Origin of the sequence: Jiella pacifica, from assembly GCF_010500815.1 — a bacterium.
Lineage (GTDB): Bacteria > Pseudomonadota > Alphaproteobacteria > Rhizobiales > Rhizobiaceae > Jiella > Jiella pacifica.
Genome location: NZ_JAAAMG010000012.1, coordinates 55378 through 112362, shown reverse-complemented (window position 1 = coordinate 112362; position 56985 = coordinate 55378). Strand labels below are relative to the sequence as shown.

The window sequence follows — 56985 nt, the reverse complement described above, 5'->3', positions numbered from 1 at the left end:
TCGCCCCGGACGAGACCACCTTCGCCTACATCAAGGACAAGCCCCGCGCGCCGAAGGGCGAAGAGTTCGACAAGGCCGTCGCCTACTGGAAGACGCTGGTCTCCGATCCCGGCGCCCATTACGACAAGGTGGTCAGGCTCGACGCCCGCGCTTTGCCGCCCATCGTCACCTGGGGCTCCTCGCCCGAGGACGTCACCACCATCGACGGCACCGTGCCCGATCCGGCCGAAATCCCGGACGAGAACAAGCGCAAGTCGAAGCAGCGGGCGCTCGAATACATGGGCCTGACGCCGGGCACCAAGATGACCGACATCACCATCGACCGGGTGTTCCTCGGCTCCTGCACCAACGGCCGCATCGAGGATCTGCGCGCCGCCGCCAAGATCGTCGAGGGCCGCAAGGTGGCGAGCACCGTCTCGGCAATGATCGTGCCCGGCTCCGGCCTCGTCAAGCTGCAGGCGGAAGCCGAAGGCCTCGACCGGATCTTCAAGGACGCCGGCTTCGAATGGCGCGAGGCCGGCTGCTCCATGTGCCTCGGCATGAACGATGACCGCCTCGCCCCCTACGAGCGCTGCGCCTCCACTTCGAACCGCAACTTCGAAGGCCGCCAGGGCCACAAGGGCCGCACCCACTTGGTCTCGCCGGCGATGGCGGCAGCGGCGGCGATCGCCGGGCGGTTCGTGGACGTCAGGGAGTTCGGGAAGGCGGACGTGATGGAGCCGGCGGAGTAGTCGGGATGCCAATGGCCGGAGCCGTCCGCATCCATCCGGTGCGGGCGGGTCGGGCCCCTACTCCACCAGCGCCCCATGCCCGCCGACCACACGCGAGGCCAGCCGATGCCCCGCGATCGTGGCCGCGACGGGGCCGGCGCCGCGCAGCCTTGCGGCGAGATAGGCGGCGTTGAAGCTGTCGCCGGCGCCGGTCGTGTCGACGATCTCGGCCGGCGGAACGGCGGGCACCTGCTCGCGGCCGCCGTCCCAGGAAACCAGCGCGGCGCTGGCACCGTCCTTGACGACGACCTCGGCGACGCCGACGGAGCGATAGCGGGCGGCCGTCTCCCGCGACGTCTCGTCACCGAAGGTCGCACGCTCGTCGTCGAAGCTCGGCAGGCAGTGGGTGGAGACCCGCGCCGCCGCCTCGACCGCCCGCCGCGCCGTGGCCATGTCGGGCCAAAGCCGCGGCCGGACGTTCGGATCGAAGGCGACCATCTTGCCGCTCGCCTTGGCCACGGCCAGATGGCGGATCAGCCGGTCGCGGCCGTCCGGCGGCAGAATCGCCAGCGTGATGCCGGAAAAGTAAAAGGCGTCGCCCCTCTCGAAGACCTCTGCCAAGTGGTCCTCGTCGGCCGCCAGCCGCCTCGCCGCAGCCATCTCCCGCCAGTAGGAAAACGATCGCTCACCGTCCTTCAGGTGGATCATGTAGAGGCCGGGCGAAGCCCCCTCGATGCGCCGCACGGCATCCGTCTCGATGCCGCTCGCCATGAAGAAGCCGAGCATTTCCTCCGACATCTCGTCCGTGCCGAGCCCCGTCAGATAGGCTGCCAGCCATCCCGCCGGCGCCTGGCGGGCGAAGTGCCAGGCCGTGTTGAAGGTGTCGCCGGCAAAACCCCGGCGATAGAGCCCGTCGCCGGCGACGGACAGTTCCACCATGCATTCCCCGATCGCGACGAAACGGGACGACTGCGGTTGGCTCAAGACGGCTGCTCCTCCAGGCGTGAAATCCGGAAATTCCGGACCCGATGCCTAGCAGCGTATGTAGGGCCGGTACACCCAGCCGAGTTCGCGCGTTCCGCCGCCGACCGTGTCGGCGACATAGGCCCAGGGCTTCCCGCCCGGATATTCGCGCAGGACGAAGACGACGTGGCCGTCCTTCAGCGTGCCGATCACCTTGCCGGTATTGCCGGGCGAGGCCCGGACGTTCAGCGGCGTCGGCGAGGGATCGGCGACGACGCAGCGGCGGAGGTCGTCGGCGATCGACGAGCCGCGCGAGGCATTGGCCCGCGCCTCGGCAGCGCGTCTTTCGGCCTCGGCACGGGCTTCGTCGGCGCGGTGATCGGCTTCGGCACGGGCTTCGGCGGCTTGGCGCTCGGCTTCGGCGCGCGCCTCGGCGGCGCGGATCTCGGCGGCCTCTCGCTCGCGCCGCTCCCGTTCGAGCCGCGATTCGATTTCCTCGAGGCGAGCTCGGTAGTCGGCTTCGAGCTGGTCGCGCAACGCGGCTTCCCGCTTCTGACGCTCGGCTTCGGCAGCGGCGCTGCGTTCGCGCAAGGTCGCGCGGTCGCGCGCCGCCTTCAGGCCGATCTCGTGGCGAACGCTGCCGGAAAACTCGGCGAGGCACACGTCGAGCCGCGCCGTCGCCTGTGCCGGCGAAAGGGTGTCCGCCTCCGCCGCGCAGCTCGCGGCGATCGAATCGAGAAGGAGGTCGGCCAGCCGGCGCTCCTCGGCGCAGGCGGAATTTGCCGCGACGAACGCCCGGATCATCGCGACCGAGCCGCCCGCCCGGGCCGCATCGAGGCCGGCTGCGCAGGCCGCCGCGGGATCGGGTTCAGGGACAGGCGGCACGATCTCTTCCGGCAAGGGCTCGGGCGCCACCACAGCCTCCGCCAGCTTCGGCAGGCAGTTCGCCACCTCGCTGCGCGGAACCACCACCCGGTAGCCGTAGCGCCCGACATTGGCGCCGTTGGAATGCTGCACGGAGACGTCGAGCTTCAGGACGGCCGAATTCGTCGTGCCGTCCTCGCCGGCCCCGAGTCGGTCGTCCGGCGCCGGCGCGACGTCGATCTGGAGGAATACGCCCTCGATCGGCGGCTGGGCAGCGGCGGCATTTTCTGGCGGGAGCCGCCGCAAAAGCGGCCAGGACGTCGCGCCGATCGTCTCGTTGATGCGTCTCTGCCGGTCGCCGGAAAGCTCGGTATAGGCGCTGTTGAAGGTATCGTCGATGGAATCGGAAAGCCGGCAGTCCGCGCCGTCGGCATCGGCGGTGACGCGGTAGGCGAGCGGCACCGTCGGGTCCTTGAGGAGCTGATGCTGCTGCAGCCGGGCGATGGCCTTCAGCGACGCCTCGCGCAGCGCCCCGTCGACGTCGTAGAATTCGCGGCTCGAAAAGGTGTCGGCGAGTTCGGCAGTGCCGAGGCGGTTGAGATCGAGGGTCAGGGTCGGCCCGGTCTCGGTGGCGCAGATCTGGCCGGTCTCGGGATCCAGGATGGTGAGGCCGAGATAGAGCCGCAGGATTTCCGGCAGTCGCCGCTCCGGCTCGACGGTCAGGAACATGTCGGAGCCGAAGAAATTCTGCAGCGCCTCGGCGCTGCCGACCGCCCCCGCCCGCTGCGGCAGGATGCCCTCGACCATCTGTCGGTAGGCCCGGCCGAGCCGCGGCGTATATTTGCCGGGGATCGCATCGACGATCAGGCTGTTGAGGTCGCGCCGCCGGCCTGAGCCGATGCGCGGCTCGTCCTCGGCGATGCCGATGAAGGTGATCGCCCGGTTCTTCAGCCTGTCGATGCAGGCGGCCGTCGCGGTGCGGCTTTCGAGCCCGTAGAGCCAACGTTCGATCGAGGCCTGCCAGCCTTGCGCATATTGGGCCTCGGCCGGGGGCGGTCCGAGGAGAACGCCCGCGACAATCAGGAAAGCGACGAATGGCGAACGCATGGCAGCCTCGCAGACGACAGTTCCGTTCGTCCATACCGCCGACCTGCCCTAAGGGCAACTCGGCCGGCACGATCACCCCCGGCCGGCGTTGCGAGGCGTCCGCTTATCGCCCCCGTCGAAGGCAGCGGCGATAGGCCCGTTCGCCGTCGCGAGCCGCGCTCTGGCGTGTCAGGGCGCGGACGCCGAAGCCGTCCTCGCCGCGATCGATGCGGCCTTCATAGGTGTTCGCGGCAGTCTGGCGGGCGTACTGGCGGCAAAATTCCGGTGTGCCCTGGCGGTAGGGATTGGCCGAGACGCGGGCGCCGACGAAGGGCGAGCCATTCGGATAGGGGGCAGAAGCGTTGCAGCCGGCGAGCGGCAGGGCCGCCGCGAAAACGAGAACGAGAACGAGAACGAGAACGCGCATGGGAAACTCCGTTTTCGGGAAGGTGCCAACCATCATTGTCGACAATCTGCAGCGAGGGCGGCAAAAGCCAAATGTGATCAATCAGATGTGTCCCCCCGTGCGGCGTGGATGCTGGGGCGGCGGCAGGTTCGGCCGGGCTGCCGCAAGGATCGGGGCAGTTTGACGAGCGCGGCAAATCCTGTCCAATTCGGTGCCATGCAAAGCCGCGAGATTCCCTTTCAGCCGCCCGAAGTCGCCGCAGAGAAGCTGCGGCCGCTGGGATCGCTCGCCTTTCTCGACAGCGCGATGCAGCACGAAGCACTCGGCCGCTACTCCTATGTCGCGGCCGCCCCCTTCGCCATCTTCACCGTCGATGCGAAGGGTGCGATGCTGGACGGCGAGCGCCTGCCCGGCCCGCCGCTGCAGGCGCTGAAAGCGGTTCTGGCGCGTCATCCGACGGCGACGATGCCGCAGCTTCCGCCGTTTCAGGGCGGGGCGATGGGGATGATCGCCTATGATTTCGCCCATCATCTGGAGCGCCTGACGAAGCCCGCCGATTTCGATCCCGGCAAGCCGACCATCCGCCTCGGTCTCTACGATGCGGTCGTCGCCTTCGATCTCGTGGAGCGGCGCGCCTTCCTCGTCTCCACTGGCCATCCGGAACGCGGCGAGGCCGCGCGGGCCGCGCGGGCCGCCCACCGGCTCGAGCTTTTCGAGGAGCGACTTTCGGCGCCCCTCGAAAGCCCCGTGGCGGAGGCGCCTTTCCCTCGCGGCTTCGACTGGCGGTCGAACGTCTTCGCGCCCCAATATCGCGCCGGCATCGAACGGGTGCGCGAATACATCCTCGACGGCGACATCTTCCAGGCCAACATCGCCCAGACCTTCCGGTCGAAGCTTCCGGAGGGCTTCGATCCCTTCGCTCTCTATCTCAGGCTGCGGCGCACCAACGCCGCCCCCTTCGGCGCCTTCTTCGACCTCGGCGACCTACAGGTCGCCTCCTCCTCGCCGGAGCGCTTCCTGTCTCTGTCCGGCGACAGGGTGGAAGCGCGGCCGATCAAGGGCACCGCCAAGCGATCCGACGACCGCGCGGAAGATGAAAGGCTCTCGGCCGAACTCCTCGCCTCGGAGAAGGACCGGGCCGAGAACGTCATGATCGTCGACCTCCTCAGAAACGACATCGCCCGGGTCTGCGAGGCCGATTCCGTCGAGGTTCCCGTGTTGTGCGGGCTCGAAAGCTACGCCGCCGTCCATCATCTGGTCTCGGTCGTCACCGGCAAGCTGGCCGGGGGCAGGGACGCGACGGACCTGATCGCCGCCGCCTTTCCGGGCGGCTCGATCACCGGCGCACCAAAGATCCGGGCGATGGAGATCATCACCGAGATCGAGAAGACCGCCCGCGGCGCCTATTGCGGCTCTCTCGGCTATCTCGGCTTCGACGGGTCGATGGACCTCAACATCGCGATTCGCACCGTCAGCTTCGAGAAGGGCGAGGCGAAGCTTGCCGCCGGCGGCGGCATCACCGTCCTCTCCGACCCTTCGGCCGAATACGAGGAGACCTTCACCAAGGCGACGCGGGTCTTCGCGGCGTTCGAGGCGGCTTCCAAGGAGGATCGGCGATGAAGGTCCTCGTCATCGACAATTACGACAGCTTCGTCTTCAACGTCGCGCGCTATTTCGTGCGACAGGGGGCGGAGACGACGGTGGTCCGCAACGACGCGGTGAGCGTCGATACCATCGCCGCCGATCTTCCGGACGCGATCGTCCTCTCGCCCGGCCCCTGCGCGCCAAAAGATGCGGGCATATCGAGCGAACTCGTCCGACGGCTCTCGGGGAAGGTGCCGATCCTCGGCATCTGCCTCGGCCATCAGGTGATCGGCGAGGTTTTCGGCGGCCGGGTGACGCGGGCGATCCGGCCGATGCATGGGCGGGGCTCCACCATCGCCCATGATCGCTCCAGCCTGTTCGAAGGGCTTTCCCCGGGATCGACGGTCGGCCGCTACCACTCGCTCATCGTCGAGGAAACGCCGGCGATGCTGGATGAGCTTGCCGTCGACGCGCGCTCTGCCGAGGGCGAGATCATGGCGCTGTCGCACCGCGCCCACCCGACCTGGGGCGTCCAGTTCCACCCCGAATCGATCCTCACCGAGGGCGGCGACGAAATGATCGCCAACTTCCTCGCCTTGGCGCGGCGGTTTCATGACCGCGACAACTGACGACATCTGGCTGAACGGCGCCTTCCGGCCCGCCGCGGGCGCCATCGCCGCGAACGATCGCGGGCTGCTTCTCGCCGACGGCGTCTTCGACACCGCCCTCGTCCTCGGCGGGCGCGTGTTTCGTGGGGCCGATCACCTGCAGCGGCTGGCTGCCGCCTGCGCCGCCCTGAAGCTTCCGGTCTCGACCGCCCGGCTCGAAGAGGCCATGGCGGCGCTGGCGGCCCGTTGCTGCGAAGGGTCGATCCGCCTCACCGTCACCCGCGGCCCGGCGCCGCGTGGCCTCGGCCTGCCGGCCGCGCCGCATCCGACCGTCTTCGGCAGCTTCGCGCCTCTCGTCCCGGCGATGATGTTCCGGCCCGTCTCGCTCGTCACCACCAAGATCCGGCGCAACGAGACCTCGCCGGCCGCGCGGCTGAAATCGCTCGCCTATCTCGACGCCGTCATGGCCACCGACGAGGCCAAGGCGAAGGGCGCGGACGACGCCTTGTTTCTCAATACCGCCGGGAGACTCGCCTCGACGGGCCTCGCCAATGTTTTCGTCGCCGACGGAACGAAGCTTTCGACGCCGAGCCTCGGTGAGGGTGTTCTCGCCGGCATCACACGCAAGTGGATCCTGGAACACGCTGACGCTCTCGGACTGACGGTCGAGGCGGCGCCGATCACGCCGGCGATGGCGGCGGACCGTTCGCTCTTCGTCGCCAACAGTCTGCGGCTGATCGCGCCGGTCACCGCGCTCGACGGAGCGGCCCTGCCGCGGAGCGAGGTCGTCGCTGTGTTGGCAGCGAAGCTCAGCGAGGCCATCGCCGCGGAATGCGGCCGCGATCCGCGCGAGTGCGGAGCGTCGCTCGATGCGCTGCAACCACGCGGCTGATCAGCTCCGGCGCACCGACCCTCCGGCGAGCAGCCAGGCCGGGTCGAACCAGGTGTCCGCCTCCCCGTCATAGGGAACGGTGTTGATGTCCCAATGCCGGACGAAACCGGCATAGGCCGTCCACACCGCCGGCCCGCCGCCGATATAGACGACCCGGCCGGCAAACCGCGACAGCACCTCTTCCGGCTCGTCCTGCGAACGAATCGTGACGATCGTCCGTTCGTCATGGGCAAAGTCCGGAAAGGAGGCGACGGTCTTCGGGCCGGCGATCAGCACGTGGCCGCGGGTGATCTCGAAGAAGCGCTCGACGTCCTCGACGAAGGCCCGCTCCGTTCGCCCCTCCCACGGCATGCCGCCGCCCAGGCCGAGCTGTCCGCTCCGGCCGATGGCGCAAATCACTCTCACATCCGCCAAAGTCCTGCTCCCTCAGATTCGATCGTCGTTTCTATGGGCGGCCGCCGGTGGAATGGAAGCCCGCTTGCCTCTCCCGGTATAGTCTTGCGAGATTTCCGCCATATTCTCCTCTCGCGAGCCAACATCGTTCTCGCCGGCATGCATCTCAGATGCATGTTCATATGGCAGAAAGGGTGTCTGCTCCGCCGTCTCCGGCACGACAGCCTATGTTTGCTGGAAAACCGAGTTGGAATTCCTAAAGCATTTAAATGATTGCCAGCCAACATTGGCTCCATATGCAGGGATTAGATTTTCATCATGACGATCGCGAAAAGTCCCAGCATGCTCACCAAGTCACCGCCTGTTCTCGTTCCCTCGCTCCTGTCGATCGCCAAATCGACGCGGGCCTTCCTGACGATCTTGCTCGCGGAAATCGATCTGCATCCTGGCCAGGACCAGTTGCTCGACCGGCTGGAAGCCGAGAACCCGGTCAACGTCTCGACGCTCGCCGAATTGCTGGCGGTCCGGCCGTCGACGGTCTCCAAGATGCTCGACAGGTTGATCGAGCGGGGGCTGGTCTCCCGCTCGGCCAATGCCCGCGACGCCCGGCGGACCATGGTGCATCTGACGCCCGCCGGCCTGGAGGCCCAGCGCCAGGTGCGGGAGATCTGGCTGAAGCTGGAGGCAGACCTCACGACGGCGCTGACGCCGGACGATATCGCGAAACTCGACGATTCCCTCTATCGCGCCGGCGACATCCTCACCCAGAGGCTGCGCCGACTGCGCTGACTCTCAACCGCTGTTCGGGAGAGCCGCCGTCCCCCGAAATATGTCGATCGCTCGTTGCCTCACTTTCGATTTGATGACGAGCGACCTATCTAGCCTCGTCATCCATCGCGGAACGGACAAGCAGGCATTTGAACGAAGAAGACGTCTTCACGATCGAGAATGACGGCATGGCCGTCGAAATCTTGGCGCTCGGCGCTTCGATCGCCAGCATCAGGCCTCGCGGCGCTGCTCATTCGATGGTGCTGTCGCTTCCGAAAGAGGCCTACGGAGCCGCCAACCAGTCTTTCGTCGGCGCCAGCATCGGCCGCTTCGCCAATCGAATCGCCGATGGCCGCTTTGAACTGGACGGACGCGCCCATGCGCTGCCGGTCAACGACGGACCGAACCAACTGCATGGCGGCCCGGCGGGATTTTCGACACGGCCCTGGGCCCCGGTTCACCGCACGGCCTCGCAACTCGTCCTGGCACTGACGTCGGAGGATGGCGACCAGGGCTTTCCCGGCAGGCTCGACGCAAAGGCAATCTTCACGGTTGTTGCCGGCGACGAAATGGAAATCGCCTATGAGGCGACCTCCGACCAGCCCACGGTCGCCAATCTTACATCGCATCTCTACTTCAACCTGAATGGCGCTGGCGACGTTCTCGGCCATCGCCTGACGGTCTTTGCGGACCACTACCTGCCCATCGGCGAGACGACACTGCCGACCGGCGAGATCACGCAGGTCGGCGGATCCACGTTCGATTTCCGCAACGCGCCCCTTTTGTCCGAGCGGCCGACAGGGCTCGATCACAATTTCTGCCTCGCCTCGCAGCGCAGCACGACCCTGCGCCCGGCGGTCCGGCTCGAAGCCCCCCAGAGCGGCTGGGCGCTCGAACTGGCGACCACAGAGCCGGGGATGCAGGTCTATGACGGCCACAAGTTCGACGGCCGGCAGATCGCAGCCGACGGGCGGCCCATCGAGGCCTTTGGCGGGCTGGCGCTGGAGCCGCAGGTCTGGCCGGATGCGCCGAATCGGCCAAGTTTTCCGTCTGCTTTGCTCCTTCCCGGCGAGACCTATCGCAGCATTTCGCGCTACCGGTTCATCGACGGTTCATCATCGTCGGCGCATGGTCCGGCTCAAACGCGCAGGCAAGCATAGGACCGTGCGAGGAAAGTTGATGCTGCATCGCAATGCCGCTATCCAATCGCCACGTTTATGGGTATCCTGAGCTTGCACTTCGACCGCAAATGAACTCCAAAATCAGATGTTTGCCGTGAAAAGTCCGCGTATCACCTCGCGTCGGTCGACGCTCAAGCTGGGCGTCGCCGCAGCCTGCAGCGTAGCCTTGCCGTTCTCGCTCTGGAATGCCGGCAAGGCGGCGGCTCAAGAGGCTTCGCAAGCCTCGTCCGACGGCGAAGAGCCAGCGGTGGGGACGCAGGAACAACCCTTCACCTTCGATACTTTGTCCGCCGCGATGGAGAAGCGGGCGGCGGAGGCCTATGTGGCGCCGGATGCGACGCTTCCCGACGTGGTGGCCAATCTCAGCTACGATCAGCATCGTGCGATCCGCTTTCGGCCCGAACAGGCGCTCTGGCGCGCCGAGCCCGGCGAATTCCACCTTCAGGCCTTTTATCCCGGCTGGGTGTTCAAGGACACAACCCGGATTTTCATCGGCAACGACGGCATCTACCGCCAGCACGTCTTCGACGCCTCCGACTTCGAATATCGCCCGCCGCTCGATCCGAGTGCGTTCCAGTCGTTGAAGGTCGACGGGGTTGCGGGATTCCGAATCCACGCGCCGCTGCAGCGACCGGATTATTTCGACGAACTCGTCACCTTCCTGGGCGCGAGCTACTTCCGAGCGCTCGGCGCCGGTTCACGCTACGGGCTTTCCGCCCGTGGCCTGGCGATCAACACTGCGACCTCCGAAACCGAGGAGTTTCCACGCTTCTCGGCCTTCTACATCGATCAGCCACGTCCATCGGACGGCGCGATCCGCATCATGGCGGAGTTGCACAGTCCGAGCCTTGCCGGGGCGTATCTGTTCGTCATCACCCCCGGCCAGACGACGACGATCGAGACCACCTGCCGGCTCTATCCGCGCACGGACATCACCCGTCTCGGCATCGCGCCTTTGACGTCGATGTATTTCTTCGGCGAGAACGACCACGCCGATCACGAGGACTTCCGGCCGGAAGTGCACGACAGCGACGGGCTCTACATCATCCGTGCGACCGGCGAGGAGATCTGGCGTCCGCTGAAAAACCCGCAGACTCTGGCTCTGTCCTACATTCAGGAAAGCAGCCCGAAGGCGTTCGGCCTGCTGCAGCGCGATCGCAACTTCTTGAACTACCAGGACACCGAGGCCCGCTACGATCTGCGCCCGTCCCTGTTGATCGAGACGATCGGCGACTGGGGCAATGGGACAGTCGAACTCGTCGAAATCCCGACAGATTCGGAAGTCAACGACAACATCGTGGCCTTCTGGGTGCCGGAAACCAAGGCCGCGGCCGGTCAGCCGATGGAATTCAGCTACCGCATGCGATGGGGCCTGGGCACTCAGGATCCGACCTTGATGGCACGGGTGTCCGGTACCTATGTCGGTGTCGGCGGCAATGCGGCCGATGCCAAGGACAATCCGAGCAGCCGGCGCTTTGCCATCAACTTTACCGGCGGCACGATCCATAATCTGCCCGACGACGCAAAAATCGACCCGCAGATCGACGTTCCGTCGAATGCCCGCCTTCTCGACAGCAGCGTCTCGCGTCTACCGGACGGCGGGTGGCGGCTGTCCCTTGAAATCGAACGCGAAGATTCCCAACCGGTCGAACTTCGTGTGAAACTTTCCATGCTGCAGCGCATTGTAAGCGAAACGTGGCTATATCAATGGACGAGTACGACATGACGCATCTCCCAACCGATCATACCGTACCCAGCGACATGAACTTCGGCGCGATCATCGGCCGGGCCGATCTTTCCGACGACGTGGTGATCGATGCGGTCAAAAGCCGGCTCGCGTCGCGAAGCCGGGCGGAAGGCGATGCCGATCATCTCCTGAACGCAGCCTTGGACGGCGACCGCGAGGCGATTTCTTTCCTGCGGACAATCCAGGTTCCGGCACCATCGGTCCGCTTGGCAATGCCAACGCAGTCTCTCACCCGTGATCCGCAGCGCCGCGGTTTCGGCCTGCCCTCGATCCGATTTTCCTGGAATCGCGGCTAGGTTGGATGGGGCCGGTATGGCCCCTCGACCGTCACTTCGCGCTTGAGTTCAGCTCCTGGCCGTAACGCGGCCGGGAGCTATATGCATATTCGATCGTTGAACGAAGCGCGTCCACACAGCCGGACAAAGCGGGTGGAACGCTCGAAGGCGTCGTGAAATCGGATCGGCTTGCGAACTGAGAGTCCGCAGGCGCTGCCGGCGTCAAGAGCCGGCCGGGGGAGCATTGATCACTCGCTCGGTTCGAACAACTCGGGAACGGACACGGATGACAGAATCGAACCGCGAGGCGGAATGGCGTTCATGCCGTGAACGGCGGTAGCTGAGATGGCATTGGTTGCTTTGAGACGAGTGGTGTTCGTGCTCGCAGCGATGGCCCTTGCAGCGCTCGCGGCTTGGTTGTTCTTCGTCGTCGTCACCGTCAATGGCACGACCTATCTGCATTTCGTGCAGATCGGGCTTTTGCTGCTTTGCTGCATGTGGCTATCCTGGGGCTTCAACACAGCCTTGGCTGGGATTTTCACGCCGGATCGGTTGCCGCGTCCGGAAAACCGCCCCGCATCGCCCGACAGCCGGACCGCCGTTCTGATGCCGGTCTACAACGAGGACGTGACCGCCGTCTTCGCCCGCGTCGCTGCAATGTTCGAGGAACTGCGTCGTTCGCCTGAGTTCGATAGGTTCGACTTCTACATCCTCTCTGATTCCACTAAAGCCGACAACGTCGCCCTCGAACGCCGCGTTTATGACGACCTCGTCGCTGAGTTGTCCGCCGCCGGTCGCCTCTATTATCGCCATCGCGAACAGAATATCGGCCGCAAGGCCGGCAACATCGCCGATTTCGTGACCAACAACGGCGGCGCCTACGACTACATGCTCATCCTCGACGCCGACAGCCTGATGCGGGGAGAGACCATCGTCGAGATGGTCGGCCGGATGGACGAAGACCCGGAACTTGCCCTCTTGCAGAGCCAGCCGCTGATCATCGGACGGCGGACGCCATTCGGCCGAGCGCTGCAGTTCTCCGCGGCGCTGTTCTCGCCGATCTTCTCCAGGGGCATCGCTGCCCTGCAGGGGCGCGAAGGGCCTTTCTGGGGCCACAATGCGATCATCCGCGTCAGGGCCTTCGCCGCCAGTTGCGGCCTGCCGACCCTGCCCGGCAAGCCGCCCTTCGGCGGCCATATCCTCAGCCACGATTATGTCGAGGCGGCGCTCCTGGCGCGGGCCGGCTACAAGGTCCGGGTCGATCCCGACCTCGAAGGCTCGTTCGAGGAAGCCCCCTCAAACATCATCGAATATGCCAAGCGCGACCGGCGCTGGTGCCAGGGCAATCTCCAGCATGCCCGGCTGCTGCCCGCACCGGGGCTGAGGATCTGGAGCCGGATTTCCCTCGTTGCCGGCATCATGGCCTATCTCGCCTCTCCGATCTGGCTGATGTTCCTGATCGTCAGCCTGCTAGACCCCGTATTGGCGCCAGAGCCGAACTATTTCCCGGCCGGGTCTCTCTTTCCGGTGTTTCCTCAGCCGGAGACCACCAAGGCACTGCTGCTGCTGTTCGGCATCTTCGTCCTTCTGCTTCTGCCGAAGACGCTGATCGCCTTCGGTTCGGCCTTCACCGAACGGCGCAAGGAATTCGGTGGAACCGGCCTCGTCCTCGCCGGCGCCACGGTCGAACTGGTCCTGACCAGCATTCTCGCGCCGATCATGATGATGTTCCAGTCGAAGGCTGTCTACGAGATCCTGGTCGGCGCGGATGCAGGCTGGCCCTCGACCGACCGCGAGGACGGCCACATGCCGGTCTCGGCCGCGTTCCGCGCGTCATGGTGGATGGTCCTGGCCGGCGCGGTGGTGCTTTACGCCACCTATACCTACGCGCCCGACTTGATGCTATGGACCTTGCCGATCGCGATCCCGCTCGTGACGGCACCGCTGATGATCAGCCTCACCGGCAATCCTACCCTCGGAGACGCCTTGAAGCGTCTCGGTCTCTTCGTCACGCCCTTCGAGGCTCATCCCGAACCGGTCATCCGCGCGAGCGCGCAATGGCGCCAACGCCTGGCTGCCCTCCCCGCCAATCAACGTCCCGAGACGGCCGCCATGGAACGATCCGAGGGCCTTCCCGATCCCATCTGAGTTTTGCGACACCGAAGATGAACACCCCCGCCCACCCTCAGATTTCGGCCAGCCGGGATCATCGTGTCGACTTCTGGCGGGGGATCGCTCTGGTGATGATTTTCATCAACCACATTCCCGGCAATCTCTACGAGAACTTCACCTCCCGCAATTTCGGCTTCTCCGACGCCGCGGAACTGTTCGTCTTCCTGGCCGGCTTCGCGTCCGCCTATGCCTATGGGCGTCTGTTCTTTGCCGGTCACCGGCTGGTGGCGACGCTGAAGGCCTGGCGGCGGGCCGGTGTCCTCGCCCTCGTTCAGCTCATGCTGGGAACCCTGGCCCTCGGCATCTTCTCCTGGGGCGCCCTCGCACTCGGCCGCGGTGAACTCCTGTCGCGAATCGGACTTGCACAGTTCATCTCCGCGCCGATCGAGACGATGATCGGCTTTGCGACGATGACGCATCAGCTCGGCTATGTGAACATCCTGCCGATGTATGCCGTCATCCTGTTCATGCTGCCGGCACTGCTGGCCCTGGCGCGCATGGGCCTCAACCTGATGCTCGGGGTGTCGGCGACACTGTGGCTGCTCGCCGCCGTCTTCGGCATCGACCCGCCGAACTATCCCCTGCCCGGCGGCTGGTTCTTCAACCCCTTCTCCTGGCAGTTGATCTTCGCGATCGGGCTCTATTGCGGCTTCCGGCGCATCGAAAGCGGCCAATCGGTACCGTTTCGTCCATGGCTGATGGCGCTGGCCGCCGGCTATTGCATGATCGCCTTTTTGACCATCCGCTTCGACCTGTGGTCGTGGTGGGGCACCTTGCCTTTCCCGGTCATGCTGACGGGCTTCGACAAGACCTATGTCAGCCTGCCGCGCCTCCTCCACACCCTCGCCATCATCTACCTCTTCGCCAATGCTGCGAGGACCTCGCCCTTCTCGACGGTGACACGGGACAATCCCTTCGCCATGCTGGGACGCCACTCGCTTCCCGTCTTCGCGCTCGGAACGGTGCTGTCGCTCACCGGCCAGGTGATCAAATACGACCAGACGCCGCATTTCCTGACCGACACGCTGCTGATTGCCGCAGGCATCGCCATTCAGTTCGCCTTGGCGAAGTTTCTCGATTGGTGGGCCGTCGCCCAGAAGGTGGCGCTCGGCCCGAAGGTGGGACGCGCCGTCGATCCGACCCGTGCGGAACGACCGATCAGCGCCGAGCCGTCTGCCGGCGATGCCGGCAAGCGCATAGCCGGTTCGGCGGCGGGAGGCGAGCGGCTGAAGCCCGCCCTTTGACTCCACTGAGTGATTTCTCGCCGATGCACAGCAACACTTTAGTCGTCTGCTGGTGTTCGGGCGCCTTTCGCCGTCCCCTTACGACAATGACGTCGAGATGTCACAGCATGTTGAGATCTTGTGAAATCTCGCTAAAGTCGTCACCCGACATGATCATCGTCGGAAGAGGGAAAATACATGAAATATCATGACGCGGCCACGTCGAAAGGCGGGTGGCTTTCGCGTGAGCATACCGTTGCCGAACCAGGCTTCAACCGGTGGCTGGTGCCGCCGGCAGCGCTCTGCGTCCATTTGTGCATCGGTGAGGTCTACGCCTTCTCGGTGTTCAACAAGCCGCTCAGCCTGCTTCACGCCACGGTGGGCGCCGATGGAACCAAGGTGCCGGGGGCGGATGACTGGTCGATCGCCTCGCTTGGCTGGATCTTCTCGATCGCCATCCTCTTCCTCGGCCTCGCCGCGGCCTTCGGCGGCACCTGGGTCGAGAAGGTCGGCCCGCGCAAGACCATGGCGGCGGCGGCGGCGCTGTTCGGCGGCGGCTTCCTCGTGGCATCCCTCGGCGTTGCCTGGCATCAGCTCTTGCTGGTCTATTTCGGCTACGGCGTCCTCGGCGGCTGCGGCCTCGGCCTCGGCTACATCTCGCCGGTCAAAACGCTGATGAGCTGGTTCCCGGACAAGCCGGGCATGGCCACCGGCATGGCGATCATGGGCTTCGGCGGCGGCGCCTTCATCGCCTCGCCGCTCTCGGTCTGGCTGATGGGCATCGGCGGCGTCGCCTTCGCCTTCGTCGTCCTCGGCATCGTCTATTTCGTCTACATGATGGTCGGCGCGACGATCGTGCGCGTTCCGCCGAAGGGGTGGCTGCCGCAGGGCTACGTGGCGCCCAGGCAGTCGAAGGGCCTGATCACCACCGCCAACGTCCATGTCGACGAGGCGCTGAAGACGCGGCAGTTCTGGCTGCTCTGGGGCGTTCTCTTCCTCAACGTGACGGCGGGCATCGGCGTTCTCGGCCAGGCCTCGCTGATGAGCCAGGAGATGTTCCCGGGCCTCATCACCGCCGGCGCGGCCGCGGGTTTCGTCGGCCTTCTCAGCCTCTTCAACATGGGCGGCCGCTTCTTCTGGGCGTCGACCTCGGACTATATCGGCCGCCGGAACACCTACATGGTGTTCTTCGCGCTCGGCATCGTCCTCTACGCGCTGGTACCGACCACCGGTCAGATGGGCTCGATCGTCCTGTTCGTCCTGTTCTACGGCATCATCCTGTCGATGTATGGCGGCGGCTTCGCAACCATCCCGGCCTATCTCAAGGACGTCTTCGGCAACCAGTATGTCGGGGCGATCCACGGCCGTCTGCTGACCGCATGGTCGGCGGCCGGCATCGTCGGTCCGGTGCTGGTCAACTACATCCGCCAGTACCAGATCGACTCCGGCGTACCCAAGGCCGACGCCTACACCGTCACCATGTACATCATGGCGGGGCTCCTGGCGGTCGGCTTCGTGCTCAACTTCATGATGAAGCCGGTGGACGAGCGCCATCACATGGAAGCCGAGCCGGCCCCGAGCCGAGCCTGACGGAGACGCGACAATGGCAAACGAAACGAGCAATTCGACCAACGTCAAACTCGCCCTCGCCTGGGCCTTCGTTGGCATTCCCCTCGCCTGGGGGATCGTCATGACGTTGCTGAACGCACTGGCCCTGTTCCAGTAGGATCCGGCTGGCACCAACGCGGCGACCCATCATTCATCCGACGCTAAAAAGGGCGGCTCCGTTCACCGGGGCCGCCCTTCGGCATGTCATGGCCGGGGCTTGCGCAGTCCGGCCTCTACGTCCTCAGCGGATGCTGTCGCGGATCTGTTCGTTGCGGATCGTGCGACCGTAGTCCGACCCCGGAACGCGGGTCTGCGAAAGCGTTCCGACCGAAACGGCCGAGCCGCGAAGGTCGTTGTCGCGAACCGAGTCGCGGGCCGCTTCATTGGCGCGGGTCCGGTCATAGTCGGAACCCGGGACGCGCTGGTTGGCGGAGAAGCCATAAGCCTTCGCACCCCGCTCGGTGCCTCCATAGACGCCGCCGGCCGCGACGTCGGCCCGCGCGGCTTCGTTGGCCCGCGTCCGGAAATAATCCGACCCCGGAACCGTCTGAGCCGTTGCGGCGGCGCTCAGCGTGACGGCTGCTGCGAAAATCGAAGTCGCGATAATATTGCTGCGCATTTTCATACTCCTTGCGAAATGCTTCGACGGAGGATCGCCAGTACCGGAAGGCATCGACCATCCCTCGTTCGTCGAGAACTCATGTAAGCTCTGTCGCACCGCATGAAATGGCATGATCATGAACGGTCCGTCGGCATTGAAACAGTCACGAATTCTTGTCATCCTATTGTCACGAAACGGCAATCAGAGCGGGCGGAAGAGATCGCGGACGGGTTGAAAGCCAGGGAAAAGCGCCGCCTGGCTATGGCGATGGACATCTATTTTTCGTTCGTTATCAACGGTTTGATTGCGATCCTCCGGGGATCGCTCGTCAAGAGGACGCAGGCCGCGACATGGCTGTCATGCAAAGAGGGGCGGCCTTGCGGCCGCCCCTCTTTGAATTCTTGCAGTTGCTTGTCTCAGCGAAGCTCCCTCGGCGCAGGCTCGCCCGCACGTTCGGGACGGTCGGCTGAGCGCAGGTCGCCCTATTTCATCGTCGGGATGGAGAACTCGGCGCCGTCCTTGATGCCGGACGGCCAACGGCTCGTGACGGTCTTCGTGCGGGTATAGAAGCGGAAGCCGTCGGCGCCGTGCTGGTTGAGGTCGCCGAAGCCCGAGGCCTTCCAGCCGCCGAAGGTGTAATAGGCGAGCGGCACCGGGATCGGCACGTTGACGCCGACCATGCCGATGTTGATGCGGCTGGCAAAATCGCGCGCGGCGTCGCCGTCGCGGGTAAAGATCGCGACGCCGTTGCCGTATTCATGGCTCATCGGCAGGTCGAGGGCGTCCTCGTAGTCCTTGGCGCGGGCGACGGAAAGGACGGGACCGAAGATCTCGGTCTTGTAGATGTCCATGTCCTTGGTCACGCCGTCGAACAGGCAGGCGCCGACGAAGAAGCCGTCCTCATAGCCCTGCATCTTGAAGTTCCGTCCGTCGACGACGAGCTTCGCGCCTTCCTCGACGCCCCGGTCGACCAGGCCGAGGACACGCTTCTGCGCCTCGCGGGTGACGAGGGGGCCGAAGTCGACGTCGTTGCCGGCGGTCCAGGGGCCGATCTTCAGCGCCTCGACCTTGGGGATCAGCTTTTCGATGAGACGATCGGCGGTCTCTTCGCCGACCGGAACCGCGACGGAGACGGCCATGCAGCGTTCGCCGGCTGCGCCGTAGCCCGCGCCGATGAGGGCGTCGACCGCCTTGTCCATGTCCGCGTCGGGCATGATGATCATGTGGTTCTTGGCGCCGCCGAAGGCCTGGACGCGCTTGCCGTTGGAGCAGCCGCGGCCGTAGATGTATTTGGCGATGGCCGTCGAGCCGACGAAGCCGACTGCTTCGATGTCCGGATCGTCGAGGATGGCGTCGACGGCGCCCTTGTCGCCGTTGACGACGTTGAGGATGCCGGCCGGCAGGCCCGCCTCCATCATCAGTTCCGCCAGCATCATCGGGACTGACGGGTCGCGCTCGGACGGCTTCAGGATGAAGGCGTTGCCGGCGGCGATCGCCGGGCAGAACTTCCACATCGGGATCATCGCCGGAAAGTTGAACGGCGTGATGCCGGCGACGACTCCCAGGGGTTGCCGGATCGAATAGATGTCGATGCCGGGGCCGGCGCCTTCGGAAAACTCGCCCTTCAGCATCTGCGGCGCAGCGATGCAGAATTCGGCGACTTCGAGGCCGCGCTGCACGTCGCCCTTGGCATCGGGGAAGGTCTTGCCGTGCTCCTTCGACAGCGCCTCGGCGAGCTTGTCCATGTCGCGGTTGAGGAGGTCGACGAACTTCATCATCACACGGGCGCGACGCTGCGGGTTGGTCGCGGCCCAGGCCGGCTGCGCCGCCTTGGCGTTCTCGACGGCGGCGCGAAGCTCCTCGTTGCTGGCGAGAGCGACGGACCCTTGCACTTCGCCCGTCGCCGGATTGAAGATCTCGGCGCTGCGGCCGCTCTTGCCGGCGACCCGTTTGCCGCCGATGAAATGACCGATGTCGTACATGGATGCACCTCCCCTGATGTGACTGCCCCCGACATGGCGGGCGCCATCGTGACTGAAGCGATATTCGCGCACACTGATCGGCATAGAAAGCCCTTGCGGCGCCCATCCATTGTGCGGATTTTATAGCCCTGATCGATTCGACCGGGTTTCATCGCATGAACTGGGACGACGTCCGCATCTTTCTATCCGTCACAAGGGCCGGGCAGATCCTCGCCGCCGCGCGGCGGCTCGACCTCAACCACGCGACGGTCGGCCGCCGGCTGACCGTGCTGGAGGAAGCGATCGGCGCCAAACTCTTCGATCGCTCGCCCGGCGGCTGCGCGCTGACCGAAGCAGGACGAGTGTTTCGCGGCCATGCCGAGGCGATGGAAGCGGCGATGACCGCCGGCCGCGCCGAGGTCGGCGGCAGCGACGTCCAGCTGTCCGGCACGGTGCGGGTCGGCGCGCCGGACGGCTTCGGCACGGCGTTCCTGGCGCCGCGCCTGTGGAAGCTCGCCGAGCGCCACGCCGATCTGACGGTGCAGCTCGTGCCGGTCCCCCGCACCTTCTCGCTGTCGCGGCGCGAGGCCGACATCGCCATCACGGTCGAACGGCCGGCGGCGGGCCGCCTCGTCGCCTCGAAGCTCTGCGACTACCGCCTCGGCCTCTACGCCTCGAAAAGCTACCTCGCCGAGCACGGCGCTCCGGACAGCCTCGCGGCGCTCGCCGGTCACCGGCTGGTTGGGGCGGTGGAAGACCTCCTCTATTCGCCGCAGCTCGCCTATTATGCCGATCTCCTCGCCGAATGGCCGTCGGCCGCCGAAATCTCCAGCGCCACCGGCCAGACCGAAGCCGTCGCCGCCGGCGCCGGCATCGGCATCCTCCACGATTTCATGGCGAGCCGCCGGGCCGAACTCGTCCGCATCCTGCCCGAGGCGACGATCCGGCGCAGCTACTGGCTGGTCTATCACGAGAGCGCGAGGGACGTCCGGCGGATCGCGGTCACTGCTGAGTTCATCCGCGAGCTTGTGACGGCCGAGCGGGGGTTGTTCGGGTGAGGGTGCCTCGAACCACAAGTGGAACGGCCACTGTCGCGAATTGGTCAGTCCATCTCCCCGCGCATGATGCGATGGTACTCCAGAGGCGGAGAACCATTGAAGCTATCCACGTATGCTTTGCAAACCTCCATCCATTGACCGTTCCTATAAAAAGCTAGAATTACCGACTTCAGCGTTTGATAGTCTATATTTAGCGCTTTGAAGTCATTTTCAAATGCTCCAGACGTGAGCTTCACCTTCTTATGTAGGGCGTTATCCCACTTTTCGAAGACATCATGCACTTTACTAATGTCTCCCTCGTCCCAATCCATTTCTAGAATTAGCGACTCGATCGGTTTTTGGCGAAAATCGATCGCCTCCCCAAGGATTTTGATTTGGTAGCGAAGCTTCCGGATCGCATCCTCAATCTCGTGGTTATTCATTATTCCTCCAGCTTATTAGTAGCAGAAACAAGCTCCGAGACAGCTTCTTGAACAGCAAGCCTCATGTTACGCTTTGCATCAGCATCGAAATTATAATCCGGGGTCTTCGCGGCCACGCGATCAGCGGAATCCTCATACTGATTAAGCTCCTCTTGCGCTTCCGCCAAGTATTTGCGAGCGATAGAACCTGGACCTTCTCTTTGCAGCGAACTGATCGCACGACCAATTTCAAGCCTGATTTTTGAGATTGATAGATCTGGATTTTTGCCTCGAAAATCTCGCATGCGGTGAGGAAGTTGTTCTATATGGTCTTGGACAAGGCGCAACCGCTCAGCCGCAGTCAGCAACGAGATACGTTTTACCGCGTTCTTCAGCTTTTCGCTATAGTCTTTCGCTTTCCGAGCTTCATTCACAGCGATTGCAGTGCAAATAATTGTTACGATAACTCCAATTATAGTTACAATTATGCCAACGGTATTGAAGACGTCCAATCTTGATATTTTGAATATAACCCTGCGCTGCAGCGTCTCCGCTTAACGTAGCAGCGATTTTAGATCAACCATCAGTTCATGTGAATGTTACCCCGTTCGATATGTACCGTGGTAAGATGGTCTTTGTCTGACAGTTCCAACTGATGGAATGTACGGAAGCACGCTCGAGTTCACGCTCGGTTGGGGAGAACTTTTGCCTCTGGGGCACCGCCCCCTCACCCCTCCCCGAAACACGCGCAGTCCGCATAGGTCGCCGCGTCCATACTCCGCGCAATCGCGTAGACCGCGCAATAGGCCGAGGTCACCGAGCCCTCCTGCCAACCCGGCCAATAGCTCCAGGTGTCGCCGGCGCAAAAAAAGCGGCCGTTCGGGTCGAAGGTGGTGATGTCCTGATAGACGTCGGGGCTGGTGGAGGCGGTGTCGGAGGCCCAGCCGCCGACCTGATGGGGCATGTATTGCCAGGCGATCGATAGGCCGTTGCCGACGGCTTCCTCCTGGCCGGGATGCAGCAGACCGAGCCCCTGGCGGGCCGTCGCCAGACGGGCGGCGTTGTCCTGCCTGGCATAGTCCACGGCCCGTTCGCCGCGGTTGTAGGCGCCGGTCAGGATGCCCGTATGGGCGTTGAAGTCCTCGGAGGGATACCAGATCTGGCCGATGATGTCGGTCGTCCAGGAAATCCCGCCATAGATCTGGTCGCCCGTCTCCCAGAACCGCGACTTTCCCTGCCAGCCGACCTTGATCGCCGGGGTCCAGAGATCGGGGGTCGGATCGTTTTCCCAGTGGCCGGTCTGCGAGAACGCCTCCAGGCCGCGGTTGAAGGCGGCGGGGAGCTGGTTGTTGCCCGGCAGAAGATTGCGCAGGAGCGACGGCGCAGCGGTCGAGATGCAGAAGTCGAAGCGCTCTTCCTGCGTCCCCTGCCCCTCCACTTGATAGGAAACGACGACGCCGTCCGCCTGCGGGTCGATGCCGATGACGGGAGCGGCAAGCTGGACGAGATCGCCGACCTTCGGATCCTCCGCGGCGCGACCCTCCGGCCAAAGCGCGGTCGCCGGCACGCTCTGCAGGAGGAGTTGCTGCCAGATCCGGTCCATGCCGCCGACCGGCTGCATCAGCGAGGGCTGCCAGTCGATGTTGAACCCGTTGAACAGGTAGGACCCCGGCGACAGTTCGGGATTGGCGTCGGCATCGCCGATGAAGCCGGAATTGAGAATGGCTTCGAGATCGACCGGCGGACGGATCGTGCCGCCGTCGCGCCAGCCGCCGGGAATCTCGCTGAAGCCGAGGCGCGTCGTCGTCTCGAAGCGGCCGTCCGTGGTCAAGGCGCCGAAGACCCGATAGAGATTCTGCAGCCGCGTGTCGTTGACGAGCGCCGGGTCGCCCTTGAGAGCCGCCCCCTCGCGGGCAACCTTGTACATCATCTCGCCCATCTCGCCGTAGAGGCTGTAGGTGATCTGGGCGAAGGAAACCGGCTTGCCGCCGGCAAAGTCCGGGCTCTGCATGAGGTTGGACATCGACTGGAAGATGTAGGGCTCCAGCGCGACGCCGATCTCCTTGCACAGCGCGATGAGATTGACGTGGTTGGACGGGATGCGCCCCGGCCCGGCGTTGAGGAACAGTTCGACGGGATCGCCGCCGTCCTTGTCCGCGGCCCAGGCGTCGTCCATGAACTCGCAGACCTGCAGCTCCGGCGCCGGGCTTTGCGGCACCTCCTGATAGCGGTCGGCGTACATGGCCGGAAACAGCTTGTCCGGATTGTACTTTGCGAACCACCAATCCTTGTAGTCCTCGTTGCTCGGCCGGGCCGTCAGGCTGCGGCCGCCATAGCGATCGTCGGCCTCGAAGACCTGGACCCGGAAGCCGGCCTTCGCCAACATGCGGGCGGCGGTCAGCCCGGCGACGCCGGCGCCGATGATCGCGACCGACCTGCCGTTGCCGAAACCTTGTGGAAGATCCGGCTTGACCGGCAATGCGGAGGCCGCGACGGCGCGCCCGGGCCGGATGGCAGGCCAAGCCGCCGCGGCGCCGGCCAGCGCCGTCATGGCGCGCAACGCCGCGCGACGGGAAATGACGATCGACATGGCAATCCTCCACCACCCGGCAACGTCGCTTTCGCCCGCACTTCGATGACGGGAAGCTCCTCGAAGGACGTCCTGGCGGAGGACCGCAGCGCGTCCCCGAGATCGACGTTCAGGGCATGATCTGAAGTTGGTATCCTTCAGAATCTAGCGGTGGGGAATGATGATGTAAATCAAAAGTTGCATTGCCGTGCGATCACCAGCACCAGACAGCAGACTGCGGGCGATCATCACCCGCTACGCCTCACCGGCGGCGGCGAGGCAACCGACATCGGTCCATCGCCCGCCGATCGCGACAATCGTCCGCCCCCGCCCACTCAGCCGCCGAAAGACGGGAGCTTTTCGATCTGCTCCTTGGTCAGCGCGGTCTTGATCCGCCCCATGTCGAGCGAGACGTCGTCGAGCATCAGGATAATCGTCTTCTCGCCGATGCCGAGGAAACCGCCGACCTCGACGGAGATCGCCTTGGCATTGCCGTTGGCGTCGCCGAGCACGTCGTCCACCTCACCTACGGCCTCGCCGTTCGGCCCTACGACATCCATGTCGTCGACCTGATCGACCATCAGGTTCAGCTGCGGCACCGGGACCTCGTCCCTGTCGATCACCGCAAGCACACCGCTTGCCGCTTGCGCGTCGACCTGCGCCGTTCCGTTGGCGGACTGTCCGGAGGCTGCGGGCGCGGCCGTATTGGCGTCCTGCGCGAAAGCGTGGCCGGCGGTTCCGGCGAGAAGTGCCGTGGCGAGGGCAGCGGAAAGAAGGGATTCAAGCAAGGCTCCATGGTTCGCGGTGGTTCGCACGATCGGTTCGCGGGGATCGAGACCGGTGGGCACCGTCGGCATAGCCAGGTCTGCCCGACGACGCCCCTGCTTACGCAACCGCCCCACCCGGCTAAGGTTCCCCGGGAAGGCCGCACGGCACGCCGCTCCCGGCTCCTCGCGCGCATGCTTTCGAACGAGCGTCAGGAGCGTCCGATCGGCGTCCGGTCGACGGCCGACAAGAGCGCCAGGATGGCCGCGTTGAGCGGCGTCGCGACGCCGTGGCGCTCGCCGGCGCGCACCACCGCCCCGGTCAGATACTCATGCTCCAGGGGCCGGCCGGCCAGCCGGTCGTAGAGCATGGACGAACCGCTGTCCGGATTGGCACGGGCATACTGGTTCAAGAGGCGCTCGTGCTCGTCGTCGCCGAACTTCGCCCCTGCCGCGCGGCCCACCGCGATCGCTTCCGCCAGAAGGGTTATCGCCAATTGCCGGATCGCCTCGTCCCGAAACACGCCCATGCGGCGCAGCGTCAGCGCGGTGACCGGATTGGCGACGACATTGGAAAGAAGCTTTCGCCAGGCGGCGGTGAGAAATTCCGGCTCGATCTCGACGGTCAGCTTCGTTCCGGAGAAATACCCGGCGACCCGTCGGCCGGCTGCGTCGTCCGGAAGCACCATCCGGCTGCTGTAGTGGTGGACCACCCGCCCCGGCGCGACCCGCTCGGCGGCGATGTAGACGATCGAGGGGACGACCGAGCCGGAAAGCTCGAACGCCGCCACGCGCTCCTCGTGCTCGACACCATTCTGCGCCATGAGGACGAGCGTCTGCGGGCCGACGAGAGCCTCGAGCCAGGGCCGGGCGCTGCCGGTGTCCTGCGCCTTGGTGGCGACGACCACGAGATCGACGGGGCCGGCGCCATCGTTCAGTTCGCCCGGTTCGGCGACGATCTTGGCCGCGACCTTGCGGACCTCGCCGTCCTCCTCCAGCGTCAGTTCGTCGAAGGGCGTCCGCACGCAGAGCGACACGTCGTGGCCTGCCTCGTCCAGCATCGCCGCCAGATAGCCGCCGATCGCCCCGGCTCCGATCACCACCGCTTTCATCGTGTCACCTCGTCATACGTCGACCAGACCTGCCGATCCTGCACCGCAACATACTCGCCGAAGCCATGACGGCGAGCCACCCGGAATTCGCGCGGTCCGCCTCGCCCTCGGGCCCCGCCCTCAATCCCGGTTCGACACGGCGGCCTGTGCGAAGGTCGCCATGTCGCGGTGGCAGCGGGCGGCGGCCCTGACGATGCCGGCGGCGAGCGCCGCGCCTGTGCCTTCGCCGAGCCGCATGCCCAGCGCCAGCAACGGCACCTTGCCCATCTTTTCGAGCGCCTTCATGTGCCCCTGCTCGGCCGAGACGTGGCCGAACAGGCAGTGGTCGAGCGACCGCGGATCGAGCTTGTGGAGCACCGCGGCAGCGGCCGTGGCGACGAAGCCGTCGACGATCACCGGAACCTTCTGGTGCCGCGCCCCGAGGATCGCCCCGGCCATCGCGGCGATCTCGCGGCCGCCCAGCCGCCGCAGCACTTCGAGCGGATCGGACAGATGCCCCTTGTGGAAGGCGAGGCCCCAATCGATCACCGCCGCTTTGCGCGCCAGCGCGTCCCCGCCCATTCCCGTTCCGGCGCCGGCCCAGTCTGCGCCCGTCCCGCCGAACAGCGCGGCAAAGATCGCCGCGGCGACCGTCGTGTTGCCGATGCCCATCTCGCCGATGCACAGGAGATCCGGCTTGTCCATCAGCACTTCCATGCCGAAGGCCATGGTCGCGGCGCAGGTCCGCTCGTCCATCGCGGCGTCTTCGGTGAAGTCCTCGGTGGGAATCTCCAGCGCCAGATCGTAGACCTTGAGAGACAGATCGTAGGTCGCGCAGATCTGGTTGATCGCCGCCCCGCCGGCCGCGAAGTTCGCCACCATCTGCGCCGTCACCTCCGGCGGAAAGGCCGAGACGCCCTTCCTTGTCACGCCGTGATTGCCGGCGAAGACCGCCACCAGCGGCCGATCGACATGGGGCGCGCCCCCCTGCCAGGCTGCGAGCCACTGCGCCAGTTCCTCGAGCCGGCCGAGCGAGCCGGCCGGCTTGGTCAACTCCTCCTCCCGGTGGCGCGCCGCATGGACCGCCGCGCCATCCGGTCCCGGCATGGTGCGGACGAGATCGCGGATGTCGTCGAAGGGAAGACCAGTGGTGGACATCGCATGCTCCTTGGTGTTCAGCCGGTGCCGGCGGACGGCCGTCCATATCGCCGATCGCCCGCCCGGAAAAGCGAAGCCGGGCAGAACGCCGGGAACGGGGGACGCAAGTTGCATCAGCCGAGGGCACTCTTCGAGGCGACGCTCAGGGCCGCCGCCTTTCTCACGCGGCTTAGCATTTCCAGCCGGGTCTTCGAGAGCCAGGGCGGCCCGGCGAACGCCCGATCCCCCGAAAATGCGTCGATCGACGCGCCGGGCATCGGCGACCGCGGAGCGAGGCAAGCACGGCGCTACCAGCTCGGCGACGACGCTTATGCCTTTCCGCTAGTCGGCCTCATCGTTGCGACGCCCGCAGCGATCCTCCTCGTCGTCCTTCCCGCTCTCGGCCTGTCGCCCCTGGTCAGCGGCCTCCTCGCCCTCGCCAGCCTCGTCGCGATGACAGGAGCACTGCACGAGGACGGGCTCGCCGACGTCGCCGACGGGCTGTTCGGCCATCAGCCGAAGGATCGCGCCCTCGAGATCATGCACGACAGCCGCGTCGGCAGCTACGGAGCAATCGCGCTGGTGCTTTCGCTGGCCTTGCGCGCGGCGCTCCTGGCCGAGCTTTGCGCCACCCGTCCGCTGCTCGCCGCTGCCGCCATCCTTGCAGCCGCCGCCGCGAGCCGCGGGGCGATGGCGGCCTTTTGGGCGCTTACCATGCCGGCGACGCAAACTGGGCTCGCCGCCCGGGCCGGCCGGCCGTCGCGGCAGAACGGTTGGACGTCGCTTCTCATCGGCACAGCGATCGCGCTTTGCTTCGCTTCGCCGCTCGCCGGCCTCGTCCCGACGCTCGCCGCTGCGGCCCTTGCCGCCGTCACCCTCGCTCTCTTCCGCCGCTTCATCCGTCGCCGGATCGGCGGCCAGACCGGCGACTGCCTCGGCGCGGCCCAGCAGCTTTGCGAGATGGCGGTTCTCCTGGGGTTCTCGGTAGGCAGCTAACGAGCGAGCAACCAAAGGGAGTGCCAGGCCCTTTGTGCAAAGGATCTCTTGTGCACCGCAGCATAGCCATCCATATACCATCCAAACGGATGGTGAGGAGATGATCGTGCCGCACGAGCCCAAGACCAGGATTGTCGACAGCGAGAAGATCACCATCAATCTCGGCCATGTCGACCTCGGCCAGATCGACCTGATGGTGCAGGAGGGCTTCTACGCCAATCGCACCGATTTCATCCGGACTGCCATCCGCAACCAGTTGTCGCGGCACGACGACGCGATGCGCAAGACCGTCGAGCGCCGCGCCATCGAACTCGGTGTCCGGCGCTACAGCCGCGCCGATCTCGAAACCGCCAGGGCCGCCGGCAAACGTCTCGCCATCCAGGTACTCGGCCTCGCCGTGATCGCCGACGACGTCTCGCCGGAACTCGCCATCGAAACAATCGCCTCGCTCGAAGTCCTCGGAGCGCTTCAGGCGCCGGCCACCGTCAAGGCCGCGCTGAGGGATCGCATCCGTTGACTTCCGCGAGGCCCCCCTTTCCTTTCCAGCGAAGAGCCGCCCGTCCCCGCGTCGTGGCAATTCTTCTCAACATCGGACCATCATCATGAACGCCTTCCCCAACGTCGACATGCAGGAAGTGACCCGGTTGACCCGCGAAGGCCGGCTGAAGGAGGCGATGCGGCTGCTGCGTGGCGGCGCTGCGGGGGAGAGGACCGGTCCTGAGAGCAGGGAAGAAGCGCCGGGCTCCGAACCCGTCCCCCGGAATTCCGACCACCCGTCGCGGCATCGCGCCACTCTCGATCTCGAGCGGCCGCAGAGCGGCGCCGGCGGCACATGGTCGGCCGCCGGCGAACCCGCGACCAGGCGCCCGGCCGGCACGGCGCGGCGTCAACCCGCTTCGTCCGCCCCTGCGGCGCATCCGGCCGAACCGGCGAAGCCGGATCCGGCGGCAGCCATCTCCGGCTTGCCCCGGGGCAAGAATCTCTGGTCCGACCTGATCGGCAACGCCATGCCGGATCTCGGTGGCCTGACCGGTCTCGGGCAGTCCGCCCCCTCGCTCCCCGTGCCGGACGGCGCGCGCTTCGAGACGCGCTCGCATCAAGGGCCGGCGGGCAGCCGCGACTACAAGCTCTACGTCCCAGCCCGCCACGAGGGTTCGCCCGCGCCGCTCGTTGTCATGCTGCACGGCTGCACCCAGTCGCCGGACGATTTCGCCGCCGGCACCCGGATGAACGCGCTCGCCGAGGAGTTCGGCTTCCTCGTCGCCTATCCCGAGCAGACCCAGCGCGCCAACGCGCAACGATGCTGGAACTGGTACGAGCCGCGCGACCAGCGTCGAGACGGCGGCGAGCCGGCGCTGATCGCCGGGATCACCCGTGAGATCGCCGCCGAACATGGCATCGATCCGGACCGCGTCTTCGTCGCGGGCCTGTCGGCGGGCGGCGCCGCGGCGGCGATCATGGGCCAGCGCTATCCGGAGCTGTTCGCAGCCGTCGGCGTCCATTCCGGCCTTGCCTGCGGCGCCGCCAGGGACATGGGCTCGGCCTTTGCCGCCATGCGCGGCGGCGCCCCGGTCGAGGCCGGCGACAAGGTCGTGCCGACCATCGTCTTCCACGGCGACCGCGACACCACCGTCGCGCCGGTCAATGGCGAGGGCGTGATCGAGCAGGCACGGGCGGGCACTCGCTCGACGGCGGTGACGAGCGAGGGCGTCTCGCCCGGCGGCGTCGCCTATACTCGCACCGTCCACCGTGAAGCGGACGGCCGCGAGCGGCTGGAAAGCTGGCGCATCCACGGCGCCGGCCATGCCTGGTCCGGCGGCAGCGCGGAGGGCACCTACACCCTGCCGGCCGGCCCGGATGCCAGCCGCGAGATGCTGCGCTTCTTCCTTGCCGTGGCCGACTGAGCGGCCTCGAAAACAAACCGGCCGAAGCCGTCATCGCAGTGCAACGCCTCAGGTCTAGCGGCGTTGTCTGAAGCATCGTCACGGCTCGCGAGGATCCGCTTGGATACCACCCACCTTCCCGCCATGCCGGGAGACGCAGCTGCAGGCGTGTCGCCGCGCAGCTTTCACGTCGTCCTCAATGCCAAGGCCGGCAGCGCGGAGGATGGCGGCGAGACGATCTGCGCGGCGATCGAGTCCGGGCTGAAGGCGATCGGCGCCGCTTCCGTCACCATCGATGCGGACCGCGGGAGCCCCTTCGAGGAGCGCATCCGGCGCGCCATCGAGAGCGACGCGGAGATCGTGGTCTCGGCTGGCGGCGACGGCACCGCGACGGCGCTGGCCACGGCGATCATCGAGGCGGAAGCAAGGACCGGCAAGACCCTCGCGGTCCTGCCGCTCGGCACCGCCAACCTGCTTGCCCGCGACCTCGAGATCCCGCTCGATCTAGACGAAGCCATCGCCGCCATCGGCTTGATGCAGCCGCGGCAGATCGACGTCGGCATGGTGAACGGACGGATCTTCCTCCACAAGGTGGTGATCGGCTTCGCCCCTGCCGTCGCCGCCAAGCGGGAGGAACTCCGCAGCCATCGCGATCTGAAATCGATCGCACGCTTCCTGCGCTATTTCCTCAGCCGGTTGGCGAAGCCGCCCCATCACCGACTTTCGCTTCGCCTCGACGACGGACCGCAGGAAGAGATCAAGGTGCGGGCGCTCGCTATCGCCAACAACGCCTACGATGAAGGGCTCGGCCGGTTCTTCTCGCGCGCCCGGCTCGACCGCGGGCATCTGACGGTCTACGCGCTGAAGCATCTGACGCTCAGCGACGTCCTGCGGCTGTCGACGGGAATGATGATCGGTCGCTGGCGCAAGGACGAGGCGCTGAGCGAACGCGAAGCAATGCGCGTCGACGTCAGGACGCGGCACGACAAGCGCGTGCGGGTGATGATCGACGGCGAGGTGATGAAGCTGGGTTCGCCCCTGCGCTTCGAGATCCATCCGGGCGCCCTCAGGGTCCTCGCGCCGCTGGCGATCGAAGCGGCGAGCGCGACACGCGCCACGAGCGAGGTCGCGGCCTGATGCTCCTCGCCCATCTTTCCGACCTCCATTTCGGCCGTCATGATTCGAAGGCGGCCGAAGACCTTGCCGCCGACGTGAAGCGGCTTGCTCCCGATCTCGTTATTGTCAGCGGCGATTTCACCCAGGACGGCACCAAGTCAGAATTCCGTCAGGCTGAGGAATTCCTGCAGGAGCTCGGCCTGCCGACCTTTTGCATCCCCGGCAATCACGATGTGCCGGCCAGGAACATCGCCCGCCGCCTCGTCGACCCTTACGGTCTCTACCGCCGCTTCATCAGCGAGGAACTCGAGCCCTTCGTCGAGATGAACGGCGTCGCCATCGCCGGCCTGAAGACCTCGCGGCGCATGCGCCTCGGATTGAACTGGGCGCATGGCTCCCTCAGCCGCGATCAGATCGGCGGCCTGGAGGAACGCTTTGCCGCGAGCCACCCCGCCGCCATTCGCGTCGTCGTCGCCCATCACCCGCTGATGCTGCCCGAGACGCCCTTCGCGATGAAGACGGTCAAGCGCGCCGATCTCGCGCTCCAGACCTTCGCCGAGCTCGGCGTCCGGCTCGTCCTCTCCGGCCATTTCCATTTGACCTACCAGCGCAAGCACGCCCTGCCGGGAGAGGTGCGCGATTGGAAGCCGACGACGTCGGGCGAGCGACGGGCGGAGAAGGCGCCGCTCATCGTCGCCCAGGCGGCGAGCGCCATCTCGACACGGCTGCGCGGCGAACCGAACGCCTATAACGCGATTACCATCGCCGACGGGAAGATCGCCGTGAAGGTCCGTGAATGGCGGGACGGGGCGTGGACGGCGCAGCAATCGACTTAGCACCGACCGCGGCAGCCCCTTCAAACGGCTGGCAACGGGCGGTCGAATGCCGGACACAGCCGGAGCTTCTCCTGGACAATCACCCGCCACTCGCCAAGACCGGCGCCCCATCGATTCCTTAAGATTTTGCTTCAAATGCCGGATTTTCCACGTGAGAGAAATCGCCTTGCTCGCGATTGTCTCCGCTGCGATGGACGCCGGGCAATTCCTCCGATCATCGTCAGGGTGACATCCATGTTCTCGTCGATCCTGCGTCCAAGGCTCCTGTCGGCCATCGGCGCTCTTCTCGCTTTCACCGTCGCCCCTCTTGCCCATGCCCAATCGGGCCAGCAGGACGACCTCGTTACCACCGCGATCGCAAAAGCCGAAAGCGAGCTCGGCGCCCGCGTCGGCGCGATGATCGTCGACACCCGGTCCGGCAAGACATGGTCCGTCCGGGCGCAGGAGCGGTTTCCGCTCAACAGCACGTTCAAGGCCTTCGCCTGCGCCGCCGTTCTCGGCGGCGTCGATGCGGGCGAGGCTGCGCTCGACCAGCAGATCACCTTCACCGCCGACGATCTCGTCACCTATTCGCCCGTCACGGAGACCCGTATCGAGACCGGCATGACGCTCGGCGAGGTCTGCGACGCCGCCATGACGATGAGCGACAACACCGCTGGCAATCTCGTCATCGAAAGTCTCGGCGGGCCGGACGGCGTGACCCGCTTCATGCGGCAGATCGGCGACGCGGAGACGCGCCTCGACAGGACCGAGCCGACGCTGAACGAGGCGACCCCCGGCGATCCCCGCGACACGACGACCCCGGAGGCCGCCGCACGGAGCCTCGAGAAGCTGGTCCTCGGCGACGCTCTCTCGCCGAAGTCGCGCCGGCAGCTGGAGCGCTGGCTCGTCGGCAACAAGGTCGGCGATCCGTTGCTGCGGGCCGGATTCCCGAAAAGTTGGAAGGTCGCCGACAGGACCGGCGCGGGCGGACACGGCTCTCGCTCGATCGTCGCCGTCGCCTGGCCGCCCGAGCGCCGGCCGATCGTCGCGGCGATCTATCTGACCGGGACGGAAGCCTCGATGGAGGCGCGCAGCGCCGCGATCGCGGACATCGGCAAGGCGATCGCCGCTTCGCTGCCACGCTGAGGCGCGGCCGCAGCTTCGCAGGATCACCACGGCACCGCGGTGCCCTTTGAAACGAACGAGCGGCGGGATCCGGCGATACGATCATCCGTGGGCGACCAAACCGGCCGCCGACCGCAGAGAGGAGCCCGAACGCCGGCATTGCGCCCCTTCGTGCCAAGTGCCAAACGGGCGCAATGACCGCTTTCGCCTATATCGCAGCCGCGCTCGCCGAAATCGCCGGATGCTTCGGCTTCTGGGCCTGGTTGCGTCTCGGAAAGTCGGTCTTCTGGCTGGCGCCGGCCATCGCCTCGCTCTGCCTGTTCGCCTATTTGTTGACGCTCGCCCCGAGCGAACAGGCCGGGCGCGCCTTCGCCGCCTATGGCGGCGTCTACATCGTCGCATCCCTCGCCTGGCTGTGGCTCGTCGAGGGCACCCGGCCCGACCGCTGGGACGTTGCTGGCGGCGCAATTTGCCTTGTTGGTGCGGCCGTCATCCTGTGGGGCCCACGAACGGGCTGAAGCGAGCGGCTGCCGGTCCGCTGATAAAGCGCTATGCCGGCAGCGCCACCACGAGCGCCAGGACGATCACCGCCAGCATGATCCCCATCGCCCGCTCGAACAGCGTGATCGCGCGGGCGAGGTCGTCGAGATCAGCGCTGCGGCGGCCCTCCGGGTTCAGCTGCGGCGCGTCGACGATGAGGTCGCGGTAGCGGCGCGGGCCGCCGAGGGAGAGGCCGAGAGCTGCCGCCATCGCCGTTTCCGGCCAGCCGGCATTGGGCGAACGATGCAGCTTCGCGTCCCGCCGGGTGATCGTCATCACCTGCGAGAAGGTGCCCCTGATGGTGGGTCGGGGGCCGGCTGCCGTGCCGCCCGCGTCGCCGCGGGCCGTCTGCCCCCACCTGCCCAGCTGCGCCGCCATGGCGAACAGCAGCGCCGTCCCCCGTGCGGGCAAGAAATTCATCCAGTCGTCGAGCCTGGCCGAGGCAAAGCCGAAGTCGCGATAGCGCTCGTCCATGTGGCCGATCATCGAATCGGCGGTATTGACGACCTTGTAGGCGAGGAGCCCGGGCAGGCCGAAGGCCAGATACCAGAAGGCCGGGGCGACGACGCCGTCCGAGGCGTTTTCGGCCAGGCTCTCGATCGCCGCCCGAATAATACCCGGCTGGTCGAGCTGGTTCGGATCACGCCCGACGATCATCGCCACCGCCCTCCGTCCTTCCGCCAGCCCCCCCTGCCGAAGCGCGGTTCCGACGGCGCGCACGTGATCGACGAGGCTCTTGTGGGCGAGGAAGACCGCGACGAACACCGCCTCGACGAGCATGCCGAGAAAGCCGAAGGCCTCGCACAATGCCGAGACGAAGCCGCCGAGGATCAGCGCTGCCAGCAGCAACAGGCCGAGGGTGAGGAAGCCCGCGCGCCGGCGGGTCTCGCCCGTGAAGTCCGGCCGGTTGAGGCGCTTATCGAGCGCGTCGATTGCCTCGCCGATCACCGCGATGGGGTGTTTGACGGCCCGCCAAAGCCAGGGCGGATCGCCGACCAGCCGGTCGAGCACCAGGGCCGCGAGGAGGATGGCGAGCCGCGCGATCACGGGCGCCTCTCCCGCGCGGTGTCGGCAAGCGCGCCAGCTAGCCTTGCCGCCTCGGTTTCGTCCTTCGGGTTGCCGAAGCGCAGCCAGTTTGGCCGATAGGCGAACGGCCGGGTGAGGATCTGACGCCGGCAGAGGGCTTCGAAGACGGCGCCAGCGCCAGAGGTCTCGACGGTCGCGAAGAGTGGCGTCTCGCCGACGAGGTTGAAGCGCGCCTCGGCCAGCACCCGGTTTCGAAGCTGCGCCTGGGCCTGCACCTCCCCGGCGATCCTTTCCCGCACCGTCTCGCTCGACAGCACCGCCGCGCCGATGGCGAGCGCCGGGCCGCTGACCGCCCAGGGGCCGAGGCGCCGGGCGAGGTTCCCGGCGAGCGCCGGGGTCGTCAGCGCAAAGCCGAGCCGGACGCCGGCGAGGCCGTAGAACTTGCCGAAGGAGCGGTGGATCAACAGGCCCGGCTCTCCTGCCATGTCGGCGATTGATAGGTCGGACGCCGCGTCGGCGAAGGCCTCGTCGACGACCAGCAGCCCGCCGCGCCGCCGCATCTCGCCGAGAAGGGCGACGAGCGCCGGGCGCTCCGTCCGCCGCCCGTCGGGATTGTTGGGGTTGACGACGACGACGACTTGCGCCCCGTCCGTCAGGTCCGCGATCGTTTCCACTCCGCTGACACGGTGGCCGCCCGCCTCGAAGCTCGCGCGGTGCTCGCCATAGGTCGGCTCGAGGATCGCGACTTCGCCCCTCGGCAGCAGGAAGGGCAGCAGCGAGATCAGCGCCTGGCTGCCCGGCGCCGCGACGATGCCGGCCTCCTCCGGCGCGCCATAAGCGCCGCGGGCCTCTTCGATGCATCGTGCCTGAAGCCCGGCATCGGGCAGCCGGGCCCAGACTTCCGGATCAAGCTCTGGAAGCGCGACGGGCGACGGATTGATGCCGGTCGACAGGTCGAGCCAGTCGGCCCGGCTGCCGCCGAAGCGGGCGATGGCGGCGTCGAGACCGCCGCCATGGACATAGGCGCCGTCTTCCGTCATCGCCGGTCGATCACGTGGCAGAAGGAGCCCATGACGCGGCCGGCGGCAAGCCCCGTGCAGCCGAGATCGACGCCCGCGGCGTCGCGGACGGCGAAAAGCGGAGCGGCTCGATCGCGCCGCTCCGACACGGTCGTCGCATAGTGGAATTCGTGGCCCACCAGCTCTCCTTCGCCGAAGGGTGATCCTTCGAGCGGCGTCAGGCGGCGATAGCCGAGATGCCGCCGCCTTTCGGCAAAACTGGTTTCGAGCGGCAGGAGCCTGAGCATTTCGTGCCGCAGTCCTTCCGCATCGGTCAGCCCCTCGCCGAGGGCCATGTAGCCGCCGCACTCGCCATAGATCAGCGCGCCGGCGCCCGCCGCGCGCTTCACGCCGGCGCGAAAACGCTCGGCCGCCGCCAGCCGGCCGGCATGGAGTTCAGGATAGCCGCCCGGCAGGAACACGGCGTCGCAATCCTCCGCCGGCGCTTCGTTCGAAAGCGGGGAGAAGAACGACACCTCCGCCCCCGCCTCCCGCCAGCCCGAAAGCATATGCGGATACGCAAAGGCGAAGGACTCGTCGCGGGCCACGGCGATCCTCTGGCCGAGCGGCGGCAGGGGCGTCGCACCGGGCGGTTCGCCGGGAACCGCGCCTGGCGGATGGGCTTCGACCGTGCCGCCGATCCCGGCTCGATCCGACTTTGCCAGCATCGCCAAGGCTTCGAGATCGGCATTTTCGCCCATCCATCGCGCCGCCCGGTCGAAGAATGCCGCAATGTCCCCGTGCTCGCCGGCCTGGACGAGGCCGAGATGGCGCTCGGGAAGCGCCAGGTCGTCGCGGCGCGGCAGGGCGGCAAGGACGGGGATGCCGAGCGGGCGAAGCGCATCGGTCAGCATCCGCTGATGCCGGTCCGAGCCGACGCGGTTCAGAATCAGGCCGGAAATCCTGGTGTCGGGGCGGAAGTGATGAAAGCCCGAGACCAAGGCCGCTACCGAGTGGGACTGGCGGGCGCAATCGACGACGAGGACGATCTGCGCGCCGACCATCGTCGCGAGATCGGCGGCCGAGCCGGTGCCGTCGGCGGCGCCGTCGAAAAGGCCCATCATCGCTTCCGTGACGAACAGGTCGGCCCCGCGCCGCTGCCCCGCCGCAAGCTTCCCGATCAAGGCCGGCCGCATGGCGAAGGGATCGAGATTGACGCATTCGCGCCCGCTCGCCGCCGCGTGAAAGGCCGGATCGATATAGTCCGGCCCGGCCTTGGCCGAAGCGACCTCATGGCCGGCCGCCCGCAGCGCGGCGATCAGCGCCAGCGTCACGGTCGTCTTGCCGGCCCCGGAGGACGGCGCGGCGATCATCAGCCCGGCCAAGCGTTTCTCCGTCAAGCGGCCCGTCGAGGGCGGGCGATCCCGAAAGACGCGCCGAAGCTCTTCGGGCGCCGGTGGCAGCTTTAGGGAACTCGGCTATAAGCGCGCAATGGGGTTAGAGGCGAATGACACCAACAAGCCGGAAGGCCGGCCACTGCGCCGCGGCTGGACGACCGGCGCATGCGCCACCGCCGCGACCAGGGCGGCGCTGACGGCGCTTTTGACCGGCGACTTCCCGGACCCGGTGGAAATCCGCCTGCCGAAGGGCGAGACGCCGAGCTTTGCCCTGAACCGGCAGGAACTCCGACCCGACCCTGCCCCCGAACGCGCCATGGCCGCCATCGTCAAAGACGCCGGCGACGATCCGGACGTCACCCATCTTGCCGAAATCATCGCCACCGTCCGCTTCGGGCCTGCGGGCTCAGGCGTCGTCTTCGTGGCGGGCCCCGGCGTCGGGACCGTCACGCGGGCCGGCCTGCCGATCGCGCCCGGCGAGGCGGCGATCAACCCGGTCCCGCGCCGGATGATGACGGAGGTGGTCGAAGCGCTCTGCGCGGCGCATGGACGGCCGGCGGACGTCGTCGTCGAGATTTCCGTCACGAACGGCGAGGAACTGGCGCTAAAGACATGGAACCCGCGCCTCGGCATTCTCGGGGGCCTGTCGATCCTCGGCACCACCGGCATCGTCCATCCGTTTTCCTGCTCGGCCTGGATCCACTCCATCCATCGCGGCGTCGACGTCGCCCGCGCGGCGGGGCTCGCCCATGTCGTCGGCTCGACCGGCTCGGCCAGCGAGGACCTCGCCCGCCGGCTCTATCCAAGCCTTCCCGAGATCGCCTTTCTCGACATGGGCGACTTTGCCGGCGGCCTGATCAAGTATCTGAAGGCCCATCCGGTGGAAAAGCTGACGATTTCGGGCGGCTTCGCCAAGCTGACCAAGCTCGCGCAAGGCGCGATGGACCTTCATTCCGGCCGCAGCCAGGTGGATTTCGCCTTTCTCTGCGAGGCCCTCGCCGGGCTCGATCCGGCGGCGGCCGAACGGCTCGAACCGCAGATCCTTTCGGCCAATACGGCCAAGGAAGTGCTGGACATGACGGCCGCCGCCGAGCTCGATCTGGCCGGCGAGATCGCCCGGCGGGCGAAAGCCGTCAGCCTCGAACGGCTGGGCAATTCTGGCGTTTCGGTCGAGATCGTCGTTTCGGACCGCAAGGGAGGCCTCGTTGCCAGGGTTTAGCGCTTCAGCGCCGCCTAAGGCCGATGTCGACACGGCGGGCGTGACGCCTGACGGCCCGGCCGTGGCGGATGGCGCCGCAAATGACCGGCCGACGCCGCAGGCGACCATTCTCGTCCTCGGCGGGACGGCGGACGCCAACGCGCTCGTCCGCGCCCTGCGGCAGCGTTGGCCGGAGCGCCGCATCATCCTGTCGCTGGCCGGCCGCACGCGCGAGCCGCAAGTCCCGGACCACGCCGAGACCCGTATCGGCGGCTTCGGCGGCGCGGAAGGCCTTGCCGTGTTCCTTGCGGCCGAGAGTGTCGGCGTTCTGCTCGATGCCACCCACCCCTTCGCCGCCGGCATCGCCCGCAATGCGGCCAAGGCGGCTGATATCGCAGGCGTCCGCCGGCTGAAGATGCTGCGACCCGCATGGCAGTTGGTCGAGGGAGACCGCTGGACGAAGGTTTCATGTCTCGCCGAGGCCTGCCGCGCCCTGCCCGCCGGCGCCCGGCCGTTCCTCGCCCTCGGCCGCCAGCATCTGTCGCCCTTCACGCGGCGCAGCGACATCCGCCCCCTCGCCCGAATGATCGAGCCGCCCGAACCGGCACTTCCCGAAAGCTGGACGCTGGTCCTTGCGCGTCCCTCCTCCGACCGGCGCGCCGAGGCGGCGCTGATGCGCGAACACGACGTCACCCATCTCGTCACCCGCAATGCCGGCGGCGCGGCGTCCTACGCCAAGGTCGAGGCAGCGCGGGAGATGGGGCTGCCGGTGGTGATGATCGCAAGGCCACAGACGCCGGAGGGGGCAGTTTGTGAGACGGTGGAGGATGTGGTGTCGGCGCTCGGCTGAGCGTTTGGCTCTGGCGGGAACAGGCCGGCTGGGCTGCTCTGCAGCCTACTCTCAAGCGATGTACAGGGGTACCAGCCGCAGCATCGACGGGATGAACCGCCGCGCCGCCGCAGCGCATCCCTGCAGAACGCCCCCTACCCAGCCTCAAGCCTTCCGCTTCGGCCGCAGCACATGCACGTGCCCGGCATCGTACAGCTTCGAATCGATGAATCCCTTCGCCCCCAAGGCCCGCCCGACGAAGATCAGCGCCGTCCGAGTCAGCTTGGCCTCGCGGGCGGCGCGGTGGAGGTCCCCGAGCGTCGAATGGATGAACGCCTCGTCCTCCCAGCCGACGCGGTAGGCGATGATCGCCGGGCAGTCCGCGCCATAGGCGTCCAGCGGCGTCAGCTCGCGCTGGATGTGCGGGATGTTGCGCACCGACAGATGGATCGCCAGCGTCGCGCCGCTTTGCCCCAGCGTCGAAAGCTCCTCTCCCGACGGCATGGACGACGATTTCATCGCCGTGCGGGTGAGGATCACCGTCTGGCAGACTTCCGGAATGGTCAGTTCGAGCTTCAGCGCCGCCGCCGCCGCGGCGAAGGCCGGGACGCCGGGGGTGATGTCGTAGGGAATTTGAAGCGCCTCGAGCCGGCGGATCTGCTCGGCGATCGCGCCGTAGAGCGAGGGATCGCCCGAATGGACGCGGGCGACGTCCTCGCCCCGCTCATGGGCCGCCTCGATCTCGGCGATGATCTCGTCGAGGGTCATCGGCGCGGTGTCGATCACCCGGGCGCTCTCGGGCGCAGCCTTCACCACCTCCTGCGGCACCAGCGAGCCGGCATACAGGCAGACCGGGCAGCGCTCGATCAGCTTGAGGCCCCGGACGGTGATGAGGTCGGGCGCACCGGGCCCCGCGCCGATGAAATGAACCGTCATGGCTGCTCTATCCTGCTCGTTTTCGTTCGGTTGGCCTTCGACCACAGTCGCGGGCCCCGTACAACATCGCCGTTTTCAGGCCACTCAGAGGTCTGTCCAATTTATTTGACACTTCTTCCGTCATTTCGTGCCGACTCGGCTTCTCATGAGGCCGGAAAGCCGTTAGCCTTGAGGCCATGAGGATCATGTTTCCCTTCGCCGCCATCGTCGGCCAGGACCAGATGAAGCTCGCTCTGTCGATCGCGGCGGTGGATCCGTCGATCGGCGGGGTTCTCGTCTTCGGCGATCGCGGCACCGGCAAGTCGACCGCCGTCCGCGCGCTCGCCGCCGTCCTGCCCGACATCGAGACGGCGGACTGTCCCTATCACTGCGATCCCGCCCGGCCGGACGAGGGCTGCGAACTCTGCCGGTCGCGGGCCGAATCGCAGATCCCGCAAAAGACCGAGGCGATGCGGGTGCCGGTGGTCGACCTGCCGCTCGGCGCGACGGAGGACCGGATCGCCGGTTCTCTCGATCTCGAACGGGCGCTGTCGGCCGGCGAGAAGCGGTTCGAGCCGGGGCTCTTGGCGAAGGCCCATCGCGGCTTTCTCTATATCGACGAGATCAACCTCCTGGAGGACCACCTGGTCGATCTCCTCCTCGACGTCGCGGCGTCGGGGGAAAACGTCGTCGAGCGCGAGGGCTTGTCCGTCCGCCATCCCGCCCGCTTCGTGCTGATCGGCAGCGGCAATCCGGAAGAGGGCGAATTGCGGCCGCAGCTTCTCGATCGCTTCGGCCTGTCGGTCGAGGTGAGGACGCCCCAGGACCTTGCGACCCGCATCCAGGTGGTCAAGCGGCGCGACGCCTTCGAGCGCGATCCGGCCGGCTTTGCCGCCGAATACGAGGCTGCCAACGCCGAGGTGCGGGACGCAATCCTGGCCGCGCGCCGGCGCCTTCGCGGCGTCGCCGTCCCCGACGCGACGCTGGAGAAGGCGGCGCAGCTGTCGATCCGCCTCGGCACCGACGGGCTGCGCGGCGAGCTGACGCTGATGCGCGCCGCCAGGGCCCTCGCCGCGCTTTCCGGCGATGCCGTCGTCGGCTGGAGCCATCTGGCAGCGCTCGCCCCGCTCGCTCTGTCCCACCGCCTGCGCCGCGACCCGCTCGACGAGGCGGGCTCGACGACCCGCGTCGAGCGCGCCGTCGGCGAACTCGCGGCCGCCTGACGCGGCCCGGCGGATATGGCCCCGCTCCGCCCCGCCGCGGCGAACGATTCGGCCCTTTCCGCCCGAAGCGAGACCGCCACGGCCGGCGCCGCCCTTTGGCGCGAGGCGCTTTCGGCCATTGCCGTCTTCGCCGTCGATCCCCGGATCGGACTGCGGCTCGCCGCCCGTGCCGGGCCGGTACGCGCCGCGGCACTCCAAGTCCTGCATGCGCTCCTTTCGGACGACATTCCGGTTCGCAAGATGCCGGCCGGCATCTCCGAGGCGGCGCTCCTCGGCGGCCTCGATCTGGCCGCGTCGCTCCACACCGGCCAGCCGGTCCTGGAAAACGGCCTGATCGCCGATACCGACGGCGGCGTCCTGGTCGCCGCCATGGCCGAGCGGATGACGCAGGAAGCCGCCGGCCTCGTTTCGCTCGCCCTCGATCGCCGCCACATTTCGATCGAACGGGATGGCGTTTCCCGGGAGATACCGGCGCGAATCGGCCTCGTCGCGCTCGATGAGGGCATGGAGCCGGACGAGGCGCCGCCCGAAAACCTCTGCGAACGGCTCGGCCTGTGGATTTCGCTCGAGGGCGCCGATCCGCGCGGCGCGGCGGACGGCGGCCTTGATGCCGAAGCAATCGCCTCGGCGCGGAACTTCCTTGCTTCGGTCCGGCCGAACGACGGAACGATCGAGACCATCTGCCAGGCGGCGATGGCCTTCGGCATCGTCTCCCTGCGGGCGCCGCATCTGGCGATCCGCACGGCCTGCGCCGCCGCAGCGCTCGGCGGGCGGCTCAGTCCCTCGTCCGGCGATGTCGAGACGGCGATCCGGATGGTGCTCCTGCCCCGCGCGGTCACCATGCCGCCGATGCCTGAGGCGCAGGACGATGCCCACGACGAGCCGGACGACGACGGCGATCACGATGACGAGCAGCCGTCTTCCCCCGACGATCCCGCGCCGGAGCCCGAGGCGCCGCGCGACGATTCCGAGATCCAGCCAAGCCAGGACATGACGGTCGAGACGGCGGCGGCGAGCCTTCCTGCCGACCTCCTCGCTTCCCTCGCCGCCATGATGCGGCCGCCGCTCGCCCGAGCCGGGGCCGGCCGCAGCGGCAGCTTCGCCAAGCGCGCCCGGCGCGGCCGGGTGGTCGGAACGCGGCAGGGCGATCCGCGCCGCGACCGGCTCGACCTTCTCGCGACGCTGCGGACCGCCGCGCCCTGGCAGGCGATCCGCCGGGCCGAGCGGGCGCCGGGCGCACCGCCGCGGCTTCTCGAGATGCGCATGTCCGACATCCGTGTCCGCCGCCATCGCGGCAAGGCCGAGACGGCGACGATCTTCTGCGTCGACGCCTCCGGCTCGGCGGCGCTCGCCCGGCTCGCCGAGGCCAAGGGCGCCGTCGAGCGCATCCTTGCGGAATGCTACGTCAGGCGGGACCGCGTCGCCCTCGTTGCCTTCCGCGGCACGCGCGCCGACGTGCTCCTCACGGAGACGAAGTCCCTGACCAGGGCCAAGCGCTCGCTCGCCGCACTGCCAGCCGGCGGCGGAACGCCGCTTGCCAGCGGTATCCTCGCCGCGCTCGATCTCGCCAGGTCTTCGGCAAAGGAGGGGCGCACGCCGCTGATGGCGCTCTTGACCGACGGCAGGGCGAATATCGGACGGGACGGCGCCGCCGGCCGGCCGCAGGCGATGGCCAATGCCAAGGAGGCGGCCAGGGCGGTACGCGCCTGCGGCATCGCCGCCCTCGTCATCGACCTTTCGCAGCGGCCGAGCGCCGAGGCGCGGCAGATCGCCGCAGACATGGGCGCGACCTATCTCGCCCTGCCGCGCGCCGATTCGCGGGCCTTGTCCGAGGCCGTCGCCGCCGCGCCGCGGGGCGGCGATGCGGCCCGGACACGCCGGCCGTGAGCGCGCCGCTCGACTTTGCCCGCGACGGGCGCGACTGGCCGCACCGCGACAAGAGTCGCTTCGTCGAGGCGGGGGGCACGCGGTTCCACGTCCAGATCTTCGGCCATGACGACGCCCCGGCGCTGCTTCTCCTGCACGGCACCGGCGCCTCGACCCATTCCTTCCGCGACCTCGCGCCCCTCCTCGCCGATCGCTACCGCGTCGTCGTGCCGGACCTTCCGGGCCACGGCTTCACGGCTGCCCCCCGCTGGCGCCGCGTCTCGATCACCGGCATGGGCATGGCGATCACCGCAATGCTGAAGGCGCTCGACGTCGCGCCTGCCTTTGCCGGCGGCCATTCGGCCGGTGCGGCGATCCTTCTGCGCATGGCCCTCGACGGCCAGATCGCGCCGCAACGGATCGTCTCGCTCAACGGCGCGCTGCTGCCCTTTCCGGGCGTCGCGGCCCATCTCTTTCCGCGGCTCGCCAAGCTCCTCTTCCTCAACCCGGTGGCGCCGCGCTTCTTCTCCTGGCGGGCCCGCAACACCCGCGCCGTCGCGCAGCTCATGGAAAGCACCGGCTCGACGATATCGCCCGAAGGCGTCGCCTATTACGAGCGTCTGTTCGCCTCGCCCGCCCATTGCGAGGGCGCCCTGTCGATGATGGCGAACTGGGATCTGGAAGGGCTGCGCCGCGACCTGCCACGCCTCGCCGTGCCCCTGACGCTGGTGGCCGGCACCAGGGACCGGGCGATCCCGCCGGAGGTTTCCCGGCGGGTGGAACGGATGGTTCGCGGCGCCGCGGTCGAGACGCTTCCCGGCCTCGGCCATCTCGCCCACGAGGAGGCACCGGCGCAGGTCGCAGCCGTGCTCGCCCGTGCTCTGGCGATGTCCTCGCGACACGTGGAACCGTCGTGAATTCCCACGGCAGGCGTGCTACCCTGGATTACATCTTGACGCCAATCCGACGGGCGTCCGTGCCCGCGCCAAGGAAGACCCTGCCCATGCGCCATCCCGGCCCGAGCGTGCCGACGCTTTCCTTCCAGCCCGGCCCCTTGCAGCACCGCGCTTGACCGACCGGGAGCGCGGTATGTGGGGGATCATTCCGGCGGCAGGGCGCGGCAGCCGCATTCAGCCACTGGCCTTCTCCAAGGAGCTCATCCCGGTGGGAAGCCGGCTCGACGGCGGCGTCGAGCGCCCCTGTGCGATCAGCGAGTATCTGGTCGAGCGGATGATCACCGGCGGGGCGAGCAAGCTCTGTTTCGTCATCGGCCCGGGCAAGTCCGACATCCTGAAGTATTACGGCGGCAGCCATGACGGCGTGCCGATCGCCTATGTCGTCCAGCCGCAACCGGCCGGGCTTTGCGACGCGATCTTCCACGCCGCTCCCGTCGTCGCGCCGGAAGAGAGAGTTCTGGTCGGCCTGCCCGACTCGCTCTGGATGCCGCAGAACGGATTTTGCGACCTGCCGGACGACCGGCTGTCGTTTCTGCTGTTTCCCGTCGCGGACTCGACCGTCTTCGACGCGGTCGAAACCGATGCGGCCGGCCATGTGCGGGAGGTCCAGGTCAAGCGTCCGGACGCCACCACCAACTGGGTCTGGGGGGCCTTCAAGATGCCGGGTGCGGTGTTTCACGCATTGCATGCCCTGTGGCTCGAACGCGGCCGTATCGACGAGTATTTCGGCACGCTCGTCAACGCCTATATCGCTGCCGGCGGCCATGCGGCCGGGGTAAAGACCGGCACCGCCTATGTCGATGTCGGCACGGTAGCCGGCCTGCGCGACGCCCTCGCTTTGCTGCAGGGATCTGCGCATGAGGCGGATCCAGCTGCGGATGGACGGAGCGCACCGCTCGGGCTGCCCTCCGTCCGGGCGCTCGCTCCTGCTCGCCGACCAGCCTTGGCAACGACGGCGACGCCGGGCGATCGAGAGGCGTGACGATCAGACGAACCGGCGCGGCATCCGGTAGGGCAGCATCATCTGGACGAGCGGATTGGCGAAGCGGCCGAGATCGACGCTTTCGTGGATCGCCGTCACCTCCCGCCCGAGCAGCCGCGTTCCGACGACCGAGCGGGTGTAGAAGGGCGAGTCCTCCAGCGTCTCGATCACCTTGGCCGAGGCGCCGCGCTCGCAGCGGGTCGAGCGGCGCATGCCCCAGAAGCTCTTCTTCAGCCGTGCCGGCGGCGGCGGCTCGAAGTCCGTCACGCCATGCCGCGGATCGAACTTGATCGCCAGCGAGCAGGACTGGTCGTCGCGGTCGAGCAGGTCGTAGAGGACGACCGTCCCTTCCGGCACCGAGGCGCGGCACCAGTTCCAGCGGTGGAAGCTCTCCTCCAGGGGGACCTCGCCGGTGTTGAAGTCGAAATAACCGCTGCCGGACCAGGAGAGCGACGGCTCGTCGAGTTCCACCTCGACACGCGCGCAAGGGGCGATCGGCCACCAGCAGTGGCGGGCTTCGCAATCCAGCGCCACCGGGTGGTTGACCACGGCGTCCGGATAGAGCCGCACGGTTCCCTTCACGCGCCTCGGGATCAGCGGCGAGATCTCGTCGATGGTGACGGTGAGGCCGCTGCCGTCCCAGCGCATGGCGCTCGGGCCGATGGACAGGGTTCCGGCGTCGCGGTGCAGCGCCTTGGTCCTGCGTTCGGTCATCGTCCACCGCTTCGAGCCCGCCCCCGTCAGCGCGACGTTCAGCGCGACGTGATCTTCCGGCCGGCCGCGACCGGAGAAGCGGTAATAGGGCGAAAACACGCTGCCGACGAAGCCGATCAGCGTTAGAGCATGCCGACCATCTGACGAAAGCGCGTCCACATACCACCAGGCATAGCCTCCCGGCGGGACCTGCTGGTCGAAGCGCGGTCCGCCAGGATAGCCTCCGCCGCGATCTTGCCGGAGAGCGCCGCCATCGGCAGGCCGGCCCCCGGATGGGCGCTGCCGCCGCAGAGATAGAGGCCCGCGAGCTTCGTTCTGGCGCCGGGCCTGCGGAACGAAGCCGTCGACCCATGCGAGGCCCGCCCGTAGAGCGCTCCGCCCGTCGCCGGAAAACGTCTCGCGAAATCGGAGGGCGTCGAAAGCCTGATCTGTCGAAAATCCGGCCCCTCCACCCGCAAGCCGGAGGCGCGAAGTCTCGAAAATGCCGCCGTCACGCATCGCTCGACCTCCTCTTTGCCGAAGTCCGTTTCGTCGCCGTCGGCCGGCGCGTTGATGATCAGGAAAAGCCGTTCGCGGCCGCGCCTTGCCGACTCGCTCGAAAGCCGACCGCAATCGTCCCGGTCGCTGGCGCAGACATAGACGGTGGGGTCGGAGGGCAGCCGGCGCCGGGTCAGGATCTCATCGAATTCGCGGGCATAGTCGGCCGAGAAGAAGACGTTGTGCCGCAGCAACTCCATCCCGTCCGTCGGCGCCTCCAGCGCGACGGTCAGCGCCGACAGCGAGCGGTCCTCGCGCTCCAGCGGCGGATCGACGGCGGTTTGCACGGCTTTGCCCAACAGTCCGGCGGCAAGGGCCCCGGCGTCGCAATTAGCGAGGACGACGTCGGCGGCGATCGTCTCGCCGCCCGCCAGCGTCACGCCGCCGACCGCCCCGCCCCGCACGGCGATCGAGGCGACGGGGACGCCGTAGCGCAGGCTCGCGCCGGATCGTTCGGCGAGGCCGGCGAGGCTCTCGGCAAGTCGCATCATGCCGCCTTCGACCAGCCAGACGCCGGACTTCTCGACATGGGCGATCAGCATCAGCGTCGCCGGGGCGAGGAAGGGCGAGGAGCCGTTGTAGGTGGCGTAGCGGCCGAAGAGCTGGGCGAGACGCGGATCGGAGAACTGCGCCGACAGCGACTTCCAAAGCGTCGTCTCCGCGCCGATCCGCATGATCGCCGGCAAGCCTTTCGGGCCGGCCCGGGCGACGAGGCCGAGCGGCCCCGACGGGCGCTCGGCGCGCATGAAGATCGGCGACAGCGTCTCGCAGACGCTTTTCGCCCGGGCGCAGAAGCTCTCGTATTCGCCGGCCGATCGCTCGCCGGACAGGGCCGTGATCGCCGCTTGCGAGCGTTCCGCGTCGGCGAAGAGATCGAGCACGGCGCCGTCCGCGAAGACGTGCCGGGCAATCGTCTCGCAGCGATGCAGCGTCAGATGGTCGTCCAGCCGTTCGCCGGCGCAGGCGAAGACGTCGTCGAAGACGTCCCGCAGGGTGAAGACGGTCGGACCGACGTCGACCATCCGGCCGGCGATCTCCGTCTCGCGCAATTTTCCGCCCGGCTGTCCGGCGGCTTCGACGACCGTGACGGCGACCCCCGAGGAGGCGAGCCTCACGGCTGCGGCGAGGCCGCCGATCCCGGCGCCAACGATGGCGACGTGCATTGGATCATCCCTCGGAACCTTTCGGAGGAGATTGACACGGCGCGCATCTGGTTGTCCAATAAAATTGACAGTTAAACCTGTCTAGAAGGATTGACGGCCATGTCGACCACGGAAATCGAGCCTGCCTCTCCTGCCTCCAAGAGGCCCTCCGGCTGGGCAGATCCGATACGGGAAATCCGCCGCTTCTTCAGGCCGAGCCGCGAGGGCTGGAAGAGCTTCCGCAATCGCAAGCTCGCAGATCGCGCCTTCCACCGAAGTTCCGCGAAGTTCTGGCTGACCCGCCCCTTCGCGCGCCGAAGCTCGCGGCGACTGTTCGATCTCGTCGCCGGCTTCGTCTACTCGCAGGTGCTTGCCGCGGCCGTCGAGCTGAACGTCTTCCAACACTTGTCGCGCGGCCCGAGGGCGCTCGCCGATATCGCAGCGGCGACGGGCCTGAAGCCGGAGGCGGCCGAGCGGCTGCTGCGCGCGCTCGCTGCCCTCGATCTGGTCGAGATCGACGACAGCGAGGACGAGATCGCCTACGGGCTCGGCCCGCTCGGCGCGGCACTCGTCGCCAATCCCGGCATCGAAGCGATGATCCGGCACCACCGCGACGTCTATCAGGACCTGTCCGACCCGGTCGCGCTCCTGAAGGGCACAGCCGCACCAACCCGCCTGTCGAAGCTTTGGCCCTATGCGGCGGCACCGGGCGGAACACCGCCCGAAGACGCCGACGTCGCCGCCTATACCGATCTCATGGCCGCCAGCCAGGACTTCGTGGCCGAGGAAGTCCTCGGCTCCTACGACGTCTCCTGGGCCCGCCGCATCCTCGATCTCGGCGGCGGCGACGGGCGGTTCCTGCGCAAGGTGGCGGAGCATCATCCGGAGGCCGAGCTTCACCTGATGGACCTCCCGGCGGTGGCCGAGATCGCCGCGAAGCGAATCCGCGACACGAGATTCGGGCGACGCATCCACGTCCATTCCGGCGACTTCTTCAACGACCCCTATCCCGAGGGCCGCTTCGACCTGATCACCCTCGTGCGCATCCTGCACGACCACGACGACGCCGAGGCGGTGAAGCTGCTCACCCGGGCGCGCGAAAGCCTCGAGCCCGGCGGCGTCGTGATGGTCGCCGAGCCGATGGCCGGCGTCGGCGACTCGGCTCCGGTCGCGGACGTCTATTTCGGCTTCTACCTGCTCGCCATGGGACGCGGCAGACCGCGCACTCCCGACGAGATCGGCCGGTTGATGAATGCCGCGGGGCTGACCCGCGCCCGCGAAGTCCCCACGGCGCTGCCACTGGCGACCAGCATCGTCGTCGCCGAGATTCCGCGCCGCAATGTCATATTTACTTGACAGCTTGAACTGTCAATTTAAACTGACACTCAATCCAGGAGCCCCCCGTGGTCACGCAATCCGACGCCATCGTCTTCGACCATCCCCGCAAGCTCGGCATGCGGCGGCTGGGTCTGGCACCGCGCAAGGCCGGAGAGGTGGTCGTCGCGATCGAAGCCTCGGGCATTTCCACCGGCACCGAGCGGCTCCTGTGGTCTGGTGAAATGCCGGCCTTCCCCGGCATGGGCTATCCGCTCGTTCCAGGCTACGAAGCCGTCGGCCGGGTGGTCGAGGCAAGGGACGCGCGCCGGCTGAAGGTCGGCGACAAGGTCTTCGTCCCGGGCTCGAATGGTTTCGACGGGGCCAGGGGCCTGTTCGGCGCCTCGGCCTCTCACGTCCAGTTGCCCGAGGGGCGTCTCGTTTCGATCGGCGACGATCTCGGCGACGAGGCAACCCTCCTTGCCCTGGCGGCGACGGCCCACCATGCGGTGCGCGCCTCCGGCCGCGACCTGCCGGAACTCGTCGTCGGCCATGGCGCACTCGGCCGGCTTGCCGCACGGATGGTCGTCTCGCTCGGCGGTCAGGCCGTCGTCTGGGAAACCTCGAAGGCCCGCCGCGCCGGCGCCATCGGCTACGCCGTCATCGATCCGTCGGACGAGGAGCGGGCCGATTATCGCCAGATCCTCGACGTTTCGGGGGATTCGCAAGTTCTCGACCGTCTCGTTCCGCGGCTCGGCCGCGGCGGCGAGATCGTCCTCGCCGGCTTCTACAAAGAGCCCGTCTCCTTCGCCTTCCCGCCCGCCTTCATGCGCGAGGCGCGCATGAAGATCGCCGCCGAATGGCGGCCGGAGGACATGGAGGCGGTGCTGGCGCTCGTCGCCGCCGGTCGCCTTTCTCTGCACGGCCTGGTGACCCATGCGGGCCGACCGGTCGAGGCGGAAGCTGCCTATCGCACGGCGTTCGAAGATGCCGACTGCCTGAAGATGATCCTGGATTGGAGAGAGATGTGAGCAACGCGCTACGACATGTCGAGGGCGCGAGCGGGCCCGCCGGCGCCATGGCCGAACGGCTGCGGGCCGAGGCTGCCATCGAGCCGTCCTCCGTCGCCACCGGCAAGGTGACGAAGGAAACGCAGATCATCGCGATCTACGGCAAGGGCGGGATCGGCAAGTCCTTCACCCTCGCCAACCTCTCCTACATGATGGCGAGCCAGGGCAAGCGGGTCCTGCTCATCGGCTGCGACCCGAAGTCCGACACCACCTCGCTCTTGTTCGGCGGCAAGGCCTGCCCGACCATCATCCAGACCTCGTCGGCCAAGAAGGCCGCCGGCGAGGAAGTCGACATTTCCGACGTCTGCTTCCGGCGCGACGGCGTCTTCGCCATGGAGCTCGGCGGACCGGAAGTCGGCCGCGGCTGCGGCGGCCGGGGAATCATCCACGGCTTCGAACTCCTGGAAAAGCTCGGCTTCCACGACTGGGGCTTCGACTACGTTCTCCTCGACTTCCTCGGCGACGTCGTCTGCGGCGGCTTCGGCCTGCCGATCGCCCGGGACATGTGCCAGAAGGTCATCGTCGTCGGCTCGAACGACCTCCAGTCGCTCTACGTCGCCAACAACGTCTGCTCGGCGGTGGAATATTTCCGCAAGCTCGGCGGCAATGTCGGCGTCGCCGGCATGGTGGTGAACAAGGACGATGGCACCGGCGAGGCCGCGGCCTTCGCCAAATCCGTCGGCATTCCGGTTCTCGCCGCGATCCCCGCCGACGAGGACATCCGCAGGAAGAGCGCCAACTACCAGATCGTCGGCCAGCCCGGCGGGCGCTGGGCGCCGCTGTTCGAGCAGCTCGCCACCAATGTCGGTGAAGCCCCGCCGCTCCACCCGACGCCGCTCGATCAGGACGGCCTCCTCGGCCTGTTCTCCGACGAAGAGACCGGCCGCGAGTTCACGCTCCAGCCGGCGAGCCTCGCCGACATGATGGGCCGCCCGGTGGTCCAGCGCCCCTCCCTCGAAGTCGTCTACGACGAGGCGTGAGGGTCATGGATTATTCCGACACAGACCTGAAGCGCGACGACGGCGACGGCGCCCATGTGCCGGAGACGACCATCGAGACTGCCGCGACGCCTCGCGAAGGCGACGCCTCCTGCCACGCCGGCAAGGCCGAGATGCGCGCGGCGGCGGCAAAGGCCGGAAAGAGCGAGATCCTCGACCGCTACGCCAGGGACTATCCGGCCGGCCCGCACGACCAGCCGCAGTCCATGTGCCCGGCATTCGGCTCGCTGCGCGTCGGCCTCCGGATGCGGCGCACTGCGACGGTGCTCTCCGGCTCGGCCTGTTGTGTCTACGGCCTGACCTTCACCGCACATTTCTATGGCGCCCGCCGCACCGTCGGCTACGTGCCGTTCAATTCCGAGACGCTGGTCACCGGCAAACTGTTCGAGGACATCCGCGAGGCCGTCCATCAACTGGCCGATCCCGCCCTCTACGACGCCATCGTCGTCACCAATCTCTGCGTCCCGACCGCCTCGGGCGTTCCCCTGCGGCTTCTGCCTAAGGAGATCGACGGCGTCCGCATCATCGGCATCGACGTTCCTGGTTTCGGTGTACCGACCCACGCCGAGGCGAAGGACATCCTCGCCGGCGCCATGCTCGCCTATGCGAGGTCCGAGGCCGAGGCCGGCCCCGTCGCGGCGCCGCGCGCACCGCGCAGCGACAAGCCTTCCGTGGCGCTTCTCGGCGAGATGTTTCCCGCCGATCCGATGGTGATCGGACGCCTCCTGGAACCGATGGGCCTTGCCGCCGGCCCCGTGGTGCCGACGCGCGAATGGCGCGAGCTCTATGCGGCGCTCGATTGCGCCGTCGCCGCCGCGATCCATCCTTTCTACACGGCATCCATTCGTGAATTCGAGACGGCCGGCCGGCCTGTGGTGGGCTCCGCCCCTGTCGGGGTGGAAGGCACGGCGGACTGGCTGTCCCGGATCGGCGAGGCCGCCGCCGTCTCGGCCGAGCGCATTGCGGCAGCCCAGAACGCCATCCTCCCGGCGATCCGGGGCGCGCTCGCCGGCTCACCCGTGTCCGGCCGGATCACCCTCTCCGGCTACGAGGGCTCCGAACTCCTGGTCGCAAGGCTCCTCGTCGAGAGCGGCGCCGATGTCCGCTACGTCGGCACCGCCTGCCCGAAGACGCCTTGGTCGGCCGCCGACTGGGAATGGCTGGAAGCCAAGGGCGTTCACGTGAAATTCCGCGCCTCGTTGGAAGACGATCTCGCGGCCTTCCATGAGTTTTCGCCGGATCTCGCCATCGGCACGACGCCGGTGGTCCAGAAGGCCAAGCAGTCCGGCACGCCGGCCCTCTATTTCACCAATCTCATCTCGTCGCGCCCGCTGATGGGCCCGGCCGGGGCCGGGTCGCTCGCCGAGGTGATCAACGGCGCGATCGCCTCGAAATCGCGCTTCGACACGATGAAGGCCTTCTTCGAAGGCGTCGGCGAGGGTTACGCTTCCGGCATCTGGGAGGACGTTCCGCAGAAGCCCAAGCCGGCGAAGATCCGCGCCGACCTGCAGATCAACGGCAAGAAGACGGCGACCTACGACGCCGGGATGGGGGACGTGTGATGCTCGTCCTCGATCACGACAGGGCCGGCGGCTACTGGGGCGCCGTCTACGTCTTTTCCGCGGTGAAGGGCCTGCAGGTCATCGTCGACGGCCCGGTCGGCTGCGAGAACCTGCCGGTCACCTCGGTGCTGCACTACACCGACGCCCTGCCGCCGCACGAATTACCGATCGTCGTCACCGGCCTGTCGGAAGACAATCTCGGCCAGACCGGCACCGAAGGGGCGATGAAGCGCGCCCATGCGACGCTCGATCCGACCCAGCCTTCAGTGGTGGTCACCGGGTCGATCGCCGAGATGATCGGCGGCGGCGTGACGCCGGAGGGCACCAACCTCAAGCGCTTCCTGCCGCGCACCATCGACGAGGACCAGTGGCAATGCGCCGACCGGGCGCTGAAGTGGCTGCTCACCGAATACGGGCCCAAGAAGGGAAAGATCCCCGCCCCGCGTGAGCGCAAGGAAGGCGAGAAGCCGAAGGTCAACATCATCGGCCCGGCCTATGGCATGTTCAACATGCCCTCCGACCTCGCCGAGATCCGCCGGCTGATCGAGGGCATCGGCGCCGAGGTGAACCTCGTCTTCCCGCTCGGCGCGCATCTGCGCGACATCCCGAAGCTGACCGCCGCCGACGCGAATGTCTGCCTTTACCGCGAATATGGCCGCCAGCTCTGCGAGGCCCTGGAGCGCCCCTATCTGCAGGCGCCGATCGGGCTGCATTCGACCACCGCCTTCCTGAGGAAGCTCGGCGAGATGCTGGGGCTCGACCCCGAACCCTTCATCACCCGCGAGAAGCACACGACGATCAAGCCGCTGTGGGATCTATGGCGCTCCGTGACCCAGGACTTCTTCGGCACGGCGAGCTTCGCCATTGTCGCCAACGAGACCTACGCCCGAGGCATCCGGCATTTTCTCGAGGACGAGATGGGCCTGCCCTGCCGTTTTGCGGTGCCGCGACTGTCCGGCAAGAAGACGCTGAACGACGAGGTCCGGCGGATGGTGAAGGAAACCCCGCCCCTCGTCCTCTTCGGCAGCTACAACGAACGCATGTACCTCGCCGAGACCGGCGGGCGCGGCACCTTCATTCCCGCTTCGTTCCCCGGCGCAGCGATCCGGCGGCACACCGGCACGCCCTTCATGGGCTATTCCGGCGCCACCTATCTCGTCCAGGAAGTCTGCAACGCCCTGTTCGACGCGCTCTTCCACATCCTGCCCCTCGGCACGGAGATGGACCGCGTCGTCGCCACCCCGGCCAAGGGCCTCCGGGCGCGAGAGGAAGAACTCGCCTGGTCGGGCGCCGCCAATCAACTGATGCAGGATGCGCTCGAGCGCGAACCGGTCCTGGTGCGGATCTCTGCGGCGCGGCGCCTGCGCGACGCAGCCGAAGCCGCCGCCCGGCGCGAAGGCTCCGGCACCGTCGAATTCCGCCATGTGGCGGCCTCGGCTCCGGCGGGAGAACCCGTCGCATGACCCGATGCCCCGCATTCATCCGCCGATCGCAAGGACAGCCAGGGAGATCTCTCACATGAGCCTCGTCGAACGCCACGGCCTCTCGCATTTTCGCGCCGACAAGCAGGAATACCGGATCGTCTACGCGGTGACCTTCCCGATCTTCTTCGCGGTCTCGCTCGTCTCGCGGCTCCTGCCGGCCCGCCTGCGACCCACGCCGTTCGGTAACGGCGGTGTTCTCGCGGTGTTTCGCGACGCCAGGGCCGCGGCCAATTCCGTCCTCCCCTACGCCTTCATGCGCTAGCAGCGGCGAGGACCAGAAGCTTCGGCGGCGAACCGTGTCATCGGCGCGGCCCGCCCGGAGATAAAGGAAACAAGGAGAAAGGAAATGGCAGACCATATGACGGGCCGGGAGGCGGGAACGCTCTCCGGCATGACGGAGCGGGAGGCACAGGAGTTCAACGGACTCTTCATGACCTCGTTCTTCGTCTTCTTGGGCATCGCGGTCGTCGCGCACATTCTCGTCTGGATCTGGCGGCCCTGGCTGCAGACCCCCGAGGTGAGCCAGGCGAGCCTCGACACGGCCCAATCGCTCCTCACGATGCTCAGCTAAGGAGATAGAACCATGTGGAGAATGTGGCTTCTCTTCGACCCGCGCAGAGCGCTCATCGGGCTCTTCACCTTCCTTCTGGTGCTGGCGCTCCTCATTCACTTCATCCTGCTCTCGACGGCCCGTTTCAACTGGCTGGCCAATCCGACCCCGCCCGGCGGCGCGGCTCAGACCAGCCAGATCGAAACGCCCCTCACGCAGCACGGCTGAGGCGAATTCGACGACACCTCGGGACGGCGTTCCGCGCCGTCCCGGAAAACGACCCGGGTTTGACAGGGATGGGAATCTCGCCATGGCGATGCTGTCGTTCGAACGCAAATATCGTGTGCGGGGAGGCACGCTCGTCGGCGGCGATCTCTTCGATTTCTGGGTCGGGCCCTTCTATGTCGGCTTCTTCGGCGTCACCGCGATCTTCTTCGCCCTCCTGGGCTCGCTGCTGATCTTCTACGACATCAGCCAGGGCAACGAGACGAACATCTTCGCCTTCTCGGTGAACCCGCCGTCGATCAAATACGGCCTCGGGCTGGCGCCGCTCGACGAAGGCGGCACCTGGCAGCTCGTCACCATGTGCGCCGTTGGCGCCTTTGCCTCCTGGGCACTGCGCGAGTTCGAGATCTGCCGAAAGCTCGGCATCGGCTGGCATGTCCCGATCGCCTATTCCTTCGCGATCCTCGCCTATGTCTCGCTGGTGGTGATCAGGCCACTGCTGCTCGGCGCCTGGGGTCACGGATTCCCCTACGGGATCATGTCACATCTCGACTGGGTCTCGAACGTCGGCTACCAGTTTCTGCACTTTCACTACAATCCCGCGCACATGTTGGCGGTGACGTTCTTCTTCACCACCACGATGTTTCTCGGCTTGCATGCCGGCGTCATTCTCGGCGCCGTCAATCCCGGAGAGGGCGAGGTGGTGAAGTATGGCGAGCACGAGAACGCCTATTTCCGCGATTTCATCTGTTATTCGATCGGGCCTTACGGCATCCACCGGCTCGGGCTGTTCTTCGCGCTGAACGCCGGCTTCTGGAGCGCTGTCTGCATCATCATCTCCGGTCCCTTCTGGGACAGAGGGTGGCCGTACTTCTTCGACTTCTACCTGAAGACCCCGGCCGCCATCGGCAACGTTGCTTACTGAGGGAGGCGGGACGATGGGATCCTATTCCAGCATCTACAATCGCATCCAGGTCCGCGGACCGTTCGACCCCGGCGTGCCGCTGAAGCACTCCTCGGACGAGCGCATCCAGTCCAAGACCTTCTCCTATTGGCTCGGCAAGATCGGCGATCCGCAGGTCGGGCCGCTCTATCTCGGCTGGTCGGGCGCGGCCTCTCTCGCCTTCGGCTTCATCGCCATCGAGATCATCGGCCTCAACATGTGGGCCTCGGTCGACTGGGATCCGTACGCGTTCGTGCGCAACCTCGCCTTCCTGTCGCTCGATCCGCCGCCGGCGAAATACGGCCTCAACCCGCTGGTGCCGCTCGGCGACGGCGGCTGGTGGATCCTCGCCGGCTTCTTCCTCACCACCTCGATCCTCTTGTGGTGGGTGAGGAGCTATACGAGGGCCCGGGCGCTCGGCATGGGCACCCATACGAGCTGGGCCTTCGCCTCGGCGATTTTCCTCTACCTCTCCCTCGGCCTGTTCCGACCGATCCTGATGGGATCGTGGTCGGAGGCCGTGCCCTTCGGCATCATCACGCATCTCAACTGGACGGCGTCGGTCTCGGTGCTCTACGGCAACTGGTACTACAACCCGTTCCACATGCTCTCGATCGTCTTCCTCTACGGCTCGACGATGCTCTTCGCCATGCACGGCGCGACCATCCTGGCCGTCTCGCGCTTCGGCGGCGAGCGCGAGGCCGAGGAGATCGTCGACCGCGGCACGGCCGCCGAGCGCGGCGCCCTCTTCTGGCGCTGGACCATGGGCTTCAACGCCACCTTCGAATCAATCCACCGCTGGGCGTGGTGGTTCGCGGTTCTGACCACCTTCACCGGCGCGATCGGCGTGCTCCTCACCGGCACCGTGGTCGACAACTGGTACCTGTGGGGCGTCAAGCACGGCATCGCGCCGAGCTACCCCTCGGTCTATCCGTCCTTCCCGATCCCCGACGAAGCCACGCGGAGTGTCCTGCAATGAGCACGAAGCACGTCCGTTACAGCCCGATCGTCGTCGGGGTCATATCCCTCGCGCTGGTTCTGGTCGGCCTCACGGTGCCGCCCTGGGTTTTCCCGCCGATCGAATCGATCGAAACGGGACCGGCGGCCATCGAGATGGTGCAGTTCAAGGCCGCCAGCCGGCAGTTGCCCTACAACGCCAGGCCGGTGGCGCTCGAGCCCGCCGACAACGAGGGCAGCCCGCAGGCCAGTGAAGTCTATCAGAACGTCCAGGTGCTGGGCGGCCTCACCGATGCGGAATTCACCCGGCTGATGCTGGCGATCACCGAATGGGTGTCGCCGGAACAGGGCTGCGAATACTGCCACAATCTGGAATCCGAGGAAGGCTTCGCCAGCGACGCCCTCTATACTAAGAAGGTCGCCCGCACGATGCTGCAGATGGTGCGTCACATCAACACCAACTGGCCGGAGCACGTCGCGCCCTCGGGCGTCACCTGCTACACCTGCCACCGCGGCCAGAACGTCCCGCCCCGCACCTGGTACGACCAGAACCGGCCGGGTGGCGACCAGTTCATGGGCAAGCCGCGGCCCTGGCACCTCGAAGCGAAGACCATCCGGCAGTTCTTCCCGGACGTGCCCTTCACCAAATATCTGAAGGAGGAGCATGCCAGCGCCAGGATCCAGTCATCCGACCCGCTGGTGTCGCGCACAGGCAGAGCGGAGGTGGCCCTCGAACAGGACGCCGAGGACATGTACCTCTTCATGATGCAGGTCTCGAACTCGCTCGGCGTCAACTGCACCTACTGCCACAATTCCCGGGCCTTCCGGGACTGGTCGCAGTCGACGCCCTTTCGCTGGATCGCCTATTGGGGCATCCGCATGACCCGGGACATCAACTCCAACTACATCCAGCCGCTCGCCTCAGTCTTCCCGGACAACCGCAAGGGCCCGCTCGGCGATCCCGCCAAGGCCGAGTGCGGCACCTGCCACATCGGCAACAACAAGCCGCTCGGCGGCTACAATCTGCTCGAGCACTATCTCGTCGGCCTGACCGAGGACGGCAAGGCGCCCGATCCCGCCCCGAAGGAGGCCATCCTGATCGGCGAGGCGAAGCCGACGGCGGTCACCGGTCCCGACCAGGACGCCGCCCAGCCGGCCCCCGCCCCTGCCCCGGTCTCCGAGGAGGCGATCGGCCAGTCGGTGGCGCCGGGCGGTAGCGGCGACGGGGTCGAGTACCGGTCGCAGGAAGAGCCGGCGAACACCGGCGGCGAGGATGTCAGCGGCACGGTCCGGCCCGTCCCCCAGGACCAGGACGCCAATGCGCCCTCCCCTGAGCCGACGGGCGATGCCGCACCCCGGGGCGCCGAGCCCTCGCAGCTCGATCCCGGCACGACGATGCAGCCGAGCGAGGAGCAGAACGGCACCGAGGGGACCGCGAACGCACCCTCCGCCGGACAGCCGCCCAGCAACCCGCCGCCGGCGGACGACACTCCGGGCAAAGAGGAGCCGGCCGATGTGGGGACTCCTGCAGCGCCGGCGGAGGGTTCGACGAACGGCGG

Annotated in this window: 55 protein-coding genes (2 of these 55 cut by a window edge); 37 read left to right on the top strand and 18 right to left on the bottom strand. The window is 67.1% G+C overall.

Annotated features, from left to right (window positions below; genetic code table 11):
* Positions 1-731, top strand: partial view of a 3-isopropylmalate dehydratase large subunit gene (gene leuC, locus GTK09_RS15460; protein ID WP_163464079.1) — the 3' portion only. It extends 718 nt beyond the left edge of the window; 731 of the gene's 1449 nt are visible here — the last part of the coding sequence; its start codon lies beyond the left edge, outside the window; its stop codon occupies positions 729-731.
* A gap of 57 nt (positions 732-788) precedes the next feature.
* Here leuC and GTK09_RS15455 read toward each other — a convergent pair whose 3' ends face one another.
* From GTK09_RS15455 to GTK09_RS15445, 3 genes are all read right to left on the bottom strand, one after another.
* Positions 789-1694: a sugar kinase gene (locus GTK09_RS15455; RefSeq protein WP_281353381.1), complete on the bottom strand. Its 906-nt coding sequence runs from the start codon at positions 1692-1694 to the stop codon at positions 789-791.
* 48 nt (positions 1695-1742) lie between these two features.
* On the bottom strand, positions 1743-3644 hold the full coding sequence (locus GTK09_RS15450; RefSeq protein WP_163464077.1) for an SH3 domain-containing protein: 1902 nt from the start codon (positions 3642-3644) through the stop codon (positions 1743-1745).
* Between the two features lie 103 nt (positions 3645-3747).
* Positions 3748-4050: a hypothetical protein gene (locus GTK09_RS15445; protein ID WP_163464075.1), complete on the bottom strand. Its 303-nt coding sequence runs from the start codon at positions 4048-4050 to the stop codon at positions 3748-3750.
* A 195-nt stretch (positions 4051-4245) separates the two neighbouring features.
* Here GTK09_RS15445 and pabB point away from each other — a divergent pair, with 195 nt between their 5' ends.
* Genes pabB through GTK09_RS15430 form a run of 3 tightly spaced genes read left to right on the top strand, consistent with a single transcriptional unit; the run spans position 4246 to position 7113 of the window.
* Positions 4246-5649, top strand: a complete 1404-nt coding sequence (pabB, locus tag GTK09_RS15440) for an aminodeoxychorismate synthase component I (RefSeq protein ID WP_163464208.1) — start codon at positions 4246-4248, stop codon at positions 5647-5649.
* On the top strand, positions 5646-6242 hold the full coding sequence (locus tag GTK09_RS15435) for an anthranilate synthase component II (protein WP_163464073.1): 597 nt from the start codon (positions 5646-5648) through the stop codon (positions 6240-6242). Before pabB ends, GTK09_RS15435 begins: the two co-directional genes overlap by 4 nt.
* A complete protein-coding gene (locus GTK09_RS15430) occupies positions 6226-7113 on the top strand; it encodes an aminotransferase class IV (protein ID WP_163464072.1) in 888 nt (295 codons plus the stop codon). Before GTK09_RS15435 ends, GTK09_RS15430 begins: the two co-directional genes overlap by 17 nt.
* Here GTK09_RS15430 and GTK09_RS15425 read toward each other — a convergent pair whose 3' ends face one another.
* The gene (locus GTK09_RS15425; protein ID WP_163464070.1) at positions 7114-7527 is read right to left on the bottom strand and encodes a dihydrofolate reductase; all 414 of its coding nucleotides are present in this window, start codon (positions 7525-7527) and stop codon (positions 7114-7116) included.
* Positions 7528-7824: 297 nt separating this feature from the next.
* On the opposite strand from GTK09_RS15425, the gene GTK09_RS15420 reads away from it, so the two are divergent.
* The 8 genes from GTK09_RS15420 (at position 7825) to GTK09_RS27820 (ending at position 16598) form a co-directional block, all read left to right on the top strand.
* The gene (locus GTK09_RS15420) at positions 7825-8295 is read left to right on the top strand and encodes a MarR family winged helix-turn-helix transcriptional regulator (RefSeq protein ID WP_246217930.1); all 471 of its coding nucleotides are present in this window, start codon (positions 7825-7827) and stop codon (positions 8293-8295) included.
* 128 nt (positions 8296-8423) lie between these two features.
* Positions 8424-9434 carry an aldose epimerase family protein gene (locus tag GTK09_RS15415; protein ID WP_163464069.1) on the top strand — a complete coding sequence of 337 codons (1011 nt, stop codon included), beginning with the start codon at positions 8424-8426 and terminating at the stop codon, positions 9432-9434.
* A gap of 115 nt (positions 9435-9549) precedes the next feature.
* Positions 9550-11181, top strand: coding sequence for an OpgD/OpgG family glucan biosynthesis protein (locus GTK09_RS15410; RefSeq protein ID WP_312869900.1), 1632 nt, complete (start codon positions 9550-9552; stop codon positions 11179-11181).
* Entirely contained in the window at positions 11178-11498 is a 321-nt protein-coding gene (locus tag GTK09_RS15405) for a hypothetical protein (protein ID WP_163464065.1), read from the top strand. The genes GTK09_RS15410 and GTK09_RS15405 overlap by 4 nt, the downstream gene beginning before the upstream one ends.
* 324 nt (positions 11499-11822) lie before the next feature.
* Positions 11823-13625 (top strand): glucans biosynthesis glucosyltransferase MdoH, encoded by a 1803-nt coding sequence (gene mdoH / locus GTK09_RS15400; protein ID WP_163464063.1) that lies wholly within the window; start codon positions 11823-11825, stop codon positions 13623-13625.
* Between the two features lie 17 nt (positions 13626-13642).
* Positions 13643-14893, top strand: a complete 1251-nt coding sequence (locus GTK09_RS15395) for an OpgC family protein (RefSeq protein WP_163464062.1) — start codon at positions 13643-13645, stop codon at positions 14891-14893.
* Between the two features lie 177 nt (positions 14894-15070).
* A complete protein-coding gene (locus GTK09_RS15390; RefSeq protein WP_163464061.1) occupies positions 15071-16462 on the top strand; it encodes an L-lactate MFS transporter in 1392 nt (463 codons plus the stop codon).
* 13 nt (positions 16463-16475) lie between these two features.
* Positions 16476-16598 carry an MFS transporter small subunit gene (locus GTK09_RS27820; protein WP_281353380.1) on the top strand — a complete coding sequence of 41 codons (123 nt, stop codon included), beginning with the start codon at positions 16476-16478 and terminating at the stop codon, positions 16596-16598.
* A gap of 123 nt (positions 16599-16721) precedes the next feature.
* On the opposite strand, the gene GTK09_RS15385 is transcribed toward GTK09_RS27820, so the two are convergent.
* Complete coding sequence (locus GTK09_RS15385; RefSeq protein ID WP_163464060.1) at positions 16722-17099, bottom strand: hypothetical protein; 378 nt, start codon at positions 17097-17099, stop codon at positions 16722-16724.
* A gap of 464 nt (positions 17100-17563) precedes the next feature.
* On the bottom strand, positions 17564-19063 hold the full coding sequence (locus GTK09_RS15380; RefSeq protein ID WP_163464059.1) for a CoA-acylating methylmalonate-semialdehyde dehydrogenase: 1500 nt from the start codon (positions 19061-19063) through the stop codon (positions 17564-17566).
* 155 nt (positions 19064-19218) lie between these two features.
* Here GTK09_RS15380 and GTK09_RS15375 point away from each other — a divergent pair, with 155 nt between their 5' ends.
* The gene (locus GTK09_RS15375) at positions 19219-20100 is read left to right on the top strand and encodes a LysR family transcriptional regulator (RefSeq protein ID WP_163464058.1); all 882 of its coding nucleotides are present in this window, start codon (positions 19219-19221) and stop codon (positions 20098-20100) included.
* A 44-nt stretch (positions 20101-20144) separates the two neighbouring features.
* On the opposite strand, the gene GTK09_RS15370 is transcribed toward GTK09_RS15375, so the two are convergent.
* The 6 genes from GTK09_RS15370 to cobT form a co-directional block, all read right to left on the bottom strand.
* Positions 20145-20522 carry a hypothetical protein gene (locus GTK09_RS15370; protein ID WP_163464057.1) on the bottom strand — a complete coding sequence of 126 codons (378 nt, stop codon included), beginning with the start codon at positions 20520-20522 and terminating at the stop codon, positions 20145-20147.
* Complete coding sequence (locus tag GTK09_RS15365; RefSeq protein WP_163464056.1) at positions 20522-21013, bottom strand: hypothetical protein; 492 nt, start codon at positions 21011-21013, stop codon at positions 20522-20524. Before GTK09_RS15365 ends, GTK09_RS15370 begins: the two co-directional genes overlap by 1 nt.
* 215 nt (positions 21014-21228) lie before the next feature.
* Positions 21229-23091 (bottom strand): flavin monoamine oxidase family protein, encoded by a 1863-nt coding sequence (locus tag GTK09_RS27815; RefSeq protein ID WP_163464055.1) that lies wholly within the window; start codon positions 23089-23091, stop codon positions 21229-21231.
* Positions 23092-23405: 314 nt separating this feature from the next.
* A complete protein-coding gene (locus tag GTK09_RS15355) occupies positions 23406-23858 on the bottom strand; it encodes a PRC-barrel domain-containing protein (RefSeq protein WP_163464054.1) in 453 nt (150 codons plus the stop codon).
* A gap of 188 nt (positions 23859-24046) precedes the next feature.
* Entirely contained in the window at positions 24047-24946 is a 900-nt protein-coding gene (locus GTK09_RS15350; RefSeq protein ID WP_163464053.1) for a 2-dehydropantoate 2-reductase, read from the bottom strand.
* Positions 24947-25066: 120 nt separating this feature from the next.
* The gene (gene cobT, locus GTK09_RS15345; RefSeq protein WP_163464052.1) at positions 25067-26083 is read right to left on the bottom strand and encodes a nicotinate-nucleotide--dimethylbenzimidazole phosphoribosyltransferase; all 1017 of its coding nucleotides are present in this window, start codon (positions 26081-26083) and stop codon (positions 25067-25069) included.
* A gap of 108 nt (positions 26084-26191) precedes the next feature.
* On the opposite strand from cobT, the gene cobS reads away from it, so the two are divergent.
* From cobS to GTK09_RS15310, 7 genes are all read left to right on the top strand, one after another.
* A complete protein-coding gene (gene cobS / locus GTK09_RS15340) occupies positions 26192-27058 on the top strand; it encodes an adenosylcobinamide-GDP ribazoletransferase (RefSeq protein WP_163464051.1) in 867 nt (288 codons plus the stop codon).
* A gap of 106 nt (positions 27059-27164) precedes the next feature.
* Positions 27165-27575, top strand: a complete 411-nt coding sequence (locus GTK09_RS15335) for a ribbon-helix-helix domain-containing protein (protein WP_376768007.1) — start codon at positions 27165-27167, stop codon at positions 27573-27575.
* 85 nt (positions 27576-27660) lie between these two features.
* Complete coding sequence (locus GTK09_RS15330; protein ID WP_163464049.1) at positions 27661-28962, top strand: extracellular catalytic domain type 1 short-chain-length polyhydroxyalkanoate depolymerase; 1302 nt, start codon at positions 27661-27663, stop codon at positions 28960-28962.
* Positions 28963-29061: 99 nt separating this feature from the next.
* Positions 29062-30078 (top strand): diacylglycerol/lipid kinase family protein, encoded by a 1017-nt coding sequence (locus GTK09_RS15325; RefSeq protein ID WP_163464048.1) that lies wholly within the window; start codon positions 29062-29064, stop codon positions 30076-30078.
* Positions 30078-30893, top strand: a complete 816-nt coding sequence (locus GTK09_RS15320) for a metallophosphoesterase family protein (protein WP_163464047.1) — start codon at positions 30078-30080, stop codon at positions 30891-30893. The genes GTK09_RS15325 and GTK09_RS15320 overlap by 1 nt, the downstream gene beginning before the upstream one ends.
* Before the next feature lie 234 nt (positions 30894-31127).
* Positions 31128-32021 (top strand): class A beta-lactamase, encoded by an 894-nt coding sequence (gene bla, locus GTK09_RS15315; protein ID WP_163464046.1) that lies wholly within the window; start codon positions 31128-31130, stop codon positions 32019-32021.
* A gap of 173 nt (positions 32022-32194) precedes the next feature.
* The gene (locus GTK09_RS15310) at positions 32195-32518 is read left to right on the top strand and encodes a YnfA family protein (RefSeq protein ID WP_163464045.1); all 324 of its coding nucleotides are present in this window, start codon (positions 32195-32197) and stop codon (positions 32516-32518) included.
* A 31-nt stretch (positions 32519-32549) separates the two neighbouring features.
* Here the strand turns inward: GTK09_RS15310 and cbiB are convergent, their stop codons facing one another.
* Genes cbiB through GTK09_RS15295 form a run of 3 tightly spaced genes read right to left on the bottom strand, consistent with a single transcriptional unit; the run spans position 32550 to position 35949 of the window.
* Entirely contained in the window at positions 32550-33587 is a 1038-nt protein-coding gene (gene cbiB / locus GTK09_RS15305; protein ID WP_163464044.1) for an adenosylcobinamide-phosphate synthase CbiB, read from the bottom strand.
* Positions 33584-34606 (bottom strand): threonine-phosphate decarboxylase CobD, encoded by a 1023-nt coding sequence (cobD, locus tag GTK09_RS15300; protein ID WP_163464043.1) that lies wholly within the window; start codon positions 34604-34606, stop codon positions 33584-33586. The genes cbiB and cobD overlap by 4 nt, the downstream gene beginning before the upstream one ends.
* Positions 34603-35949 carry a cobyrinic acid a,c-diamide synthase CobB gene (locus GTK09_RS15295; protein WP_163464042.1) on the bottom strand — a complete coding sequence of 449 codons (1347 nt, stop codon included), beginning with the start codon at positions 35947-35949 and terminating at the stop codon, positions 34603-34605. The genes cobD and GTK09_RS15295 overlap by 4 nt, the downstream gene beginning before the upstream one ends.
* 106 nt (positions 35950-36055) lie before the next feature.
* Here GTK09_RS15295 and GTK09_RS15290 point away from each other — a divergent pair, with 106 nt between their 5' ends.
* Both GTK09_RS15290 and GTK09_RS15285 read left to right on the top strand, forming a co-directional pair.
* Positions 36056-37180 carry a cobalt-precorrin-5B (C(1))-methyltransferase gene (locus tag GTK09_RS15290; protein WP_163464041.1) on the top strand — a complete coding sequence of 375 codons (1125 nt, stop codon included), beginning with the start codon at positions 36056-36058 and terminating at the stop codon, positions 37178-37180.
* The gene (locus GTK09_RS15285; RefSeq protein ID WP_203561055.1) at positions 37167-38009 is read left to right on the top strand and encodes a cobalt-precorrin-6A reductase; all 843 of its coding nucleotides are present in this window, start codon (positions 37167-37169) and stop codon (positions 38007-38009) included. Before GTK09_RS15290 ends, GTK09_RS15285 begins: the two co-directional genes overlap by 14 nt.
* A gap of 144 nt (positions 38010-38153) precedes the next feature.
* Here GTK09_RS15285 and cobM read toward each other — a convergent pair whose 3' ends face one another.
* Complete coding sequence (gene cobM / locus GTK09_RS15280) at positions 38154-38924, bottom strand: precorrin-4 C(11)-methyltransferase (protein ID WP_163464040.1); 771 nt, start codon at positions 38922-38924, stop codon at positions 38154-38156.
* 176 nt (positions 38925-39100) lie between these two features.
* Between cobM and bchI the strand changes: the two genes are divergently transcribed.
* From bchI to GTK09_RS15260, 4 genes are all read left to right on the top strand, one after another.
* On the top strand, positions 39101-40126 hold the full coding sequence (gene bchI, locus GTK09_RS15275) for a magnesium chelatase ATPase subunit I (protein WP_163464039.1): 1026 nt from the start codon (positions 39101-39103) through the stop codon (positions 40124-40126).
* 15 nt (positions 40127-40141) lie between these two features.
* On the top strand, positions 40142-42013 hold the full coding sequence (locus GTK09_RS15270; RefSeq protein WP_163464038.1) for a magnesium chelatase subunit D: 1872 nt from the start codon (positions 40142-40144) through the stop codon (positions 42011-42013).
* Positions 42010-42909, top strand: coding sequence for an alpha/beta fold hydrolase BchO (gene bchO / locus GTK09_RS15265; protein WP_163464037.1), 900 nt, complete (start codon positions 42010-42012; stop codon positions 42907-42909). The genes GTK09_RS15270 and bchO overlap by 4 nt, the downstream gene beginning before the upstream one ends.
* A gap of 172 nt (positions 42910-43081) precedes the next feature.
* Complete coding sequence (locus tag GTK09_RS15260; protein WP_163464036.1) at positions 43082-43930, top strand: sugar phosphate nucleotidyltransferase; 849 nt, start codon at positions 43082-43084, stop codon at positions 43928-43930.
* Positions 43931-43933: 3 nt separating this feature from the next.
* Here the strand turns inward: GTK09_RS15260 and GTK09_RS15255 are convergent, their stop codons facing one another.
* Positions 43934-44803, bottom strand: coding sequence for a carotenoid 1,2-hydratase family protein (locus GTK09_RS15255; RefSeq protein WP_163464035.1), 870 nt, complete (start codon positions 44801-44803; stop codon positions 43934-43936).
* On the bottom strand, positions 44767-46344 hold the full coding sequence (crtD, locus tag GTK09_RS15250) for a 1-hydroxycarotenoid 3,4-desaturase CrtD (RefSeq protein WP_163464034.1): 1578 nt from the start codon (positions 46342-46344) through the stop codon (positions 44767-44769). The genes GTK09_RS15255 and crtD overlap by 37 nt, the downstream gene beginning before the upstream one ends.
* Positions 46345-46443: 99 nt before the next feature.
* On the opposite strand from crtD, the gene GTK09_RS15245 reads away from it, so the two are divergent.
* The 11 genes from GTK09_RS15245 to pufC all read left to right on the top strand — a co-directional run.
* Complete coding sequence (locus tag GTK09_RS15245) at positions 46444-47679, top strand: methyltransferase (RefSeq protein ID WP_163464033.1); 1236 nt, start codon at positions 46444-46446, stop codon at positions 47677-47679.
* A gap of 47 nt (positions 47680-47726) precedes the next feature.
* Complete coding sequence (bchC, locus tag GTK09_RS15240) at positions 47727-48668, top strand: chlorophyll synthesis pathway protein BchC (RefSeq protein ID WP_163464032.1); 942 nt, start codon at positions 47727-47729, stop codon at positions 48666-48668.
* Between the two features lie 47 nt (positions 48669-48715).
* Positions 48716-49687: a chlorophyllide a reductase iron protein subunit X gene (locus tag GTK09_RS15235; RefSeq protein WP_163464202.1), complete on the top strand. Its 972-nt coding sequence runs from the start codon at positions 48716-48718 to the stop codon at positions 49685-49687.
* A gap of 5 nt (positions 49688-49692) precedes the next feature.
* On the top strand, positions 49693-51267 hold the full coding sequence (bchY, locus tag GTK09_RS15230; protein ID WP_163464031.1) for a chlorophyllide a reductase subunit Y: 1575 nt from the start codon (positions 49693-49695) through the stop codon (positions 51265-51267).
* Positions 51267-52730: a chlorophyllide a reductase subunit Z gene (gene bchZ / locus GTK09_RS15225; RefSeq protein WP_163464030.1), complete on the top strand. Its 1464-nt coding sequence runs from the start codon at positions 51267-51269 to the stop codon at positions 52728-52730. The genes bchY and bchZ overlap by 1 nt, the downstream gene beginning before the upstream one ends.
* Positions 52731-52785: 55 nt before the next feature.
* Positions 52786-53013 carry a hypothetical protein gene (locus tag GTK09_RS15220; protein WP_163464029.1) on the top strand — a complete coding sequence of 76 codons (228 nt, stop codon included), beginning with the start codon at positions 52786-52788 and terminating at the stop codon, positions 53011-53013.
* Positions 53014-53097: 84 nt separating this feature from the next.
* Positions 53098-53322: a light-harvesting antenna LH1, beta subunit gene (gene pufB, locus GTK09_RS15215; RefSeq protein ID WP_163464028.1), complete on the top strand. Its 225-nt coding sequence runs from the start codon at positions 53098-53100 to the stop codon at positions 53320-53322.
* Positions 53323-53334: 12 nt separating this feature from the next.
* Positions 53335-53529 (top strand): light-harvesting antenna LH1, alpha subunit, encoded by a 195-nt coding sequence (pufA, locus tag GTK09_RS15210; RefSeq protein WP_163464027.1) that lies wholly within the window; start codon positions 53335-53337, stop codon positions 53527-53529.
* Positions 53530-53611: 82 nt separating this feature from the next.
* The gene (gene pufL, locus GTK09_RS15205; protein WP_163464026.1) at positions 53612-54451 is read left to right on the top strand and encodes a photosynthetic reaction center subunit L; all 840 of its coding nucleotides are present in this window, start codon (positions 53612-53614) and stop codon (positions 54449-54451) included.
* 13 nt (positions 54452-54464) lie between these two features.
* Positions 54465-55448 (top strand): photosynthetic reaction center subunit M, encoded by a 984-nt coding sequence (pufM, locus tag GTK09_RS15200; protein ID WP_163464025.1) that lies wholly within the window; start codon positions 54465-54467, stop codon positions 55446-55448.
* On the top strand, positions 55445-56985 hold the 5' portion of the coding sequence (gene pufC / locus GTK09_RS15195) for a photosynthetic reaction center cytochrome PufC (RefSeq protein WP_163464024.1). Its footprint extends 88 nt past the window's final position; 1541 of the gene's 1629 nt are visible here — the first part of the coding sequence; it begins with the start codon at positions 55445-55447; its stop codon lies off the right edge, out of view. Before pufM ends, pufC begins: the two co-directional genes overlap by 4 nt.

Bases quoted from the DNA above. Each gene is read 5' to 3' on its own strand.
- GTK09_RS15450 (WP_163464077.1), bottom strand. From the start codon at position 3,644: ATGCGTTCGCCATTCGTCGCTTTCCTGATTGTCGCGGGCGTTCTCCTC.
- GTK09_RS15445 (WP_163464075.1), bottom strand. From the start codon at position 4,050: ATGCGCGTTCTCGTTCTCGTTCTCGTTCTCGTTTTCGCGGCGGCCCTG.
- pabB (WP_163464208.1), top strand. From the start codon at position 4,246: ATGCAAAGCCGCGAGATTCCCTTTCAGCCGCCCGAAGTCGCCGCAGAG.
- GTK09_RS15435 (WP_163464073.1), top strand. From the start codon at position 5,646: ATGAAGGTCCTCGTCATCGACAATTACGACAGCTTCGTCTTCAACGTC.
- GTK09_RS15430 (WP_163464072.1), top strand. From the start codon at position 6,226: ATGACCGCGACAACTGACGACATCTGGCTGAACGGCGCCTTCCGGCCC.
- GTK09_RS15420 (WP_246217930.1), top strand. From the start codon at position 7,825: ATGACGATCGCGAAAAGTCCCAGCATGCTCACCAAGTCACCGCCTGTT.
- GTK09_RS15405 (WP_163464065.1), top strand. From the start codon at position 11,178: ATGACGCATCTCCCAACCGATCATACCGTACCCAGCGACATGAACTTC.
- mdoH (WP_163464063.1), top strand. From the start codon at position 11,823: ATGGCATTGGTTGCTTTGAGACGAGTGGTGTTCGTGCTCGCAGCGATG.
- GTK09_RS15395 (WP_163464062.1), top strand. From the start codon at position 13,643: ATGAACACCCCCGCCCACCCTCAGATTTCGGCCAGCCGGGATCATCGT.
- GTK09_RS15390 (WP_163464061.1), top strand. From the start codon at position 15,071: ATGAAATATCATGACGCGGCCACGTCGAAAGGCGGGTGGCTTTCGCGT.
- GTK09_RS27820 (WP_281353380.1), top strand. From the start codon at position 16,476: ATGGCAAACGAAACGAGCAATTCGACCAACGTCAAACTCGCCCTCGCC.
- GTK09_RS15385 (WP_163464060.1), bottom strand. From the start codon at position 17,099: ATGCGCAGCAATATTATCGCGACTTCGATTTTCGCAGCAGCCGTCACG.
- GTK09_RS15380 (WP_163464059.1), bottom strand. From the start codon at position 19,063: ATGTACGACATCGGTCATTTCATCGGCGGCAAACGGGTCGCCGGCAAG.
- GTK09_RS15375 (WP_163464058.1), top strand. From the start codon at position 19,219: ATGAACTGGGACGACGTCCGCATCTTTCTATCCGTCACAAGGGCCGGG.
- GTK09_RS15370 (WP_163464057.1), bottom strand. From the start codon at position 20,522: ATGAATAACCACGAGATTGAGGATGCGATCCGGAAGCTTCGCTACCAA.
- GTK09_RS27815 (WP_163464055.1), bottom strand. From the start codon at position 23,091: ATGTCGATCGTCATTTCCCGTCGCGCGGCGTTGCGCGCCATGACGGCG.
- GTK09_RS15350 (WP_163464053.1), bottom strand. From the start codon at position 24,946: ATGAAAGCGGTGGTGATCGGAGCCGGGGCGATCGGCGGCTATCTGGCG.
- cobT (WP_163464052.1), bottom strand. From the start codon at position 26,083: ATGTCCACCACTGGTCTTCCCTTCGACGACATCCGCGATCTCGTCCGC.
- GTK09_RS15330 (WP_163464049.1), top strand. From the start codon at position 27,661: ATGAACGCCTTCCCCAACGTCGACATGCAGGAAGTGACCCGGTTGACC.
- GTK09_RS15320 (WP_163464047.1), top strand. From the start codon at position 30,078: ATGCTCCTCGCCCATCTTTCCGACCTCCATTTCGGCCGTCATGATTCG.
- bla (WP_163464046.1), top strand. From the start codon at position 31,128: ATGTTCTCGTCGATCCTGCGTCCAAGGCTCCTGTCGGCCATCGGCGCT.
- GTK09_RS15310 (WP_163464045.1), top strand. From the start codon at position 32,195: ATGACCGCTTTCGCCTATATCGCAGCCGCGCTCGCCGAAATCGCCGGA.
- cobD (WP_163464043.1), bottom strand. From the start codon at position 34,606: ATGACGGAAGACGGCGCCTATGTCCATGGCGGCGGTCTCGACGCCGCC.
- GTK09_RS15290 (WP_163464041.1), top strand. From the start codon at position 36,056: ATGGGGTTAGAGGCGAATGACACCAACAAGCCGGAAGGCCGGCCACTG.
- cobM (WP_163464040.1), bottom strand. From the start codon at position 38,924: ATGACGGTTCATTTCATCGGCGCGGGGCCCGGTGCGCCCGACCTCATC.
- bchI (WP_163464039.1), top strand. From the start codon at position 39,101: ATGAGGATCATGTTTCCCTTCGCCGCCATCGTCGGCCAGGACCAGATG.
- GTK09_RS15270 (WP_163464038.1), top strand. From the start codon at position 40,142: ATGGCCCCGCTCCGCCCCGCCGCGGCGAACGATTCGGCCCTTTCCGCC.
- GTK09_RS15260 (WP_163464036.1), top strand. From the start codon at position 43,082: ATGTGGGGGATCATTCCGGCGGCAGGGCGCGGCAGCCGCATTCAGCCA.
- crtD (WP_163464034.1), bottom strand. From the start codon at position 46,344: ATGCACGTCGCCATCGTTGGCGCCGGGATCGGCGGCCTCGCCGCAGCC.
- GTK09_RS15245 (WP_163464033.1), top strand. From the start codon at position 46,444: ATGTCGACCACGGAAATCGAGCCTGCCTCTCCTGCCTCCAAGAGGCCC.
- GTK09_RS15235 (WP_163464202.1), top strand. From the start codon at position 48,716: ATGGCCGAACGGCTGCGGGCCGAGGCTGCCATCGAGCCGTCCTCCGTC.
- bchY (WP_163464031.1), top strand. From the start codon at position 49,693: ATGGATTATTCCGACACAGACCTGAAGCGCGACGACGGCGACGGCGCC.
- bchZ (WP_163464030.1), top strand. From the start codon at position 51,267: ATGCTCGTCCTCGATCACGACAGGGCCGGCGGCTACTGGGGCGCCGTC.
- GTK09_RS15220 (WP_163464029.1), top strand. From the start codon at position 52,786: ATGAGCCTCGTCGAACGCCACGGCCTCTCGCATTTTCGCGCCGACAAG.
- pufB (WP_163464028.1), top strand. From the start codon at position 53,098: ATGGCAGACCATATGACGGGCCGGGAGGCGGGAACGCTCTCCGGCATG.
- pufA (WP_163464027.1), top strand. From the start codon at position 53,335: ATGTGGAGAATGTGGCTTCTCTTCGACCCGCGCAGAGCGCTCATCGGG.
- pufL (WP_163464026.1), top strand. From the start codon at position 53,612: ATGGCGATGCTGTCGTTCGAACGCAAATATCGTGTGCGGGGAGGCACG.
- pufM (WP_163464025.1), top strand. From the start codon at position 54,465: ATGGGATCCTATTCCAGCATCTACAATCGCATCCAGGTCCGCGGACCG.